This window comes from Polyangium sorediatum (assembly GCF_029946465.1).
GTDB lineage: Bacteria > Myxococcota_A > Polyangia > Polyangiales > Polyangiaceae > Polyangium > Polyangium fumosum.
Genome location: NZ_JARZHI010000003.1, coordinates 113121 through 170791, shown reverse-complemented (window position 1 = coordinate 170791; position 57671 = coordinate 113121). Strand labels below are relative to the sequence as shown.

General features: G+C 67.4%; 49 protein-coding genes and 1 pseudogene (2 of these 50 cut by a window edge). 17 read left to right on the top strand and 33 right to left on the bottom strand.

The genetic code is table 11. The features are described 5' to 3' along the window. The 5 genes from QHF89_RS04905 to QHF89_RS04885 all read right to left on the bottom strand — a co-directional run. On the bottom strand, positions 1-1020 hold the 5' portion of the coding sequence (locus QHF89_RS04905; RefSeq protein ID WP_136967270.1) for an adenylate/guanylate cyclase domain-containing protein. The gene continues 348 nt to the left of window position 1, outside the view; only the first 1020 of its 1368 coding nucleotides appear in the window; the start codon lies at positions 1018-1020; its stop codon lies off the left edge, out of view. A gap of 12 nt (positions 1021-1032) precedes the next feature. Then, complete coding sequence (locus QHF89_RS04900; RefSeq protein ID WP_136967271.1) at positions 1033-2361, bottom strand: aminotransferase class III-fold pyridoxal phosphate-dependent enzyme; 1329 nt, start codon at positions 2359-2361, stop codon at positions 1033-1035. A 72-nt stretch (positions 2362-2433) separates the two neighbouring features. After that, entirely contained in the window at positions 2434-2994 is a 561-nt protein-coding gene (locus QHF89_RS04895) for a hypothetical protein (protein WP_136967272.1), read from the bottom strand. Then, positions 2987-4078, bottom strand: coding sequence for an AAA family ATPase (locus QHF89_RS04890; RefSeq protein ID WP_136967273.1), 1092 nt, complete (start codon positions 4076-4078; stop codon positions 2987-2989). Before QHF89_RS04890 ends, QHF89_RS04895 begins: the two co-directional genes overlap by 8 nt. A gap of 104 nt (positions 4079-4182) precedes the next feature. Further along, positions 4183-4944 (bottom strand): hypothetical protein, encoded by a 762-nt coding sequence (locus QHF89_RS04885; protein WP_284720066.1) that lies wholly within the window; start codon positions 4942-4944, stop codon positions 4183-4185. 251 nt (positions 4945-5195) lie between these two features. Between QHF89_RS04885 and QHF89_RS04880 the strand changes: the two genes are divergently transcribed. Further along, positions 5196-6197 (top strand): hypothetical protein, encoded by a 1002-nt coding sequence (locus QHF89_RS04880; protein WP_136967276.1) that lies wholly within the window; start codon positions 5196-5198, stop codon positions 6195-6197. A gap of 324 nt (positions 6198-6521) precedes the next feature. Beyond that, positions 6522-7706: an RCC1 domain-containing protein gene (locus tag QHF89_RS04875; protein WP_284720065.1), complete on the top strand. Its 1185-nt coding sequence runs from the start codon at positions 6522-6524 to the stop codon at positions 7704-7706. A gap of 32 nt (positions 7707-7738) precedes the next feature. Here QHF89_RS04875 and QHF89_RS04870 read toward each other — a convergent pair whose 3' ends face one another. Beyond that, a complete protein-coding gene (locus QHF89_RS04870; protein WP_136967278.1) occupies positions 7739-8635 on the bottom strand; it encodes an AraC family transcriptional regulator in 897 nt (298 codons plus the stop codon). A 110-nt stretch (positions 8636-8745) separates the two neighbouring features. On the opposite strand from QHF89_RS04870, the gene QHF89_RS04865 reads away from it, so the two are divergent. Then, on the top strand, positions 8746-9483 hold the full coding sequence (locus tag QHF89_RS04865; protein ID WP_136967279.1) for an SDR family oxidoreductase: 738 nt from the start codon (positions 8746-8748) through the stop codon (positions 9481-9483). Between the two features lie 21 nt (positions 9484-9504). Here the strand turns inward: QHF89_RS04865 and QHF89_RS04860 are convergent, their stop codons facing one another. Beyond that, complete coding sequence (locus QHF89_RS04860) at positions 9505-10281, bottom strand: hypothetical protein (protein ID WP_136967280.1); 777 nt, start codon at positions 10279-10281, stop codon at positions 9505-9507. 210 nt (positions 10282-10491) lie between these two features. Here QHF89_RS04860 and QHF89_RS04855 point away from each other — a divergent pair, with 210 nt between their 5' ends. The 4 genes from QHF89_RS04855 (at position 10492) to QHF89_RS04840 (ending at position 15479) form a co-directional block, all read left to right on the top strand. Continuing rightward, on the top strand, positions 10492-11787 hold the full coding sequence (locus QHF89_RS04855) for an amidohydrolase family protein (protein WP_136967281.1): 1296 nt from the start codon (positions 10492-10494) through the stop codon (positions 11785-11787). A 178-nt stretch (positions 11788-11965) separates the two neighbouring features. Further along, on the top strand, positions 11966-12907 hold the full coding sequence (locus QHF89_RS04850; RefSeq protein ID WP_136967282.1) for an alpha/beta fold hydrolase: 942 nt from the start codon (positions 11966-11968) through the stop codon (positions 12905-12907). A 221-nt stretch (positions 12908-13128) separates the two neighbouring features. Then, the gene (locus QHF89_RS04845; protein ID WP_136967283.1) at positions 13129-14286 is read left to right on the top strand and encodes a putative sensor domain DACNV-containing protein; all 1158 of its coding nucleotides are present in this window, start codon (positions 13129-13131) and stop codon (positions 14284-14286) included. An 824-nt stretch (positions 14287-15110) separates the two neighbouring features. Then, positions 15111-15479, top strand: coding sequence for a hypothetical protein (locus QHF89_RS04840; RefSeq protein ID WP_284720064.1), 369 nt, complete (start codon positions 15111-15113; stop codon positions 15477-15479). A 248-nt stretch (positions 15480-15727) separates the two neighbouring features. Here the strand turns inward: QHF89_RS04840 and QHF89_RS04835 are convergent, their stop codons facing one another. Then, positions 15728-16378 carry a hypothetical protein gene (locus tag QHF89_RS04835; RefSeq protein WP_136967284.1) on the bottom strand — a complete coding sequence of 217 codons (651 nt, stop codon included), beginning with the start codon at positions 16376-16378 and terminating at the stop codon, positions 15728-15730. A 6-nt stretch (positions 16379-16384) separates the two neighbouring features. After that, positions 16385-16702: a hypothetical protein gene (locus QHF89_RS04830; RefSeq protein ID WP_136967285.1), complete on the bottom strand. Its 318-nt coding sequence runs from the start codon at positions 16700-16702 to the stop codon at positions 16385-16387. 606 nt (positions 16703-17308) lie between these two features. Between QHF89_RS04830 and QHF89_RS04825 the strand changes: the two genes are divergently transcribed. The 3 genes and pseudogenes from QHF89_RS04825 to QHF89_RS04815 form a co-directional block, all read left to right on the top strand. Next, positions 17309-18256, top strand: coding sequence for a glycerophosphodiester phosphodiesterase (locus tag QHF89_RS04825; protein WP_284720063.1), 948 nt, complete (start codon positions 17309-17311; stop codon positions 18254-18256). A 55-nt stretch (positions 18257-18311) separates the two neighbouring features. Then, positions 18312-18902, top strand: coding sequence for a hypothetical protein (locus tag QHF89_RS04820; protein ID WP_136967287.1), 591 nt, complete (start codon positions 18312-18314; stop codon positions 18900-18902). 133 nt (positions 18903-19035) lie between these two features. Beyond that, a pseudogene (locus QHF89_RS04815) lies at positions 19036-19302 on the top strand (type I restriction-modification system subunit M N-terminal domain-containing protein); the annotation flags it as partial. 186 nt (positions 19303-19488) lie between these two features. On the opposite strand, the gene QHF89_RS04810 reads toward QHF89_RS04815, so the two are convergent. The 9 genes from QHF89_RS04810 to QHF89_RS04770 form a co-directional block, all read right to left on the bottom strand. Beyond that, positions 19489-19842, bottom strand: coding sequence for a hypothetical protein (locus QHF89_RS04810; protein ID WP_136967289.1), 354 nt, complete (start codon positions 19840-19842; stop codon positions 19489-19491). Between the two features lie 749 nt (positions 19843-20591). Then, a complete protein-coding gene (locus tag QHF89_RS04805; protein ID WP_136967290.1) occupies positions 20592-21356 on the bottom strand; it encodes a hypothetical protein in 765 nt (254 codons plus the stop codon). A 501-nt stretch (positions 21357-21857) separates the two neighbouring features. Then, entirely contained in the window at positions 21858-22931 is a 1074-nt protein-coding gene (locus QHF89_RS04800) for a hypothetical protein (RefSeq protein ID WP_136967291.1), read from the bottom strand. A gap of 130 nt (positions 22932-23061) precedes the next feature. Continuing rightward, positions 23062-24270: a hypothetical protein gene (locus QHF89_RS04795; RefSeq protein WP_136967292.1), complete on the bottom strand. Its 1209-nt coding sequence runs from the start codon at positions 24268-24270 to the stop codon at positions 23062-23064. A gap of 47 nt (positions 24271-24317) precedes the next feature. Continuing rightward, complete coding sequence (locus tag QHF89_RS04790; RefSeq protein WP_136967293.1) at positions 24318-24653, bottom strand: hypothetical protein; 336 nt, start codon at positions 24651-24653, stop codon at positions 24318-24320. 46 nt (positions 24654-24699) lie between these two features. After that, positions 24700-25767, bottom strand: coding sequence for a sigma factor-like helix-turn-helix DNA-binding protein (locus QHF89_RS04785; RefSeq protein WP_136967294.1), 1068 nt, complete (start codon positions 25765-25767; stop codon positions 24700-24702). A gap of 203 nt (positions 25768-25970) precedes the next feature. After that, positions 25971-27764 carry an amidohydrolase gene (locus QHF89_RS04780; RefSeq protein ID WP_136967295.1) on the bottom strand — a complete coding sequence of 598 codons (1794 nt, stop codon included), beginning with the start codon at positions 27762-27764 and terminating at the stop codon, positions 25971-25973. A gap of 155 nt (positions 27765-27919) precedes the next feature. Beyond that, positions 27920-29320 (bottom strand): FHA and sigma-54 interaction domain-containing protein, encoded by a 1401-nt coding sequence (locus QHF89_RS04775; protein WP_284720062.1) that lies wholly within the window; start codon positions 29318-29320, stop codon positions 27920-27922. Between the two features lie 5 nt (positions 29321-29325). Then, on the bottom strand, positions 29326-34044 hold the full coding sequence (locus QHF89_RS04770) for an nSTAND1 domain-containing NTPase (protein WP_136967297.1): 4719 nt from the start codon (positions 34042-34044) through the stop codon (positions 29326-29328). A gap of 230 nt (positions 34045-34274) precedes the next feature. Here QHF89_RS04770 and QHF89_RS04765 point away from each other — a divergent pair, with 230 nt between their 5' ends. Continuing rightward, a complete protein-coding gene (locus QHF89_RS04765) occupies positions 34275-34781 on the top strand; it encodes a hypothetical protein (protein WP_136967298.1) in 507 nt (168 codons plus the stop codon). Positions 34782-34941: 160 nt separating this feature from the next. Beyond that, the gene (locus QHF89_RS04760; RefSeq protein WP_136967299.1) at positions 34942-36090 is read left to right on the top strand and encodes a M35 family metallo-endopeptidase; all 1149 of its coding nucleotides are present in this window, start codon (positions 34942-34944) and stop codon (positions 36088-36090) included. Between the two features lie 9 nt (positions 36091-36099). Here QHF89_RS04760 and QHF89_RS04755 read toward each other — a convergent pair whose 3' ends face one another. From QHF89_RS04755 to QHF89_RS04735, 5 genes are all read right to left on the bottom strand, one after another. After that, complete coding sequence (locus tag QHF89_RS04755; RefSeq protein ID WP_136967300.1) at positions 36100-36792, bottom strand: peroxiredoxin; 693 nt, start codon at positions 36790-36792, stop codon at positions 36100-36102. Positions 36793-36857: 65 nt separating this feature from the next. Beyond that, positions 36858-38819: a hypothetical protein gene (locus tag QHF89_RS04750; RefSeq protein WP_136967301.1), complete on the bottom strand. Its 1962-nt coding sequence runs from the start codon at positions 38817-38819 to the stop codon at positions 36858-36860. 84 nt (positions 38820-38903) lie between these two features. Then, positions 38904-40238, bottom strand: a complete 1335-nt coding sequence (locus tag QHF89_RS04745; RefSeq protein ID WP_136967302.1) for an FAD-binding oxidoreductase — start codon at positions 40236-40238, stop codon at positions 38904-38906. Between the two features lie 120 nt (positions 40239-40358). Beyond that, positions 40359-41246: an Hsp33 family molecular chaperone HslO gene (locus tag QHF89_RS04740; RefSeq protein WP_136967303.1), complete on the bottom strand. Its 888-nt coding sequence runs from the start codon at positions 41244-41246 to the stop codon at positions 40359-40361. Continuing rightward, positions 41246-43312, bottom strand: a complete 2067-nt coding sequence (locus QHF89_RS04735) for a M3 family metallopeptidase (RefSeq protein WP_136967304.1) — start codon at positions 43310-43312, stop codon at positions 41246-41248. Before QHF89_RS04735 ends, QHF89_RS04740 begins: the two co-directional genes overlap by 1 nt. Before the next feature lie 268 nt (positions 43313-43580). Between QHF89_RS04735 and QHF89_RS04730 the strand changes: the two genes are divergently transcribed. Next, positions 43581-44126, top strand: coding sequence for a DUF350 domain-containing protein (locus QHF89_RS04730; RefSeq protein ID WP_136932839.1), 546 nt, complete (start codon positions 43581-43583; stop codon positions 44124-44126). Continuing rightward, positions 44123-45043, top strand: a complete 921-nt coding sequence (locus QHF89_RS04725) for a hypothetical protein (RefSeq protein WP_136967305.1) — start codon at positions 44123-44125, stop codon at positions 45041-45043. The genes QHF89_RS04730 and QHF89_RS04725 overlap by 4 nt, the downstream gene beginning before the upstream one ends. A gap of 167 nt (positions 45044-45210) precedes the next feature. Here QHF89_RS04725 and QHF89_RS04720 read toward each other — a convergent pair whose 3' ends face one another. After that, positions 45211-46392: a hypothetical protein gene (locus QHF89_RS04720; RefSeq protein WP_136967306.1), complete on the bottom strand. Its 1182-nt coding sequence runs from the start codon at positions 46390-46392 to the stop codon at positions 45211-45213. Positions 46393-46960: 568 nt separating this feature from the next. Here QHF89_RS04720 and QHF89_RS04715 point away from each other — a divergent pair. The 3 genes from QHF89_RS04715 to QHF89_RS04705 all read left to right on the top strand — a co-directional run bounded on the left by QHF89_RS04715 (position 46961) and on the right by QHF89_RS04705 (position 49952). Next, positions 46961-48271, top strand: coding sequence for a serpin family protein (locus QHF89_RS04715; RefSeq protein ID WP_136967307.1), 1311 nt, complete (start codon positions 46961-46963; stop codon positions 48269-48271). 60 nt (positions 48272-48331) lie between these two features. Further along, on the top strand, positions 48332-48991 hold the full coding sequence (gene msrA / locus QHF89_RS04710) for a peptide-methionine (S)-S-oxide reductase MsrA (RefSeq protein WP_136967308.1): 660 nt from the start codon (positions 48332-48334) through the stop codon (positions 48989-48991). A gap of 73 nt (positions 48992-49064) precedes the next feature. Next, entirely contained in the window at positions 49065-49952 is an 888-nt protein-coding gene (locus tag QHF89_RS04705; protein WP_284720061.1) for a fibro-slime domain-containing protein, read from the top strand. Here the strand turns inward: QHF89_RS04705 and thiD are convergent, their stop codons facing one another. The 9 genes from thiD to QHF89_RS04660 form a co-directional block, all read right to left on the bottom strand. Next, positions 49953-50753 carry a bifunctional hydroxymethylpyrimidine kinase/phosphomethylpyrimidine kinase gene (gene thiD, locus QHF89_RS04700; protein WP_136967309.1) on the bottom strand — a complete coding sequence of 267 codons (801 nt, stop codon included), beginning with the start codon at positions 50751-50753 and terminating at the stop codon, positions 49953-49955. Between the two features lie 49 nt (positions 50754-50802). Beyond that, positions 50803-51831 carry a lipase secretion chaperone gene (locus QHF89_RS04695; protein ID WP_284720060.1) on the bottom strand — a complete coding sequence of 343 codons (1029 nt, stop codon included), beginning with the start codon at positions 51829-51831 and terminating at the stop codon, positions 50803-50805. A 23-nt stretch (positions 51832-51854) separates the two neighbouring features. Next, positions 51855-52808 carry an esterase/lipase family protein gene (locus QHF89_RS04690; protein WP_136967397.1) on the bottom strand — a complete coding sequence of 318 codons (954 nt, stop codon included), beginning with the start codon at positions 52806-52808 and terminating at the stop codon, positions 51855-51857. Positions 52809-53044: 236 nt separating this feature from the next. Next, positions 53045-53812 carry an energy transducer TonB gene (locus tag QHF89_RS04685; RefSeq protein WP_136967311.1) on the bottom strand — a complete coding sequence of 256 codons (768 nt, stop codon included), beginning with the start codon at positions 53810-53812 and terminating at the stop codon, positions 53045-53047. 60 nt (positions 53813-53872) lie between these two features. Continuing rightward, the gene (locus tag QHF89_RS04680; protein WP_284720143.1) at positions 53873-54889 is read right to left on the bottom strand and encodes a TonB family protein; all 1017 of its coding nucleotides are present in this window, start codon (positions 54887-54889) and stop codon (positions 53873-53875) included. A 5-nt stretch (positions 54890-54894) separates the two neighbouring features. Next, on the bottom strand, positions 54895-55530 hold the full coding sequence (locus QHF89_RS04675) for an RNA polymerase sigma factor (RefSeq protein WP_136967313.1): 636 nt from the start codon (positions 55528-55530) through the stop codon (positions 54895-54897). Between the two features lie 172 nt (positions 55531-55702). Continuing rightward, on the bottom strand, positions 55703-56641 hold the full coding sequence (locus QHF89_RS04670; protein ID WP_136967314.1) for a hypothetical protein: 939 nt from the start codon (positions 56639-56641) through the stop codon (positions 55703-55705). Beyond that, positions 56638-57585 (bottom strand): hypothetical protein, encoded by a 948-nt coding sequence (locus QHF89_RS04665; protein WP_136967315.1) that lies wholly within the window; start codon positions 57583-57585, stop codon positions 56638-56640. The genes QHF89_RS04670 and QHF89_RS04665 overlap by 4 nt, the downstream gene beginning before the upstream one ends. Before the next feature lie 39 nt (positions 57586-57624). Then, on the bottom strand, positions 57625-57671 hold the final stretch of the coding sequence (locus QHF89_RS04660) for a hypothetical protein (RefSeq protein WP_136967316.1). Its footprint extends 706 nt past the window's final position; 47 of the gene's 753 nt are visible here — the last part of the coding sequence; its start codon lies beyond the right edge, outside the window — the gene reads right to left on this strand; it ends in the stop codon at positions 57625-57627.

Below are 57671 nucleotides of genomic sequence, written 5' to 3'. Positions count from 1 at the left end.
GTCGCCCCGCAGCGGCGCGCCGAACACGGCCATGAAGCCGTCGCCGAGGAACTTGTTCACGATCCCGTGGTGTGCGTTGACGCTCTCGATCATGAAATCGAAGAGGGCGTTCAGGTACCCCACGACCTCTTCCGGGCTCTTTCGCTCCGCGAACGCCGTGAAATTGCGGACGTCGAGGAACATCACGCACACCTCGCGCAGCTCGCTCCGGACGTCCGCCTTTTGCGCGAGGAGCTGCTCCACCACCGCGGGCGAGACGTGTTGCCCGAACACGCTCAGGATCCGGCCGCGGTCTTCGAGCGACTCCAGCGTCCGCCGAAACCCCTTCTCCAGCCGCCGCGCCACGAACCCCGCGGCGACGCCGCTCCCGAGCAGGATGAGCGCCTTTCCAAGGTGATGCGCCGCCGACGCGAGCGGGCTCCCCGCCCGCGCCGTCGCGCCCTGGAGCGTGAAAAACGCGAGCAGCGTATACTCGGTCGCGGCCACGATTCCCGAGAAGATGCAGAGCTTCGGGTCGAGCCGCAGCGTCGAGAGCAGGATGAATACGAAATAGACGAACGCCGGCGGCAAGAGCAGCGCCTCGAACGGCTCGACGATCGACATGTAATAGATGATCGCGAGCGTCGGCAGGCTCGTCTCCACGAGCGTGTCCACGTAACGCCGCGCCGCGGGCGGCTTCTTGCGGCTCTGGATGAGCTTCTCGACCCCGCGCAGCGCGACGAGCTCGTACGCGGCGAATCCGCCGAGCAAGAGGCCCACGCGGACGCGGTCGAGCCGGCTGTGGAAGAACTCGGCCATCGCGCCGGGGTACGACGCCGAGAGCGCGAGGAACGCGATGAGCGCGCCGCCGAACGCCCCCGCGAGGAGCTGCGCCCGGAAGCGCTCGCTGATGAGGATCTCGCGCGCGAGGTTGTCGCTGATCGTCCTCCGGGCGAGGCCCTCGGCCGGGGGAACGGCGAGGGCGCTTCGTCCGGAGGCGAGCGAGCGTGGAGCCTCGGTCGGGGGCGCGAGATCCGTCATCCGGGGTTCGGGCTACGCGATCTTTTCGTCAGCGATCGTGAGCGCGGCGTCGAGCGCGGCGATGCCCTCGTCGAGCTCCTCCTCCGTCACGATGAGCGGCGGCGCGATCACGAGGTGGCTCACCCACGCGAGCACCGTCACGCCGCGCTTCGTCATTTCGGCGGCGACCGCGTCGATGACGAGCGGCTTGCGCGCCGCCTTGTCCTGCGGCGTGTTGAACGGCTCCTTCGTCGTGCGGTCCTTGACGAGCTCGACGGCCCAGAAGAGCCCGAGGCCACGCACGTCGCCGATCGACGGGTGCTTCGCGGCGAGCGCCTTGAGCTTCTGCCCGAGCAGCTCGCCCATCTTCGCCGAGCGCTCGATCAGGTCGAGCCGCTTGTACTCGTTGATCGCCGCGATCGCGGGGGCGAGCGTGAGCGGGTGCGCCTCGTAGGTATGGCCGTGGGCGAAGTAGTTGTCGTCGAAGAAATCGGCGATCGCGCGGCTCGTCGCGACCACGCCGAGCGGCACCGCCGCGTTCGTCACGCCTTTCGCGGTCGTCAGGATGTCGGGCGTCACGCCCCAGTGCTCCACGGCGAACCACTTGCCCGTGCGGCCCCAGCCCGTCATCACCTCGTCGGCGATGAGCAGCACGCCGCGCTTTTTCGCGAGCTCGGCGAGCTTCGGCAGGTAGTCCGGGGGCGGCACGAGCACGCCGTTCGTCCCAACGATCGGTTCGACGATGATCGCGGCCACGTTCTCCTCGTGGTCGATCATGTACGCGAGGTAATCGGCGCAGGCCGTGCCGCACGTGCCCTGCTTTTGCTGGAGCGGGCAACGATAACAATTCGCTTCGGGCCCGAATATCACGCCCGGGATCTTCCCGGTCGGCTCCACGAACCAGCGGCGCAGGTCACCCGTCGCGGCGATCGAGCCCGCGGTCGAGCCGTGGTAGGACGTGTAACGGGCGATGATCTTGTGTTTGCCCGTGTAGAGCCGTGCCATCTTGATGGCGGCCTCGTTCGCCTCGGTGCCGGAGGTGGCGAAGAAGAACTTCTCGAGCCCCTTCGGCATGACCTCGAGCATCTTCTGCGCGGCCTTCGCGCGGACGTCGCACGTGTACGAGGGGCCGATGAACGCGAGCTCCTTCGCCTGCGCGCAAATGGCGTCGATGACCGCCTGGTTCTGGTGGCCCAGGTTCGAGCAGACGAGCTGCGACGAGAAATCGAGGTATCGTTTGCCAGAGGCGTCCCAGAAATGGCAGCCCTCGGCCTTCGTGACGTGCAGGGGCTTCCAGCCGCGCTGCGCGCGCCAGGTGCCGTAGGTATACCTCGCTGTGAGCTCGGAGATGTCGTCGGTCATGACCGCGCATCCTAGGACATCAGCCCGCGAGACGGAACGACGGTTTTGGTGTCCGTACACCCGGCAGCGCGGTCAGAGCGCGCGCCGCGCCTCGATGAGGCCGGTGACGAGGGAAGGAGGCGCTTGGGCGGGGGTGGTCGCCTGCCGCGCGTGCTGACCGAAGGTCTCGGCGGCGGGCGCCGCGTCGGCTTCGTGATCCTCGTACTTGGGGTAGTCTTTTCTGTCCTCGTCCACCGTCGTCCCGTCGAGGAAGAAGTGGATCCATGTCTCGATCTCCCACTTGGGCACGAGCAAAGCCACACGCTCCTCCGGCCCCCGCGGCGCGAGCGCTTTCTTTTCCAACGCGTCCTCGAGCGTTTTGCGACGCTGAGGAACGGTGAGCTTGTCGGCGTCCGTGAGCACGACGAGGGTGGTCTTCGTTCGCGCCGCGCGTGGGCGGTACGCGCGAAGCTCGTCCGGGTAACGCTCGCGGACGTGCTGCTCCCCGGATCCCCCGCCGCCCTTGGCCGGATACTTGTAACGGCTGAGGCGGATCCTGCCATTTTCGTAGCCCATCGCCAACAGCATCCTGCGAGCGAACACCCAGCCTTGTAGGTCCTCGCAGAGCACGATGGCCTGCACGCCGTCAGGCATCGTCCCACCCCCGGGCGATTGTCTCGGCGGCGTCCAGGCCCTCGGCAGGCGCGAACCGCTTCACGCGCGTGGGGCCCGTCCCCTCTCGGAAGAATTGCCAGCCGTAATCGACCGCGAGCAGGTTCAGCACCTCGGGATGGTGGCTGATGAGCCAAATTTGCGGCCCATTCTTCGTGAGGGCGAGATCCGTGATCTCGGAGAGCCAGGGCTGGATCTCGCGCAAGGAGACGTAGTTGTCGGGCTCGTCGACGACGAGCGTCTTGCCGGGTCCGGCGATGGCATGGCGGAGGACGTAGAGGGCGATGAGGGCGCGCTGGCCGTCGGAGAGATCATCGAAGCGATAACTCTCGTGATTGGTCTCATCGCCGAAACGTGCGTGAAGGGAGCCTTGTTGTTCGAAGACCTCGAGGAACCCCGGCAGGACCTTCGCCAGCGTCGTGTTTGCCTTGAACATCGATCCGGGCTTCACGGCGAGCTGACGCAGGTACCAGGTGGAGAAGTTCGAGAGGTTCGCTTCGAGCCACTCCGAGGCTCGACGATCGATCGTGGCGCTCATCGCCCGCGGATCGGGGCGGAGGAGCCAGAGGTTCCAGACCCATTGCTTGAACCACGCGAGGCGCTGCTCGTCCCTGCCCGGTTCGAGGGCGCCGACACCTGAGCGTGTGGGCTTGACTTTGACGCGAGCGCCTGCGGCCCCGTCGTCCCGGAAGGTGCGGAGCTCGCTTCCCTCGACCTCGACGAGGGGCACGTCATCGAAGGTCAAGCGCTCGGTGACGACATGCTGCTTGCCGGGCGTGGTCTCGTCGTGCTCGACGACCAGGCGATAGCGGTACAGTCCCGCGTTGCCGCGGACATCCAGCTCGATCGTCTGCTCCGTCCTGCGATCCCACCGCGTGCGGCTACCATCCTCGAAGGCCGAGGCGACGAGCAGGTCTCCCGTCAAGAACCCCTGCACGCCGCGCAGGATGTCGAGCAGCGCCGTCTTTCCGACGCCATTGGCCCCGAGCATGATTGCGAGCGGACCAGGCCGCCACTCGAAATTCACGTACGACCAGACGTTGTCGACGTACACCCGTTCGATCACGACGCCTCTCCTTGCGACGCGTTGTACCGCGTCCCTGGGGGGCGGACACCACCCCAAGGCCGCTTCTTCCGCGACCCGCCAGCCGTCCTCGACGCGCCCCCTGCTCAGGGCATCTTGACGACGTGGAACGTCTGCACGAAGCCCGGCTTCGAGGGCGTCCCGAACACGCCGAGCAGCTTCGAGTCGGGCACGATGTAGATCGCCTTCAGCGCCGAGATGTCGAGCCTGCCGCCGACGGCCGTGAACGCGACGGGCTTTTGCCCCTCCTTCACGCCCTCGATCTTGCCCTTCGACCACTTGAGCTTCATCGAGAGGCTCGACACGTCGAGGTCGTCGCGGTTGTCCGGCCAGCCGATGCCGCGGATCGCCACGAACCCGCCTTCTTCGAGCTTCGCCGCGAGCTTCGGCAGGACCTCCGCGACCTTCTCGTCGAGGTGCTCCTCGCACTCGCCGGGCTGACAGATGCGCATCGGATCGCGGCTCTGCCCGTCGTCTCCGTAGAAGTGGATGTCGAGGCTCCCGGTCGACTCCGTGCGCTTCTCCATCGGCACGACGAAGAGCTTCTTCGACGCGGACCAGCCGATGCGCCGGCCGCCGCCCTTGATGATCTCCTTCGCGAGCGACTCCGACTCGCTCAGCGCCTTCGCCTCGGCGGGCTTGCGCTCGGGCGCCTTCGCCTCGGTGGGCGTTTCGCCCTCGGGCTTCGCCTCGGCCGCGGGCGTCTCCTCCGCGGGTTTCGTCTCCGCGGGGGCGGCCTCTTTCGCGGCGTTTTCGCCGCCGCCCTCGGGCGTTTCGGGTTCCTTCGCCGGGCCGCAGGCCGGCAAGAGAGCGAGTACGAAGGTGAGGGCGGCGAGGGAGCGAACCATGGTGGGAGACCTCCTGGGGGTTTGGGGCGCAGGACGCCGTAGGCGATCCGAAGCCCCAAGCGTTGACAGGTTTGGGGCCGAGGACGCCGTAGGCGATCCGAAGCCCCAAGCGTTGACAGGTTTGGGGCCGAGGACGCTGCAGGCGATCCGAAGCCCCAAGCGTTGACGGACGTGGTGCGAGGAAGCTACTCCAGGCCGGGCCCGCGCGGAAAACCTTTTCCAGGGCGCGGAGGCCGGTACACTCGCGCCTCATGCAAAACCACTCACGTTCTTTCTCTTTGCCTCGCATCACGACCAGGCTCGCGCTTCGGCTCTCGGCGCTCTTGCTCCTCGCCGCGCCGCTCGCCGCGTGCGGGGACGAGGGCCCGGCGCCTCCTGGGCCGATCCCGCTCGACGCGCTGCGTGACGAGCTCGCGCTGGCGACGTGCGAGCAACACGTGCGGTGCGGGCTTTCGCCGGACAAGGCGACGTGCGAGGCGACGCAGGGCGACGCGCAGTCGACGCTCCAGCTCTTGACGGACGCGGTGCTCGGGCGCGTGACGTACGACCCGGCGGCGGGGCGCACGTGCGTCGAGGCGGTCCGCGCGTATGCGTGCGACACGCGCGCCTCGGCGCTGAAGGGCTCCTCCGACGCGTGCGCGGGGATGTTCGTCGGCACGGTGCCCGAGGGCGACGCGTGCTTGCTCGCGGAGGAGTGCGCGGGCGACAGCTTCTGCGACACGTCGATGTGCACGGGCGACGGCGTGTGTTGCCTCGGCGCGTGCACGAAGCGGCCGGCGCTGGTGGCGGTGGGCGGCGACTGCACGACGAACCCGTGCGTCGCGTCGGCCTACTGCGATCAGGCCGAAATGCCGTTCACGTGCAAGGCGCGCGGGGGCAACGGCGACGCGTGCGACGGGGTCGACCAATGCAAGGACGGGATGCGCTGCGACGTCGGCGGCAATCCGCAGACCTGCTACCTCCTGCAAAACCGCGGCGGCCAGTGCAACCCTTCGCTGAAGCAGGGCGCGTGCTTCCGGTTCGACGATTATTGCCACCCGACGGACCGCAAATGCGTGCAGCTCCCGAAGGACGGCGAGCCGTGCACCGACGACAACAAGTGCCTGCAATATTCCTTCTGCGACGCCGGCACGTGCAAGCGGCTGGCGATCGAGGGCGAGGCGTGCACGGATGACGGAAACTGCCTCGGCACGCTCCGGTGCAACGAGATGGTGTGCACGATGCGGGCGTCGAATGAGGTTTGCGCGTTCTGAGAGCGGCTGATGGCGGAGAGGGATGCCCGTGGGGGGGAGGGCGTCCTGTAGGTCCGGCGGGTTGCCCGCCCCTGCGCCCTTCGGTCCGCGCATGCTGCTCCGGGGCACGATCGTGCGCGATAGCGCCTATTTCGGCGACGTGGACTTCGCAGCCAAGCATTTCTTCAAATGCTCGCGATACCGCCCGCTCGTGTCGCACGCGGCTCTTGCTTCGGCGCGGGCGGCCTTGCAAACGTTCTCCGCGCTAACTACCCTCCCGAGCCTGTGCCGTCCTTCGCCTCCATCCAGTTCGCTCGCTCCTGCACGGCTGTCGCCTTCGTTCTCATGGCGTCCGCCGGATGCGGGGGCGCGTCCGAGCATCCGGCGGTTCCTGCGCCCTCGCTGCCGCCGCCTCCGGCGCTCACCGGCGTGCCGCCGCTTGGCTGCGCGGCGCCGCTCGCCGATCGGTCGGTAAAGGCCACGGCTCTCGTCGCGAGCGAGCTCCACACGTGCGCGCTCCTCGACGGTGGTCGCGTGGCGTGTTGGGGGCGCGACGAGAAGCGCGGTCGGATGAATCTTTGCGAGAGCAAGCACGCGGCTCTGGCCGTCGAGCTACCGTTCGAACGCGGGGACCAGGTCGCGACCTCGATGGAAGGTACGTGCACGCTCTCGCAAGGCACCGTCCGCTGCACGGAAGGAATCTTCACCGCGCTGTGCGACGATCACGCCTGCGGGAGCGGAGAGGTCGCGGCGCTCGCGGGCGCCTCACGAATTGCGGTCGGCGACTACCACATCTGCGCCATCGTTCGTGGTGAGGTCGTTTGCGTGGCACCCGTATTTTCGCACGGCGTGGCGCCGGTGCTCGCGAATCCTGGCGGTCGCGAGGCAAAGCGGGCGCCGGCGGGTGCGGGCGGCGAATACGCGCGGGGCAAGGTGTCGATTCGAGGAGCAACGCTCGTGACGGCCGGCTCCGGGTTCTCGTGCGCGACCGATGCCGCAGGTGCGGTGTGGTGTTGGGGCGCCAATCATTTTGGCGTGCTCGGCGTGCCACACGGCAAAGAGCAGGACGACGGCGTTCTGCACCGCGTGGCGGCCTTCGATGGCGTCGTCCACCTCGAGTCGAACCGCGTGACGACCTGCGCGATCACGCGCGCGGGCGACACGTATTGCTGGGGCGCCGATTTCGATGACGGCCCTGCCAAGATGCCATTCGAGCGCGCGCGCGACGTCGCGATCGGAGACGGATTCGTCTGCGCGGTCGACGGCGCGAACCGCGTGACGTGCGCGGGAAAGTTCAGGGATGTGCTCGGCGGCGAGCCGCTGTCCTTCGCCGGCAAGCCGATCGAGATCGCGAGCGGCAGCGGGCGCCTGTGCGCGCGGCTCGAGAGCGGCGCGATCGCGTGCGCCGGAATCTCCGGGTACCTCGGCGATGGCGGCGGTTTGCCGACGCCCGTCAATGACGGCTCCGGCGCGATGGACGTCACGCTCGTCCACGAGCCGCGCTACGTCCTCGGCCCGCGCGCCGAATAACGCGCGCGGTCACGGCGGCTGTTCGATGGCTCCTACACAGCCCGCGCATACTGGCTCGGCGGCTGTCCCACGTATCGGCTGAACGCCGTGCTGAAGGTGCTCGCCGAGCCGTAGCCGACGCGCTCGGCGACCTCGGCGATTCCGAGTTCTTGGTGGCGGAGCAGATCCCTCGCGACGGCCATTCGCCAGGCGAGCAGGTATTCCATCGGCGGCAGGCCCACGGTGCGGGTAAAACGCTCGAAGAACGCCGAGCGTGAGAGCGCCGCCGTCTTCGCGAGCTGGGCCACTGTCCATGAACGCGCGAGCTGACCGTGCATCTGGCGTATCGCCGGCGCGAGCTGCGCATCGGAGAGCCCGCGCAGGAGCCCCGGCGGCGCGTCGTCGCCGGAGGTCGATCGCAATGCTTCGATGAGCAGCACCTCCACGAGCCGCGTGAGCACGAGGTCGCGCCCTGATCTCTGCGCATTCGATTCCTCGCCGACGAGCCGCACCAGGGTCGAGAGCCGCTCGACACCACGCACGTGCACCAGCGCCGGCAGGAGCGACACCATCAGAGCCGCGTCCGGCGAGTCGAACACGAAATAACCGCCGAGCAGCCGCGCGTCGGGGCGGACGCCACGCGTGCCATGGTGGACTTCCCCCGTCGGCGCGGGCGTGACTTTGGGGTCGATGCGCGTTGGCATCACCGGTTCGAAGCCCGACAGCGTGAAACCCGGCGTCGCTGGCAGGAGGACGAAGTCATTGGCCTCGAGTGTCACGGCAGGCTGACCGTCGACAGCGAGGAGGCAGCGGCCTTCGAGCACGACACAGAAGCTCGGTTGGCCAAACTCCGCGTAGCGAACCCCCCAGCGACCGGCGCCGCTGATGCGCTTCGAGAACACGGCGCGCGGCTGGAGCAGCGTGATGACTTCCGAGAGAGGATCGTTCACGTTCCGGACTTTAGCAAATGAAACGTGGACTCTCCATGGTAGATCGTCCGGCATGTCGCGACTACGTTCTCCCCCATGAACGCCGCGGGCTGCGGCAAAGGAGTCGAGCGATGAAGACGGTGCTCATCACGGGTTGCTCTTCTGGGTATGGCCTCGAGACCGCGCGCCATTTCCACGCGCAGGGCTGGAACGTGGTCGCCACCATGCGAACGCCGCGCGAGGACGTTCTCCCCCGTTCGGACCGGCTGCGCGTCGTTGCGCTCGATGTGACGAAGCCCGAGAGCATCGCCGCTGCGCTCGAGGCGAGTGGGCCCATCGATGTGCTCGTCAACAACGCGGGCATCGGGCTCCTGGGCGCCTTCGAGGTCACGCCGATGGCCACGGTGCGCGAGGTGTTCGAGACCAACACCTTCGGCGTGATGGCCATGACGCAGGCCGTGCTGCCCCAATTCCGCGCGCGCAAGTCGGGCGTGATCGTGAATGTGACGTCGAGCGCGACTTTGGCGCCCATGCCGCTGGTGGCCGTGTACACGGCGAGCAAGATGGCCATCGAAGGGTTCACCGCGTCGCTCGCATTCGAACTCGAGGCATTCAACGTGCGGGTCAAGCTGGTCGAGCCGGGTTATTGCCCGAACACGAGCTTCACGAGCAACGGGGGGGCCCGCATGGAAGGGCTGATCCCCGAGGCGTACGCGCCTTTTGCAGGGCGTATCTTCGCTTCTTTCGGGCAGCTCACTGCCGTGACGAGCGCGTCCGACGTGGCCGAGGGGGTGTGGCGTGCCGCGAACGACGCGACGGGAACCCTCCGTTTCCCGGCCGGTCCTGATGCGGTGGCGCTCGTCTCCTGAGACCAAAGAAGCCGCGGGTCGTCAGCGCGTCGTCTTTTTCCCGGCGAGGCCCCGACGATCGGCCGGCGCGGGGCCCGCGAGCGGCGCGTCGAAGAAATGAGCCATCCAGCGGAGCAGATCCTCCTCGGGCGCCGAGGGCATGACTTCCATGCGGACGTGCCAGAGATGCTCCCCCTCCTCGATGAAGCGCTCGTAAAGCTCGGCGCGGTCGCAGCCTTTCTCGACGTACGCCCATTCCACGATGCGCCGGCCCTTCTCGTCCCGAAGCTCGGCGACGCGGTCGAACCAGTTCACGAAGCTCGCGTCCGCCATCTCGTCGGTCACGTCCTCGCCATTCGCGTCGAACGACCTGACCGCATGACGAAACAGGCTTTGCCCCTCCGGCCGCGCGGCCCGGTGGTCGAACACCTCGACGACGACCGAGATGTATTCGTGGTCGTCGTATGCGAACTTCATCACGAGGTCCGCGGGCGTCTCGACGTCGACCTCGTCCTCGTCCGCGGCGCCGTCGTCTACGTTTTTCGCGACAGGCACGGCGTGGAAGCCCGGCGGCGGCTGGAGTGCCCGATAGCCCTTGCCCCAGCCGCCCGTCGCACGCGCGGCCGCCGCGGCTCGTTGCCGCGTGGCTTCGGTAGGCCCAGGCGGGGCCACGGCGGAACCCGACCCACGACACCCCGGCGGGGGCACGGCGGCGCGTTTGCCGGCCTCCGGGGCCGATGAATCGAGCGGGGCCGCGGGCGGCGCGGCGCCACAGGCGAGGAGGAGGGACAGGACGGGGAGCAGGACCAGGCTTCGCACGCCCGGACATCGTTCGGGCCTCCCGGAGTGTGACGGCGTTTCTGTTATGACGACGTCACGGGTGCCGTCATGGCCGCGTGACAATTGTTGCGCGCCCGCGACAGCTTGCGCGGGGCGCCTCTTGTCTGGCAGCCTCGCGAAACCCGGAGAGCCGTCGGCCGGATCGGTACGGTCCTTGCTGCTCCGGTCCGTGGTCGTCCGAGCTTTCCCATGTGGAAAACAGCATTCCGAAGATCTTCGCTGGCCTTCCTCCTCCTCGCGAACGTCCATTGCGGCCCGGGAAAGGAGAACCCCTCCGGCGGCGGCACCGGCGGCGCATGCACGAGCAGCGACAAGGCCATCCGGCTGGGCAAGCTCGTGAATCCCGAGGATGGCACGGTCCTCGACAAGGCGATCGTCGTGATCCACGAGGATCGAATCAGCTACGTCGGCACGGATGAAAAGCAGATCCCGTGCGGGGCCAGCGTCCTCGATTGGACGGCGTACACCGGTCTCCCCGGCCTCGTGGATGCCCATGTCCATTTCACCTACCAGACGGACCGGGCGCCGGGCACGCTCCCGTGGACCCGGGCCCCCTGGTTGATGAACAATCACCCCTACAAGCTCCTGGACCTCGCCCGAGCCGCCGCGCTGGCGACGCTCAAGACCGGCGTCACCACCACGATCGACAAGGGAGGCAGCGACTTCATCCTGAACCCCTTGCGCGCCGAGATCAGGTCCGGCAAGACGCCGGGCCCGCGGATGTACAACTCCATCGGCGGGATCTCCAATCAAAAATACCCGGGCGCGATTCCCCCCGATGCCTTGAAGGGCTGGGTGCAGCTCCAGGTGCTGCGCGGCGCCGATCTCGTGAAAGTGTGGGCCGACGGGTGCAGTGACAAGACGCTCGACTGCGTGCCGACGTTCACGTTCGACGAGCTCAAGCTGCTCGTCGACACGTCCCATCAAGAGGGGTTGCCCATCGCGATCCACGCGTACCACGAGGACACGGCCCGGCTCGCCATCATGGCCGGCCCAGACTCGATCGAGCACCCGGAGGGCCTCGATGTGGTGGACTGCGGCAACATGATCGACAGGGGGACGATCTACGTGCCAACCATCGATCACAACCGCTATTACAAGGACAACCTCGCGTTCTTCGGCTACGCCCCCGAGATGGAGGCGAAGTTCGACGCGTACATAAAGAAGAACCTCGCCAGCGTGACCCAGGCGCACCTGATGGGCGTGAAGATCGCCATGGGCTCGGACGCCGTGTTCACTGGATTCGGTGAAAATACGCAGGAGCTCGCCTGGTTCGTGAAGGCCGGGATGACCCCACTCGAAGCGCTCCGCGCCGCCACCCTCCATGGCGCCGAGAGCATCGGCGCCGCGCACGAGGTCGGAAAGGTCGCGGTGGGCTCCTTTGCCGACGTCATCGCGGTCGAGGGCGACCCGCTGGCGGACATCAACGTCGTCCTCCAAGGGGTCCGCAAGGTGATGATGGGCGGGCGGGTCGCGGAATTCTGACGAGGCCCGCAGGTGCCTGAAGCACACGTCCGACGCCGCGCAGCCTCCGCTGCGCGGGCGCTCGGGTCGGCCCTATGGCACGCTGCGGGCGTGCGGACGATGGTAGCGGCGCTCGGCTTGATCCTCGGCGCGTGGGGCACCATAAGCGACGCCGCGCAGTGGATTGGAGCATGACGAAATGAATCTCGAACGATGCCGCCCTGCGCGGCTCATGTCCGCGCTCGCGACGATGCTCATGTTGGCCGCGTGCTCGCGTACGACCCCGCCGCCGGTCTCTCCCGCGGCGGAGAGCGCGCCCATCATGGATGGAAGGGTCGACATCGGGGACGACCTCTCGCTGCACATCCATTGCATCGGCGAGGGCGTTCCCACTGTCGTCCTGGATTCAGGGTTGGGGTTGGACGGGAGCGCTTGGGCCGATGTCCAACCCGAAGTCGGCCGATTTACACGCGTTTGCGCATATGATCGTGCTGGCCGGGGGTACAGCAGTGCCGCGCCGAAACCCCACTCGAACCGGCAGATGGCGCACGAGCTTGGCGTGCTCTTGGACCGAGCGGGGCAGCGCGGCCCCTACGTGCTCGTGGGTCATTCGATGGGCGGAATGAACGTGCGGCTCTTCGCGAGCGAGCACGCCGATCGGGTCGCTGGCATGGTTCTCGTCGATGCCGTGGGCGACGAGCAGCCCTCTCGCTATTGGGCGCTCATGCCGGATGCCGCGATGGCCGAAATGCGGGACATGCTCGACAAGCTCCCCGAAGGGCTCGACTTCGACACCTTCGTTGCAGGTTTCGCCGACATGCGCGCCGCGAGCCGCTCGATGGGCGACGTCCCCCTCGTCGTCCTCACGCATGGAAGGGAAGACCCTCCGCCGCCCCAGGTCTCCTCGGCCGAGCAGACCATGAAGATCCGAGTGGCCTGGCAAGAGATGCAGACGGACCTTGCGAAGTTGTCGACGAATGCCGTGCACGTCACCGCGCCGAAAAGCGGCCATAACATGCAGTGGGAAGCGCCGCGTCTCGTGGTCGGCGCTATCCACCAGGTCGTGATTGCCGCCCGCGGGCACGGGCGAGTGAACTCCGCCGCGCTGCTGCCACTCGCGAACGATGCCGTCGCCAAGTAGGCCGCCCTCGCTCGCGACGTGGCTGCCCAACAAGCCGTTGCAGCCGACAATCGCTGTCGGTCGCCCGCTGGCGCGGGCTCCCTCTGGCGCTTGCGGCTGAACGCATGTACGTTGGGCGGCCGGGCGTCGCGGGAGATCTGGCCAGCTCCCCGCCAAGGTTTCCTTCTGCGCGAGCCCGCTGCAACCTTTGCCTACCACAACTCGGGGACGAGGTGACGCGAGTGAGTAAGCGGCTTCCATATCCACGCGAACTGTTCTCGACCATCTTCAATCTTTCTGACGATCCGTCGGACGTGAACGATGCTTTGCTTCAGACCCTCCTCGATACAGTCTTCTTCGCGAGCTTGATGCCCGAAGAAGGGGAAGCTGTTCCGATCGGTGTGGTGTACGAACACGAAGTCGCACTGGAACGCGTATATGACGACGGCAGTCAAGCCTGGTTGGTGTGGCGCATTCAAGAGTTCGACTTTAACGCTATCAATCTCAAGAAGATGGCTCACGGGGTGGAGTACGGTCGCGACCTTGTGGTGGTTGCCCCACGGGGAAATCAGCTCAAAATCACGGCGCTCGCAAGACGGGCGGCGTTCACGGACGGTGGCGCAGTCCTTCGCGTCGCGGCTCCCCGCCCCGGGGTCCTGGTCTTGGAAGGCAGAGCCGGGCAGCTGTGTGGCCGCTATAACCCCGGTGCAGAATCTCTGAGCGACGATGTTGCTGTCTTGTGGGAGGAGGGCCTGGTCTCGCAAGCATTAACCAAGTGCGGGATGGATCACCATCGCTGGATGCTTACTGAGATGCTTCGGCATGCGCGTGTGGCGAGGGCAGGTGCGATCTTCTACTGCATGAACGCGAGGTACGTGATGGATCCAGGCCAGGATCGACTTACCTACCAGTTCCAGAGTCCCTCTGACTTCGGAGAACTCGTCAAGAGGGAGCGGCGCCTGCTGTTCGAAGGTGTAGCCGCGGCACAGACTGACGGCCACTACAGCCCCGAGGAACTCGAACGCCGCGATCAAGTGAACGATGAATTCGATGGGGCACGTAGAAATTCCATTGCTACGGCGGAAATGCTTGGGCGTCTTGCCGCTAATGATGGGGCTGTCCTGATCGAGCCCGGATTTCACGTCGTGGGAAGCGGCTTCTTCGCGAGGAAAAACTTGGATGAGAAAGTTCCGAATCCTCGGTGGTGTCGTGATGCGGCAGGTACGCAGCGCATCGAGCGAGAGCATCGAGGCGGGGCGCGACACGCCGCTGGCTTTCGCTTTGCCTGGGAGAACAAGGGCTGTGTGGTCTTCATCGTGTCGTCGGATGGTCCTGTGACTTGCGCTCTCCGTGACGAACAAGACCTCCTTGCGTGGTCGGTGCAACTGCAGGAGACGTAGAATGGCCAGCCTTATTTATTGTACCAGATACGGCAGGTGCTTCGAGGCGCAGTTCAAGAGGCCGCCGAACAAGCCGCTGCTGCCGACGGTTCGGGCAGCCTCGCTCCGCTCGGCAACCCGCCCCGCGGCCGATCGGCCGATCGTTGGACGGGCAGCCAGCCTTTAGACGGCCACGGCAGCTTCGTTCCGGCTGGGGCTGAGCCGAGCGGCCGCGAGAGGGCCATCGGCAGAAGCGTCGCGCTCCCGTCGGCACGGCGTCCCGCCGGTCGCAAAAGGGTGCAGAGACCTGTTAGAGGTTTGCCCGCCGTGGCTCACCCGATCCTGCGTCAACTGCGCGTCACCCTTTACACGAGTACGCCCGAGGACTTCGTCTACGAGCTATCGGGGCGCTTCCGGCAGCTCCGGATCGCCGAGATGGTGGACGGGCGCGTACTGCCGGCCGGCGAGGTGCGTGCGCTCCTCGACGCGCTGACGTTGCTTGCAGGCGAAGCCATCCCCTCGCTCACCCGGCGCAACCCGCGCGTGGGGCTCGACGTCGTCGAGGTCGCAGAGTTCGCCTCGCTACGGGCCGGCGTGGAGCAGGCGCTCGCGGCCTGGGCCCCCCACCTCGGCCCCATGCTCGAGGTCTTCGGGGCGCGCCCGGCGGCGCGGCAGTACCAGCTTTCCAACTGGATCACCGACTTCGCGGCGGTGACGGGACGGCTCCGCGGGGTCTCCCTTGACGATTTCGTGGACACGGTCGGCGAGGGCCTGGAGCCCTGGGCCGCGTACGACACGAGAAAGGACCGATGGCGGTTCTACAAGAGCGGCTCCGAGGAGGTGTGGTGGCTGCTCTCCGCCATCAGCGGCGACTCCGACCTCGCCGCTCACGAGGGGAAGCGCTGGGTTCACAGCTTCTCCTCGATGTCGACAACGCCCGCGCCCACGCGCTTGGGTGCGAGCTGCGCCTGTTCTTCGTCGACACCCACGGAGACGACTACCTCTTCGTGGCGCTGCCGCCTCTGGCTTGCAAGTCCGCGGTGGAGCGCGGACTCCTCGAGGTCACGCCCTATGTGCCGCATCTGCCGACGAGGCCACGCTGGTCGCTGTGGCTCGTCGGCGTGGTGCTGCTGCCGGCGTGCTCGCCCTCGCCTACGCTCTCTACCCGGCCGCACGCACGTCGATCGAAGCCGTTTGCCTCGTGGGTCCTCTGATCCTCGCGATCAACCTGGGGAACCGATAGATTGAGCGCACCCTCGCCGCGCGCTTCCCAGCGGTGGCGCGCGCTCAAATCGCTGCGAGAGCGGTGAGGCTCCACCCGCATCGGAAGACAGAACCGCCCAACTCACGCCCTGAGGCCGACCGAAATGCGGACCGACGCGGCACCGTACAGCGGTACCGCCCAACGCTAGCTTCTGCCGCTGCGCGGAGCGCCGTCGGCAGCAGGCGCTTGTTGGGCGGGTCAGGGGAATATGCTGTCGAATCGATCGGCCAGCTCGCGTGCGAAGCGAATCAGTTTTGCTCCCTTTGGATCCCGAGGATCTGCGAGCTGCGTCACTATCGCAAGGTGGGTTGCTGGAAGTCCCATCACGTCGCCCTGTTCCCACGGGTACTCAAGGTGTGGGCCAGACTTGGCAACTGCAGGATGAGCCCTCTCGAGTGCCTGAATCATTGGCAGCACGTCCTTCCACGCGTGCCGCAGATTGAGGTAGTCATTCTGGTTCTTGATCGCGCTCACGAGCCGCGATGCCGCAACATGGTTGGTTCTGTTGGCGATGAAGCAGGGCTTGTCGGTGCGTGCGAGCGCGGCCTTTGCGAGCTTCTCGAATACCATCTGCAGAAGCATTGCCACGACGGACGCCGGCGACTTCTCGCTGCCGGCGACGATCTCGACTGCAAGAAGGTCCTCTTTCGCTTGTGCGAGAAGAGCATCTGACCACGCCCGCTCCGAGAGCGTGATTGGTCGAAAGTGCTCGTTAAGTAGCTGTTCGACATGCCTTCGTAAGGTAGAGTGCGCGCTCCTGCATTTCTCAGTATCCGGAGGCGTTGCGGCGAACTCTTCATCAACCCGAGTCAGCCACTTGCGTATGGATCGTTCGATTTCGGCGGCCATCGGTCGTCATCCAATCGGAACGAGCCTAGGTGATGAGCCCCAGGTCGCCGGCAGGTGCAGTTCCTGGCGGTCGAGCTGCTCCTTCTCTTCCGGGCTCAAGAGAATCACGACGGACGGAAATGGAACGTCGAGATCTGGGCGAGCGCTGAAGCGGAACGGCATGACCGATCCGGTGTTGCCGACTGAGCTGGACACCTCAAGCAGGCGCACCTCCGCCCCGGCCGGATCAGCGATCATAAAGATCTGCTGAATGTCAGGGTCCGCTCGCCTATGGGCGGCGGCGAGATCTCGGGCGACCTCTTCAACGGTCCTAGCGGGTTTCATGTTCGATAATGTAGCATGCCGGCGCGCATCTTGCTAGTTGCTAGCTGTCGGCCCGGGTTGAGTGCGCCAGCTCGGCGAGGACCGCGCACGGATCACGCTCACGGCAGTCGGGCGCGTCCAGGTTGCGGGGGCGACGAGCTCCGCCAGGCCCGGTGGAGCTTCCGGATGACTCCGCCCAACTACGTGTTGCAGACCGACGGAGCACGCTGCCTCGCTCCGCTCGACATCGGAGTCGGCGAGTCTGTGATCGGAGTGCCCCCTCTTCGACATCGGAGTCGGCGAGTCTGTGATCGGAGTGCCCCCTCTTCGACATCGGAGTCGGCGAGTCTGTGATCGGAGTGCCCCCTCTTCGACATCGGAGTCGGCGAGCCTGTGATCGGAGTGCCCCCTCTTCGACATCGGGGACGGCGAGTCTGTGATCGGAGTGCCCCCTCTTCGACATCGGGGACGGCGAGTCTGTGATCGGAGTGCCCCCTCTTCGACATCGGAGTCAGCGAGCCCGTGATCGGAGTCCTCACCCTCCGACATCGGAGTCGGCGAGCTCGTGATCGGAGTCCTCCCCCTCCCGACGTGGACATGCGATGCTCCCTCACGGGAGGGCATTCCATGTCCGCAAAGGTCCAGCATCCCGTCTTCGCGCCGAAAACCAAACCCCTCGTCTTTGGGCACCGCGGCACCCCGCTCTTGCATCAGGAGAACTCGATGGCCGGCTTTCGCCGGGCCGCCGCGATGGGCATCGCCGGCGTCGAGTTCGACGTCTTCCTGACCCGGGACGAGCGCGTCGTCGTTTTCCACGACGCCGACACCGAGCGCCTGACCGGCGTGAAGGGGCGCATCCAGGAGATGACCTGGGACGAGATCACAAAACTCCGCCTCCAGAAGCGCGTCGCCATGGGGAAGAATGCGCGCGGCGAAGAGATCGTGATCGATTTTCCCACCGAGGAGCCCATTCCGCTCCTCGAAGAGGTCCTCGCCGAAGTGTCGGGTCGGCTCTTGCTGGATATCGAGCTCAAGCCCGAGGTCCCGAGCTTCTCCGAGCGGCACGTCGGCGCGCACGTCGCCGAGATCGTCCGGCGCGCCGGCGCCGAGGCGCGTGTCGTGGTCACGTCGTTCGACTTCTGGAAGCTCGGCGCGGTCGAGAAGGCCTACGCCGCGCTGCATACCGGCATCGCCTACGACGACAACTTCCTCGACGGGATCGAGCCCTTCCTCCGCTCCCTGCCCGAGCTCCACGCCGAGATCGGGCGCGCCTCGGGCAACCAGAACCCCGAGATGCTCATCCATGCCCTGATGGAAGCGAATCCCGTCGGCTGGTCCTTCCACTCGACCGTGGTGAACGCCGAGCACACGCTCATCGATTCGGATACGGTCAAGCGGTTCCACGACCGCGCCATGGCCGTCGGCGCTTATACGATGTTCCCGCTCGATACGTCGTCCGTGAAGCATCCGCTCCCCGAGCCGGAGGAGATCGAGCGGATCCGGACGCTCGTGGCGTACGGGGTCGATTGGTTCGAGACGGACGATCCCGAGAAGCTCCAGGCGCTGCTCGGCTGAGCGCCGAGGTCATGCCTTGACGCCGGCCGTGTTGTTCGTTAGGCCGGATCTCCCCATGAAAACCAAATTTTTCCTGCTCGCTCTCCCGCTCGCGCTGGGCCTCTCGACGCGCGAGGCCGACGCCTCGATGTATCCGCCCAGCTATCCGACGTGTGGCATCGTCGACAGCGTCGATACGGGGCCCTTCGAGATCCTCCGGAACAGCGTGGACCTCTATGACGCCCACGCCCTGCTCACGGTCGCCTACCGCGGATATCTCCGCGACATGTATCCGGACGACGAGATCAACATCTACGTGCAGCTCAACGGCAACGGCGTTTTCCTGCCGGCGAGCGCCGGGACGAATGACGACGCGTACGTGGTGCTCGATTCGGGCCCGCGCAATTGCGTGTGGTGTAGCAATGGCGGCTACGGGGGGTCTTCGGTCTGCGACGGGCTCACGTTCCCGCCCTATTCGAGCGGGCAATGGGTCTGCGGCGACATGACGCCCACGGAGGCGGACCTGTTCTACTGGGCGTTCAACCAGAATGGCGCGCAGAACGCGTGGGACATCCAGGTCGCGGCCGAATCCCACGGCAACTGGGATAGTAACTGGGGCTGGAACTACGCGGCCCGCCTGGAGCCGCGTCTCACCTGTTCCTACTGAGCGCGGCTCCCTCGCGGAGGAAGCAACTCGACCGCGCCGTCCCGACCGCCCTCGTCCGCCGTCTCCGGCGCGTGCAACGGATCGGCGAACCCTTCCCACCCGCCCCCTCCCCGCAGTAACCTCCTGCCCCCCGATGCCGACCCTCACCCTTCAGCAGCTCGAGCGCCACCTCTTCGCCGCCGCCGACATCCTCCGCGGCAAGATGGATGCGTCCGAGTTCAAGGAATACATCTTCGGCATGCTCTTCCTGAAGCGGTGCTCCGACGTCTTCGACGCCCGCTACGAGGAGATCGTCGCCAAGAACATCACCGAGGGGCGCAGTCGCAAGGACGCCGAGAAGCGCGCCAACCACCCGACGCTCTACGCCGACACGTTTTTCGTCCCGCCCGAGGCACGGTGGAACCATCGACAATACCCACGATGAAGTAATGGCGCTTCTGAACGCCACCGAACTACGGGAGCGCAGTGACGGATGATGGCGACGAACGGCGATTCCTCAGCCGGAGGCGGCTGACAGCAGAAGACTTTCGGCTTGTCGGGTATGGCTCCGCCGTACGGCTGGCCTCCCGAGGGCACGGTCATTACATCATCTGCACACCCATGCCCTGATGATCGGGCCGTTGAACCGAGCGCGCAGCCGCCCTCCGCGATTCTGACAGAGACTCAATGCCAACTGTTTGCACACATTCTTGCCGTCGGTCTCTATGAGATCCGAGACCCAGTTATCGCAACACCGCACGCGACACTTTCCCACCGCCGCCGCGAGTGCCGATGCCCCCTCGTCGGTATTCTCCTCTTGCGAGACTGAAAGCTCTCCAACGGCCTCCGCGCCAACCTCTTCGACGCCTCCCTGTTCTTCGGCGCTCGCTCCACGTGCGAACGCGCAAAGGGCCGCGAACCCGAAAACTGCGATGAACTTGTGATTGATGTGGTGCTTCATGCGCGGACGTATTGCAGCGTCCGTACCTGTATGAAGTGAGCCATCCCAACGCACCGTAGGCGGACTCGATTGACGTGCACCCCGACTGGATCAGGTTCAGTACAGGCCCTCGCAACTGATTTAATCGGAGGTTCTCATGTTGAATTCCAGCCGATTCTGTATTCTGCCGCTCGTCGCCGTCATGGGAGCGTTGACGGGGGGATGCGTCGCCAGTCTGGACAGCGAGGATGGGGCATACGACGTCGAAGGCGTTGATGACGCCGCCGACGCCCTCATGGTGCAACGATCGAACAGGTGGCGAGACATCGAACGAGAGGGGAACCGGCGCGGGTTCCACACGACGTCAACTTATAGGGGACACCATAACCCCGGCAGCGCACACTACGAGGGGCGCGCTGTAGACTTCCGCTCGCGCGACCATACTCGGGCGGAGGGCGACAGATTTATGCGGGAGATGCGGGGCCTGGGGTACCACGTCATCGACGAGCGTGATCGTCCCGCCGGACGTGTATGGAGCGGGCCGCATATCCACGTCGAGGACAGGCGGCGATAGCCCTACGGCATCGTGCCGGAGAGCTGCACGCCGCCACCATCCGTGGCGATCTGCGGCGTGATGATGACGTTCGGCGGATGCGGGGGACGGGTCTCACTCAGCCGGCGGAGCCTGACAGCAGAAGACTTTCGGCTTGGCGGGGATCGCTTCGCCGTATGGCTGGCCTCCGCTTGGAATGCAGGCGCCGGTCCTCATGTCATGGCTCGATTGAGCCGGGCCACGTGACGCCCACCTTCCGAAGCATCTGTTGGGCTTCAAGCAGTCGCTCCGGGTCGGGCGGGGTGGGCAGCAGCGTCGCAAGCTCGTCGGTCGTCAGCTCCGTGGGGCCCTTCAGGACGCGGGCGGTCACGGCGTCTATGATCGCGTGGATGGGGGCGGCGCTCGGTTCGTCCGCCCGGAACTTGACTCCGTCACTACACGCCAGCGGCAGGCGATCGCCTCGGAGCAAGCCCCACGCGACGAGCCGGGGTACGCCCGCCAATGTCGGGTCGTCGAAGATCGTACCGGCGACACGATCGCCGTAAAGCCAGAAGCCTACGCCCGCATCCATCTGCCCATGCTCGGGTCCCACTCCGAGCAGACCGACGGCCAGCACGAGCGCGGGCTCCAGCTCAGCGGGGAACCCTGGCACGGCCCCGCGCACGTCGTCCGGGCCACCCGTTACCGCGTCGACCGACAGGCCGAGCTGCTCCAGCGGGCCAAACCCGAGTTCGTACGCGAGGCCTACGACGCCCGCTTCGGTCCACGCCACGACGTCGTAGGCCCCGCATCCGTTGCCATTGTAGAATGCACCCCTCTGGAGGTCGCCCGTCCAATCCGCTTGGGCGCAGGGCGTGAAGTTGTGGCGCTTGAGCGGGTCCAGATGCGCGAGGATGACTTCGACGTAGGCGCGCAGAGCGGCGCGCACGATGGCATTTCGGTCGAAGACGACGCGTCCGAAGCGGCTAGCCATCGCGATCATGTGGCCTCGACTAGGCCACGTGGCTCCGCAGCGCGACGTCCGTGCTCGGGTTTCCCAGGAGCGGGATTCGATACCGCATGCACGGCTCTTCAACCGGCTCCGTGCATTCGGTCGACGGGTCGGTCGGGGGGTCGGGTGGAGTCGGGCACGAATCGACAGGGCCCGGATCGAGAGGTGACCCGCACGCACCCGTCATCCCTGCCCCACAGAAGCCCATCACCAGCACGCACAGCATTGTCGAGCGGCGTCTCCTCAGTGCCCGCATGGGGTACCGAATCGCACGTTGCTCGGCCGGGCGACAAGGGAAAACGAATCAGGGGGGGCTCACGATGCGCCCGGGAGGCCGAGCTGCGGCACAAGCTCATCAAGGCCCGCAAGGCGTTCTTCGACGCCCTCTGGAACGCCACCGGCCCCGGCACCAAGCTCACGATGCTGGCAGCGTCGTGAGAATGAATTTGGTTGGGCGAGCTTCAGCCTCCAGCCAATTCATCACCGAACGCTTCATGTATCCGGCGGCCGACAGCAAAAGGTCACCGCCTGCTCGGGGTCTTCCTGCACGTCTCCGCTCGGCTCTCCACCACTCGGCTCGCACGCGCCCGGGAGATACGCTGGCGGCGTGATCTCCTTGCTGCCGATCGGCAGGCCTGTGGGGAACACGTTCGTGCATTGCTCGCCGAAGGACGCGATCGGGTCGTCCGAGAGGAGCTTCGAACACGCGCCATCCTCGAACGTGCGGACGCGCGCGAGGCATCCGCCGCCGACGGCCGCGCCACACGCGCATGCCGTGCACGCGCGTCCTTCGATCCAGCCTTGCCGCTCGTTCGTCACCTCGTACACGACGAACCGCTTGCCCTTGTCCCAGCCCGTGGGGCACGTGTGCTCCCCCGTCCGCTTGACGCACGTGTGAAACGCGTCGGGCATGGGGCGGATCGACGGTAGACACGAGAGACTCGTGGCGTTGCACGTCGGGATCAGGCAGCCGATCGCCGAGGTCTTCCACGTGGGCTCGGGCAGGCCGTAATGAGCGACGGGGAGCGGCTCTGCGAAAGGCTCGCATGCTTCGCCGACGGGAGGCCCGAGGGGCGAGACGACAATCGACTGCGCGCACAAGACGGAGCCGCACATCGCGCCCGCGGCGAGGGCGTGCGCATTGGTGCAGGAGCCGTCCCACCCTTCCGGTCCGTCAAATGGCAAGCTCGTGCCCGCGGCATCGCAGATCGCGGCGCGGATCTCGATGGTCTCGGGGAGCGTGGTGCATGCGCCAGTCGGTTCGGTGCATTTGCACGGATCGCAGTTCGCCGGCGGGGCGGAGACGTCTGCGCGGCCGAGGAAGACCGGGAAGGCCTCCTCTCCGTCGGCACCAAGTGCGGGGCAGCGCGTGGGGGCCTCGGTCGAGGGACCGTGCCAGAGCGCGCGGAGATCCCAGTCGTCGGGGGGGGGCGGGATGCAGGGGCCTGCGCAGCCGATGGCGGAGGAGGTGCTGGCGTCGTTCGCGTCCGGTCCGGCGTCCCAATCCGGTGGTACGCAGCTACCGTCTTCCAGGCAGAGGTAGTTGTCGGGGCACGGAGTATACACGGGGTCGCACGGAATTGTCGTATGCTGGACGCCACACCCCTCGACAGCCAACGCGGCGGTTGTTCCAAACAGAGCGCATAAAACGATCCAAAAACGCATACGAGCACGGTACCCCAGGGACAAACCTGTGTCAACGAACGGCTGCCATGACGCTGAGCCCGGCCATGATCTGACTGCTGCTCCATGAGGTTCGCTCCCCGCGTAGGCCACCGATGCCGAGCGGGTAGGCATCCATCAGTACGACAGCGTCGAGAGCGATGCGTAACTTGAGCGGCCCGAGGGGCACCGTGGCAATGCCCCCCGCGCCAAAACCGCCGAAACGATACCACTCGGAGAAGGGTGGGGTGCGTGGTGCGACCCTCGAGCGATGGAGTGCGCCGCCGCTTGCGAGGAGGCAGCCGGAGAACCAGCGCACCGTACCGCAAACACCAGGCCAGACGCCGATGAGCGCGCCGCTGACGGCGGTACTCTCGTCACGAGGCGAGAAGGCACCTCGTACATCGAGACGCCACGATACGACCTCGCCGGCAGGCCATTCCGAGGATGCGACGAGGCCCATCGCCGGCAGCGGGGAGAGCGCGCTATAGACGACCGTGGTTCCGACAAACGGCGTCCACCGCCGCGGAGGCGGACTTGGGGAGCGCGGGTTCGGCGACTTCGAGGGTGTGGTGCTTGGGGGGATTGCCGCCGCGGGCATCGCGGGTGCTGACGGCGGGGCAGAGCTCGACGAAGACGGCGGCGGGATGGGCTCGAGCACGAGCAGCGGCACGGTCTCACGCCCTCCCTTCGACGCATCGACCGTCTGCACCGCGTCCTTGAACCCCGACAGCCTCGCGCGGATCTCGTGACGCCCTGGCTTGACAAACACATAAAAATCGTTTCTCCCGATCGACGCAGGTTCGAGCTCGCCATCGATCCACACCTCCGCGCCGAGGTGAGAGACGGTGATGTCGAGGCGACACACCTGCGGGCGCGCCCGCTCGAACGCCGCGACGATCTGCCGCCGCTCGCTGGGCGGGATGTCGTGTCCGTCGATGAACGCCAGGAAGAGGTGTTGCACGGCCTCTGCGATCGCCCCTCCCTCCAGGGCAATGAGCCCGAGACGGCCGCGGATCCGAGCGTCGTCACGAATCTGGAGCGCGTCGGAGTAGGCCTCGACCGCCTCGGAAAGCCTGCCCGCGGCGCGGGCCTTGTCGCCCTTGCGCGAGAGCTCCGCGAAGCGCGCGGCGCGAACGGCCGCGGAGCTCGTGCTCGGCGAGGAACTCGGTCCATCGTCGGCGCGCGCGAGCCTGGGGACGAGGAGCAGCACGAGCACGAGCCACGCGAGGCGAAGGTACATCGAGCTCGATCGTATCCGGGGACGAACCACGCCGGAGGAACGAAGCTTCATCCCCGCCGCTTCTTGCGGTCGAAGATGCCGGCTGTCGCATTCCACGCGACGAGGTGGAGTGTGTCCATCACGTGCTCCTTCTCTTCTTCCGTGAGCTGATACCCGACAAACTTGGCTCGATTCCGCTCTTGCCCTGGTTTGAGGCTCTTGGTGTTGATGTACAGGCAGCCGTCGGTGCCGAAGGCAAACTCCGTCGGGATCACCGCGGGCGGGGCTTCGTCTTCGAGGACCCCGGCGACCTTGGGTTCGTCGGGCTTCGTGGTGCGCGTGGCCCTCCGCGGGCGTGGGGTCGAGGGGGCTGCGGTTTGGCTCTGGGGTTGACGTTTGGGCATGATGATCACCTTGAAGGGCGTGGTGGTTTCGTGGATTCGGGGGGCCTTACTCCCGACCTCGCTTGAGCGGGGGTTTCGTGGCCCGCAATCGTTTCAGCGCCTCCGGGGAGAGCGTGCCGCTTGGGCTCACGCTCGACGCGGAAGTGGAGTTCGCGGAGCGCGGCGAAGAGGGCGTGGGGGCCTCCGTGGGATGCGAACGCGGCGGCGGCGCCGCGCCGGTCGGGTCGAGCGCGAACACCATCGGCGGCACGTCGAGGCCCGCGCAAGCCTGGTGGGGTTTGTCGTCGTCCAACTGCAGGGTGACCATCACGAGGCCGGCGGGAGCGACTACGACGACCACCACCAAGATGAGGAGGGCCAGAAGGACCCCGACGGGACCCATGGAGAGGACAGAGGGTGTGGCCGGCACTCTCGGGAGGGATGGCGGTGGTGGCGCCGGGGGATGCGGAGGCTCGCCAGGACCCCCAGGCCCACCAGGTCCCCCAAACGAGGGCAAACGGCCCTCGGCTTCCCAGATGGCGCACATCGCGGCCTTGAACTCGGGCCGGATGGCGAGCAGGCCCGGGAGCAGGAGCGCGCCGCGCCGACGGTCCTTTTCCTCGTCGTTATGGCCGCGAATTCGTCGCCAGAGCTCCGAACAGGTCCGCCAAACCCGCGATTGCACGCTGGACGGGGTGAGGCCCTCTTCCTCGGCGATGTCTCGATCGGTGCGGTCGTAGATCCTGCTCGCCACGACCAGACGCCTCGTTTGCGGATCGAGCGCGTCGAGGGCCTCCATCAAGGCGAGAGCCTCGGCGGCCTGCTCTTCGATGTCCCCCTCGGGGGGGAGTTCGTCCGGCGCGCGCGTGTCGTCCAGCCGGGCGGCTTCCCGCGCCGCACGTTGTCGCAGACGGTCGGCCACGCGCGCGGCGAGCTTGAACAACGCGAGCTGCGCCTCGCGCGGGGTCGCAGGGATCAGCTCGAGATTTTTCCCGACCTCGGCCCATACATCCTGCGCGGCATCCGCCGCATCCCGGTCGCAGAGCCGAAGATATCGGAACCACCTCGGCAGGAACTCCGCGTACCTCCGGTAAAGGTCGAGGAACGACGGCGAGGGGACAGGTTCGGTGGTCACACCTCTACTGGACAGCTCAGAGGCGTTTTCATGCAGGCCGTGTCGATTTTCTCGTCGGCGGGTTCTATGTTACAAACCGCGACGAGCGTTTGCACACCGAGCTCGCGCTGGTGCAGCAACGGCGGATGCGGAGGGTCTTCGGTCGTTCGAAGGGGGCGGGAGCGTGGCTCCCTGCGTCGGCACGGGGCAGCCGAGGGCGACGATCAGCAGCAGCGCTTCATGGCCGCCACGCGGGCCTGCGGCTTTGCCCCGATCGGGGGGTATTTGGCGATCTGGTCCAGGAAGGCCGCGAGGTCGACCCTCTTGCCATTCGACCACGTGCCGTTCACCTTGACCTCCTCCACGAGACGATCGATCGGGACCGCATAAGGATCGGCGGAGAGCTCGACGAAGTCCGCGAGCTTGCCGACCGTGATGGAGCCGAGGTCGTGGTCGCGCTTCAGGTGGTAAGCGGCGTGCATCGTGTGCGCCAGGAGCGCGTCGTGCAGGATGACCGCCTGCTCGGGGCCATGGAGCCGGCCCGACGGCGTGCGGCGCGTGACCATCGATTGGACGTTGAGCAGCGGGATGGGCGGGCTGACGCACCCGTCATTGTGGAAGGACACCGGCGCGCCGGTCTTCATCGCGTCCCCGGCCTGTACCCATTGCCTGCCGATCTCGGACGGGAACATCGTGCCGTCGAGCACGTCGCCCCAGTAGATGAACTGGAACGGCGGCAGCGAGATCATCACGCCGAGGGACGCGGCGCGCTCGAATTGATCGCCGCGACAGCCTCCGCAATGCTCCACGCGCCAGCGATGATCGGTGCCGAGCAAGCGGTGCTTGACGAGCGCGCGCTGGTAGGCGTCGAGCACGACATCGAGCGCGATATCGCCATTGCAGTGAAAGGCAAATTGCCAGCCTTGCGCCGCGTACTTGTCGAGGAGCTGGTCGAGCTCCACGCGCGAGTAATTGAGGTTGTCCGTCCCGCCGGGGCCGATCGGGATGCCTGCATCACGCACGCGCTTGTTGTCCAGGTACGGGAACGAGGAGGCGATGCTGCCGACCCACGGCGACCCATCGGCCCACAACTTGATTCCCTGCTTCCAGAGCCGGCTCTCCAGGTTGGGGACGGGCACCTCGTCGCCGCAATCGGGCTCGATCGACATGTGGTAGAGCGCCAGGCGCAGCGGCGAATTGTCCACGGACGCGAGCGCGAGGTAATACGGGAGCATTTCCGTCTGGTAGGTGTGCTCCGACGTCATGGTGATGCCGTTCGTCGCCATCAATTTGTACCAGAGCGCCGTGGAGGGCAGCGGATCCGGGATCACGGCGTGGAGCACGTAGCCCACGGCGCTCAGGATCGCGGCCGTCTCGTAGGCGCGGCCGTTCGAGGCGCCGAGGGTCAACGTGGGGTCGGCATCGACGTCCTTTTGCGTCACCCTGCCGTAGCTCGCACCCGTCGGATCCGCGACGGGCTTGCCGTCGGGAAATACGGTGGGGTTTCCCGCGATGACCGAGCTGCTGAAATAAACCTCGTGCCCGGAGTTGTCGATGATCACCGCTTTGCGGCCCGAGGGGAAGCAGCCATCGAGATCCTTGTTCGTGAGCTCCGGCGCGCCCTGGAGCATCCGATCGAGGCCATTGCAGATCACCGGCTGGCCCTCGGGGAGCTCGCGATCGAGCTGCGCCCAGAAGGCCTTGAGCTTCTCGTAGGTCGAGAAGTCGTATTCCTTTGTCTTCTCGTTCTGGATGTAGGGCGAGATCCAGTACGCCGGGGCCTGGGTGACCATGCCGCCGTTCAGCGGATGGCTGTGCGGGTCGATGAAGCCTGGCATCAGCACGAGCACGCCCAAATCGTGCACGCGGGCCTCGGGGGCCGACGCGCGCACCTCGTCGAACGAGCCGACGGCGGTGATCTTGCCGGAAATCGAGTCGAAGGCGACGGCCTCGGCGCGCGGCTGGGCCGGGTCCATGGTGATGATGGAGGAAGCCTTGAGGATGACGTTTGCGGACATCGGATGCCTTTCCGTTCGGAGTTTCGGCGAGGCTTTTTGCAATGCCGATGCCACGTGGAATGCCCGCGTTTTCGGGGGGGAGGGGCGGGGGCGAGGTGTACGTGTACGTGTACGTGTACGTGTACACGCCGCCGGGGAGCCGCCGCGGCTCCGGCTCACCCGCGATAATCGTTCGGATCGACGCCGCACTTCTCCATCCACCGATGGATGTGGATCCGTGATTTTCCCAGGATGCGGGACACGGCCGTGACGTTGCCCCGGTGCGTCTGAAGCAGGGAGACGAGCTGCGCACGAAGCTCCTCCGTGCTCGATGGCACATCTTTCTCGGGCCCGAGCTTCGCGGGCGCCTTCACGACGCCCTCGGGCAGGTGCGATAGCTCCACCACACCCCGCTCGGCGAGCCCCACGCCCACCGTGAGGACCTGCTTCAGCTCCCGAATGTTGAGGCTCCATGCATGCGAGAGCAGCCGTCGCCCGGCCGTGACGCTCAAGCGGGCCTCCCGCGCGCCCGGGACATTCGTGTGTCGCAAGAGATCGCCGATCAAGATCCCCAGGTCCTCGATGCGCTCGCGGAGCGGCGGGAGCATGTGCTTGTAGCCCGCGAGGCGCGCCAGGAGATCACTTCGGAATTCGCCTTGCAGGCATAACAAGTCGAGGGATTTGTGCGTGGCCGCGAGGACACGCACATCCACGAGGGTCGGGCGGGTCCCGCCCACGGGGACGACCTCGCGCTCCTGGAGGGCGCGAAGGAGGGTGGCCTGCGCGGGCAAGGGCAGGTCCCCAATCTCGTCGAGGAACAACGTTCCCCCGTCCGCGCTGCGGATGTAGCCCGGCTCGTCGCGGTGCGCCCCCGTGAACGCGCCCTTCACGTGACCAAAGAGCTGGCTCTCCACGAGGGACGAGGTCAATCCACCGCAATGGACGGCGACCCAAGGCCCCGGGCGGCCCGAGAGCGCGTGGATGCCCCGCGCGAGCACCTCCTTGCCCGTGCCGGTCTCGCCGAGGAGCAAGGTCGAAATCGGCAAGCGCGCGATACGAACGAGCGTGCCGAGGCCTGCGGCGACGGCGGGCACGAGGCTCGCGAGCCCGGAGGCCTCCGGAGGGCGAAGCGCGCTGTCGACGTCATCGTCCGCGCCGGGCGGCGCGGGCAAGGCCGCGCGATACCGCAGGACGACCGACCCTATCTCGATGAAATCCCCGTCCCGAATGGGCGCCCGGGTGACGCGCTCCCCGTTGACGCAGCAGCCATTCTTCGAATCGAGATCCTCGAGGAGCCATTCGTCCTTCCGGCGAACGAGGCGCGCGTGTGCTCTCGACACGGTCGACGACGGGAGGCGCAGCACGAGCCGCCGCGCGCCGCCCTCGTCCACGCGGGATGCCGCGCGCGTGGCGCCGCGCCCGATCGTGATCTCATCGATCCCGACGAGGCTGTACCGCGCGCCGCCGAGGGGCGGGTTATCGTTGTGGAGCACGACGAAAAGAAAGGGGAGGGGGCGGGCAGGCGCGCGCAGCTCGTTCTCCGGCACGTCCTCGGTCGTGGTGAATGTCTCGTTCATGATGATCACCTCACCGGCTCCGCGCCGCGCGCTTCGGCCACGCGGCGCTTGCAGGCCTCCTCGTCGGCCCGCGCGTCGGCCTCCGTGATGTCGAGGAGCTCGACGCGGGTCGCGGGCGGGATGCAATGGGATGTCGCCTTCCAGAGCCGCGGATCGTCGGGGCCGGAGAAGGGACGCACGTCGGGCCATAGGCGGGCGACCGTCTCCTCGGATTGGACGAGGATGTGCTTGCCGTCGGGGCTGAAGACCGAGGATTCGAGGAAGGCCTGCGCGCCGGTGAGGACGAAGGGCACGCCCGAGCCGTCGGCATTCCACACGCGCGTCATCTTGTCCCACGACCGGGTGACGAGGCGCGTGCCGTCCGGGCTCCACTGGACCTCGATGAGCCGATTGCCCGGAATGCCGAAGACGACCGGTTCCCGGGCACCGTCGGCCTTCCACACTTGCACGACGCCGTCGTCGAACACCATGGCGATGCGGCGTCCCTCAGGGCTGAAGCTCGCGTGCGTCAGGGGGCCGGAGACCGGGAACACGACGGGCAGAGCCCCGTCGACGTTCCAGATGCGCGCGGCGTGATCCTCATAGGTCGCGAGCACACGAGAGCCCTCCGGGCTCCATTCTGCATGCTGAATGGCAGCGTCGTGCTCGCCGAGCATGAGGAGTTCCCCGCCTTCGTCCACGTTCCAGAGATGGCCGATTCCACCACGCGGATCCCAAACGAGCAGCCGTTTGCACGAGGGATCGAAGCTCGCGTGCACGCCGCCGTCCGGCGTGGCGGGCCTCGTCGTCATCGCGAGCAGTCGCCCGTCGTTGCTCCAGAGCCGGAGCATCCCATCAATCGACGCCGTGGCGAGGATGTTGCTCTTGGAGCACCAGACGACGGCTCGAACCTGGGAGGGATGACCTTGGAGTTCGATGGGCGCTCTGGAGCCATCCGTGTTCCAGATGCGCGTGGTATTGCCGGTGGACACAACAGCGATTCGCGCGCCGTCGGGGCTCCACGCGAAATGCCAGACGGAACCGCCGTGCCCGTGCAGGACGACGTTTTCCCCTGTCCCCTCCACGTTCCAGATGCGCGCTGTCCCGTCCTTCGATGCCGTCGCGATACGTTTGCCGTCTGGACTGAAGGCGGAGTGCGAGAGGGTCTCCGTGTGGCCTCGGAGGACCACGGGGGCGAGGACTTCGTCGAGGTTCCATACGCGCAGGGTATTGTCGAGCGAGCCCGTGACGAGCCGGCGGCCCTCCGGGCTGAATCGCGCCGTGTACAGCCAATGGCCATGGCCGCGCAGGACGAGCGGGGCGCCGCTCCCATCGGCATTCCAGATGCGCGCCGTCCTGTCTTTGCTCGCCGAGGCGATACGCTTGCCATCGGGGCTCCACGCGACGCTCATGACCTTGTCTTCATGGCCGCGCAAGACGAGGCGCTCGGCGCCGCTCGACGCATCCCATACCCGGACGGTCTTGTCCTTGCCCGCGGTCGCGAGGCTCGTCCCCTCCGGATGAAATGCTGCCGCGACCACCGCATCCGTATGGCCGACCAGCCGCAGCGGCTCGCCCGTGCCGTCGGCATTCCACACGCGCGGGATGGCGTCTCCCGACGTGACGATTCGCCTGCCATCCGGGCTGAACTCGGCGTAGGTGACATCGGCGTCGTGGCGAAGGACGACGAGCTCCTTCCCGCCCGCGGCGTCGAAGACACGCGCGGTCTTGTCCTCCGACGCCGTCACGACGCGTGTTCCATCCGGGCTCATCCGGGCCGCGTTCAAGGCTCCCTCGTGGCCGCGCAGGACGAGCGGCGCCCCCGCGCCGTCCGCGGATTCGATCCGCGCGGTCTTGTCGCCGGACGCCGTGACAATGCGTTTGCCGTCAGGGCTCCACGCGGCTGTCCACAAATGGGCCTCGTGTCCACGCAAGACCCTTTGCTCCTCCAGGTCCCTGGCATCGAGGACCCGCGCAGTCTTGTCTCCCATGGCCACGACGATGCGCTCGCCGTCCGGGCTCACGGCGGCGTCATAAATGGGCGCATGGGGGGCGCCCGGCGCGAACCACTCCCCGCTCGCGACGCCCTGCGAGAGCGCGGCGCTCACGAGCTCGGGCCACTCCTTCGGGATGTCCTCTTGCTCGACCTCACGCAGGAGCGCGAGCACGAGCGTCGGGTCCTCCTGCCGCTTGCGCGCCGCGAGGATGCGCATCGCATTGCGGCCCCGGCGCGCCTGGAACGCGAGCGCTTCGTTTTGCTCCTTGACCCGCGCGGCTTCCTCGTCCGCGCGCTTCGCGTGGGCATTCGCGCGCATCGCCAAGAAAAACACGACGACGGCCACGGCGCCGAGGAACACGAACGCCCCTGCGAGGAGCCGCTGCCGCTGACGCTTTGCGCGGTCGGAGAGGGCCAAGACCGCTTCGAGATACCGCTGCTCGATCTTTCCCACGAGGTCCCCGCGCGTCTCCGCCCGGTCCCCTCGATGCCGTTCATAAAAGACACGCGCCTCCTCGGCGGCACGATCGCGCCAGAGCAGGCCCGAGGGCTCCCCGCTCGCCTGCCATTGCGAGGCGGCGGCGCGCAATCGCGCCAGGAACAGAGCGTCCTCCGCGTTTTCACCGAGCCAGCGCGCGAGCGTGGGCCAACGCTCGAGGAGCGACTCGTGCACGAGCTCGACCTTCGCCGAGCCCGGCTCCCCGTCCGTATCGAGGAGCAAAAGCCGCGCGTCGCAGAGCTCTCGCACCACGGCCTCCACCGCCGCCGCGTCCTCGGCGAGCGCGGCGAGCTCGCGCATGCCCACGAGGGCGCGCGTGCGCTCTGGCGTCACGAGGCGCAGGAAGATCGCCCGGCACAAGCTTTGATCGGACGCCGAGAGCCGCGCGACGACGGCGTCGGCGTGCGTCGCGAGCGCGCCGGCCACGCCGCCGAGCTTTTCGTGGCTTTGCCGCGTGAGCAGCTTTTGCTCCCGGTCACGCGCGTCCCAGAGGTGCGCGGCCGAGAATTGCAAGAGCGGCAGGGGGCTCCGGGCGCGCTCGAGTTCATCCAGGATCTCCTCGACCATCGCCTCGCTTTCAAATCGATGACCCAATGCCTCCACCGGCCGCGTCAAAGCCTCACGCAGCTCTTCGCGTCCCACGGGCGGCAAGAAAAAGAGGCCGGCCCGCACCTGCGACATGAAAGGGCGATCCTCGACGACGCGATCCAGGAAATCGGAGCGGATCGCGAGAATCACGCGCAAGGGTGACGACGCATCGTCCGCCGCGCCGAGCAGGGCGGCGAGGAACGCGGCGCGCTCGTCCGCGTCCGGGACCAGCGTATAAAGCTCCTCGAATTGATCGACGAAGACGAGCAGGCGACGCGAAAGGCCCTTCTTGCGGCAGTGGGCGCGCAGGTGCCTGCCGAGCAAGCCCGGCTGCGTGTCGAAATCACCGTCCACGGCCGCGGGCGCGAGCGCCGTGGCGAGCGCCTCGCGGAGCGCCGCGAGCGGCGCGCGGCCCGGGCGAAGGACGAGGACGTCCCATTCCTCGCCCGACCGCTTCAAGGCAGGAATCACCCCCGCGCGAAGGAACGAGGATTTGCCCGCGCCCGAGGGCGCCGCGACCGCGACGAGCGCCTGACGCGCGAGGCTGCCGAGGAGCGCGGCCACGTCGTGCGCGCGGCCGAAGAAGCGGTCGGCGTCCGTCTCTTGAAATGCGGCGAGCCCAGCGAACGGGCGCGCGTCGCCTTTCCCCGCGACGGCGCTGTGGCCCGAAAGGCATGCGTCGAGCGCGGCGAGCAGCTCCTCCGCCGAGCGGAAGCGTTCTTCCTTCTTCTTGCGCAGGCAGCGGTCGATGACCTCCGCGACCCCGGCGAGCTCCGGCCGAACGTCGGCGAGGCTCGGCATGGGCGTCTTCAGATCGGAAATGGCTTCCAGCCGGTCTTTCGTGAGAGGAGCGAGGGGATGGGCGCCGGCGAGGAGCTCGTAAAAAAGGACGCCCGCGGCCCATAGATCACAACGCGCGTCGAGCGCGTCGCCGTTCCATTGCTCGGGCGCCATGTAGGCGCGTGTTCCTGCGCGTCGCTTCGGCGCCTCGGAATCGACGGGCCTCGCGAGGCCGAAATCGAGGACCTTCACCTGCCCGGCGTCGAGCAGCATGATGTTCTCGGGCTTGAGGTCCCGGTGCACGACGCCGCTTTTGTGGGCCGCGGCGAGCGCACGAACGACGGACGCCATGACATCGAACACGAAGCCCCGCGGCAGCGCGCGCCCGTCGCCCCGCCGGCCCTTGGAAAGGACGTCGCGGAGCGTGCGCCCTTCGATGTACTCGAGGACCATGTAGGGGCGCCCGTCGAGCTCACCGACCTCGTAGATGACGACGATGTTCTCGTGCCGCGCGCGGGCGGTCGCCTGGGCCTCCGCGCGCAGGCGGGGCGCCGCCTGTCCGCCGCCGTGGAGGAGCTTGATGGCGACGAGGCGGCCGAGCTTCGTGTCCCGCGCGAGCAGGACGACGCCCATGCCGCCCTCGCCGAGCTCGCGGATGATTTCGTAATGCTTGATGTACCCGCCCCGCGGAATGGGATCGAGGGGAGGCGGATCGGCTTCGGGCGGCGTGCGGGCGGATGCCGAGGGGGAGAGCGTCGAGGCGGGCGGCGTGTCTGCGAGGTCCGGCTGGGTGAGCGTGCGGGTGGCGCTCTCCATCCGCGCGTGCCCTTCCTCCGCGGGCGACGGGCGCGCCGGCAGGGGGTCGTGAAGCTCGCTCCTCATGACGCGGGGGGCCGAGCCTATCACGCACAGGAGAAGCAGGCAGGAGACAACCGTACGTGTGCCGAAGACAACGACGTATCGCGTAGGGTGCGATGGCACGCGTGGGCGTGGTCCCCGACCTCGTTCGTGGTCCCCTCGGACATGAAAATGTGTGCTCCGGCCAAAGGAGGAATGCCCGTGCTCCGTCGAACGCGCACACAGGGCCCACTCCCCTGCACAAGGAGGATTTGATGTCCGAGAATTCGATTGGCAAGTACACGGGTGATGGTGTCGTCGACGCGTCGCCGTTCAAGCACAAACTCGTCGACCTCAAGCACGGCGATATGCCGAAGCTCAAGCGCTCGAAGCCGGGCTGCGCAGGCGTGCTCGTCGACCTCGCGAAGGCGATGCCCGAGCACGGCGACGAGGCCCGTATCCATCCGGATTGGCATGCCGAGATCGTCGAGGTCAAGCAGACCCTCGACGCGATCCGCGCCCAGCGCCCCGAGGCCGACAAGCTCGCCGAGGTCCTCCGGGAGAGCGAGGCCTATTATGAAGACAAGCTCGAGGTCTTGATCAGCAGGGTCGGCAAGGCCGTCGTCGATACCGCGAAGGGCGAGGACAAGCCCGGCCTGCTCGCGACGTTCGAATCGACGCTCCGGTACCGCGCGCAATACGCGGAGAAGAGCGCCGCGACCCGCCGCAAGAACCAGCAGAACCCCGCCCCGCCCGCCGCCGAGCCCTCCACCCGGGGCTGAGCGGAATCCTCATCCCGCACCGACGTGGACTTGCGAGGCTCCTTTCCGGGAGGGCTTCGCAGGTCCACGAAGGTGGCCGAGCCGAAGGCTCCTCGTGGCGTACGGAGCGCTCGATCTTGCGCGCGAACGCGGTTAGGATGGCCACGGAGGGAGCATCCGGATGAGCAAGGCCGCCACCGATAGGTTCGACGAAGCGCTGAAGACGCTGGAAGACTTCTGCGTGCAGCGCCAGACCCCGAGCGCGTATTTCGGCGTGCTCAACTGGCTCCAGAAGCAGCCGAACAGGGACACGGCCCGGGCGACGATCGGAGCCCGCATTTCCCTCGACACCCACGGCCCCCTGCCCGCGGATCGGAAGCTCGCGCGCGCCTTCCTCCTCGTCGCGGCCACGTGCGAGAACAAAAGCGAGGCCCAGGTGGGTCTGCTTCGACAGGAGCTGCTCGCAGCGCCGCAGGGCGCTTTTGGTGCGAAGGTCCTGACGATGCTCAACGCGGCGATCGCCCGCCAGCCCCACCTCCCGGGCGCCGTCGTCCTCGATGCGACCCTGCAAACGAAGATCGCGGACGCGGGCTTCGCGAAGGCGAACATCCTGGACGCATTCGAGACGGCGAAGTTCGTCCTCGGAAAAGCAAAGCTCCTCCTCGACGCCGGGCAATGCAGCGCCGCCTATACGCGGTGGTTCGGGACCATGGATGCGGCCCGATACGACACCGTGAAGGGGAACATCTCGAACCTCGTGTTCGCCGCCCACGCGAAGCCCGTCGTGATCCGCTACCTCGCGACGCCCGATTTCGGCAGCACGGAGAAGCAAACCTTCCAGCGATACAGCGGCAAGCGAGAAGCCCTGATCGCGCTCGGCGACAAGTTCTTCGGCGCGAACGCGGGGCGGCGGCCCCGGTCCAACGTCTACGACCTCCCCACGTACGGCGCGGCCGTGAACAAGGTGATGGAGCTCAACGACGAGAAGGCCAAGGCGGAAGCCAAAGTCCTGAAAGAAGCGCAGAAGTTCCCCGACGTGGCCAAGCAGAACGCGGTGACGGAGGCCGGCTTCCGGGAGATCGAGGTCAACATCGACGCGAAACGCAAAGCGTTGGTCGCTGACTTCAAGGACGACTACGTCATCGGATACACGGGCGTCATCGTCCACGAGCTCAGCCACCACGTCGCCGGGACGATCGACCTGACGAGCGAGGGGGTCACGATGTACGGCTACAACCTGTGCAGATTCCTCGCCGCGAACAGCCCGAAGAGCGCGATCAAGAACGCCGATAACTATCGGCTGTTCTGCGACGAGTTTCTGCCTGCTTGACGGGGCCGCTCAGAGCGCGGCGAGTGCGGCGAGGACCTGGTCGGCGTGGCCGTCGACCTTCACGTTCGCGAACCGCTTCGCGATCCGGCCTTGCGCGTCGATGATCACCGTCGTGCGCAGCGCGCCTTCGAACGTCCTGCCGTAATTCGTCTTCGTCCCCCACGCCTCGTAGGCGCGGTGCACGGCGCCGTCCGTGTCGGCGAGCAGCGGGAAGCCGAGGCTGTATTTCGCCTTGAACTTCACGTGCGAGTTGACGCTGTCGCGGCTCACGCCGAGCACGACGGCGCCCTTGCCCTGCAACGTCGCGAGGTTGTCCTGGAACGCGCACGCCTCGCGCGTGCACCCGGGCGTGTCGTCCTTGGGGTAGAAATAAAGGACCACGTGTTTCCCGGCGAAATCGGAGAGCGACACGGTCGTCCCCGCGTCCGAGAGGAGCGAGAAGGCCGGGGCCGCCTCGCCGCCGCCCGTTGCCGCGGCCGGCTTGGCCGGAGCGGGGGCCGCCGCGGCCTTTTTCGCCGGCGCGGCGGCCTTCTTCGCGGGAGCGACCGCTGCCTTCTTCGCGGGAGCGGCCGCCGCCTTCTTCGCGGGAGCGGCCGCCGCCTTCTTCGCGGGAGCGGCCGCCGCCTTCTTCGCGGGAGCGGCCTTCTTCGTGGTGGGGGTCTTCTTCGTCGTGGTCGCCCTGGTCTTGTATGACGTCGCCATGCCCGGTCCTCCTCTGCGCGCGGACGAACCGTAGCGCAGGAGCGAGGCCGGACGCAATGGGTCCGCTATTCGGGATCGCAGGCGCCGTCGCAGGTGTTCTGGATCTGTCCGTCAGGCTGGAAGAACAGATCGAGCTGGTCCTTGACCTTCTCGTTGCGCCGCACGCCCTCGTGCACGTCGTTCTTCTCGGCCTCCGTGGGCAATCTGCATTCGAGCCCGGGCTCGGTCGCGAGCTTGAAGTCGATGACGACGAGCGCGTCGTCGGCGGGCGACGTCGTGCTCTCGAGGCCCCAGATCGGCCGCGGCGCGGGGTCGAGCAGGGGAATGCCCGTCGCGCGCGCGACGAGGTGGCTCGCGAGGTTGTTCACCGAGTGATCCCCGATCCCGATCTGCATGAGGACGTGCCGGTTCGGCGGGCTGTTCGGGTAGGTGTCCTTGAGCAGGTGCGGCGCGTAGGTCATGGGGTCGACGCGGTCCCAGGTGCCCTGGCTCAGGGCCATCAGCTTCATGAGGGTCAGCGGATTTTGGAGCTGGCCCTGGAGCACGCCGTAGAGCTGCTGATAACTCGCCGAGCGCGACATCATGAGCGAGTACGGGCCGCCGCCGACGCCGAGCGCCGCGCGATCGAGGATCGGGTTCACGGCGAGCATGGTGACGCCGAAGATCGAGCCCTGGCTGATCCCGTAATAGAAGAGCTTGTTCGTGTCGTAGAGGGGCTTGTCGAATCGCTGGAGCTCGGGCAGCGCGGCGATCGGGCCCTTCAGGGCGTAGCTCAGGGCGATGTAATTGATGATGCCCTGGTGGATGCGGTCGATGAAGCTGAAGACGGTGCCGGGGTCACCGAAGGCCTTTTGCAGCACGATCTCGATGTCCGGCTCGGCCATGCCCCAGAGGTCGACGGCGGCGGCGATGTACTTGCGCTCGTTCTCGTAGCCGCGCATGAAGCCGTAATTGATCTCCTCGGCGAGCCCAAAGAAGCCGTGTCCGTACTGGAGAATACGCGCCGGCTCGAAGTTCGCGTCCGCGGGCTTCAGGCTATGCGGGACCTGGAGGATGAAGGGGACATCCGCGTCGCCGTTCTGCGCCGGCTTGCCGCTCGCGTCCCTATGGATCAGCGCGCCCGGCTCGACGCTCTCCATGTAGAGCGGCACCTTGATCGTGCCCTCGATCCGGAGCCAGATGTTTTCGTTTTCGGCGGGCGTGGTCTCCGTGACCTTGACATTGCCCACGGCCGGCGGATTCGCTTCGAGCTTGGCGAGGAGATCGTCGCGCATCGTGAGGAGGTCACGCGTGTTGACCTCCTCGCTGCTCGTCGTGAAATCCCAGGCGAGCTGGAGCGTCTCGCGCGTGACGCCATGGGCCACGAGCGCCGGGAAGATGTCTTTCTCATAGCGGCTCGCGATGGGGCCGAGGACCGGATCGGCGGACGTCTGTTTGTCGCGGATTCGCTTGAATCCCTCGGGCGGCGCGAGCAGCGGGCCGGCGGCCGCCTCCGATTCCGGCGCGAGCCCCTGGAGCGCGACGATGTACCGCTTGCCATTGTCGAGCCGCACGAAGGGGCGGAGGATGAAGGCCCGCTCCGAGGGTTCGAGCGTGTTCTTGTCGACCTCGGCCCAGACGGGCACGGGTTTGCCCGTCGTCGCGTCGAGCAGGATCACCTTGCTCTCGGGCGAGAGGCTCTTTTCGGGCTCGTCCGTGTGGAAGACGACGCCCTCGGTGCTCACGCCCTCCTTGAAGTGCACGAGGATCGGCTGGTGATGCGAAAACCCGTCGATCGGGTGCGCCTTCGTGAAATCGAAGGACGTTTCGTTCTTGTCCTTCATCTGCGCGGCCTCGGGGATCACGACCCGCTTGCCGCTCGGCATGGATGCGTCGTCCTGGAGATAGAAATCGGACGGATAAGGCAGAAGGCAGTCGTTTTCGAATGCGATGGGGTTGCACCCCTCGGGGACGGCGAGCGGCGGGGGCCCCGCGGGCGTCACCGCGTCGTCCGAGCATCCGAGCGCGGCGAGGCCGGCAAACGTCATGAGGCAAGCGACAAGAGTCCGAGACGGTAGCATGGCAAGCTCCTCCGGCCGCGAGACTATCACGCCGGACGGAGGAGCGGAGCGTCAGCTTTTGCGGACGCGATGGCACTTCTCGTAGAGGCCCGGGAAGACGCCATGGGGGTCGAGCCGACGCTTCGCAGCCTCGTAACGCTCGCGATCGTAGATCTCCCAGAAGCGCTTTTCGCTGTAATGATTGCGCGAGATCAGCGTCTTCACGCCGCCGAGCTCGTAGGTCTTCTGCTCCAGCACCTCGGAGCCGTCGACGAGCGGGTCGTCATTGGGCTTGCCATAGACCGCGCAGTCGATCCAGAGCTCGTCCCTGTGCTTCGCGTGGGATTCGCGGATCCACGGATAGGGGCGCGGCATGCGGTAGGGGACGACCCAGAGCGGCCAGAAGTCGAAATCACGCGCGTACCACTCGTAAAAGGCGGAGAAATTGCGCTGCGGCACGAAGACGTCGCAGACGACGTCGGGCCGTTGTTTCATGCCGAGCACGCGATCGAGGCGCTTCGACCATCGAATGAGGTTGCGCGAGCCGAGCACGTGGCGGCCGACGAGCCAGCGCACGGGCCGCGTTTCGAGCCCCGGGACGGTGCGGCTGAGCCAGTGGCATTCGGCGTCGTAGCGGAAGAAATAGTCGGGCGTCGTGAGATAATCCTCCGTGCGCCCGAGGGTGCTCTTGTAATAGACGTCGAGCCAGCGATAGTTCGACGTGAACGGCGCCTCGTCCACGAACGCGCCTAGGCAAAGCACGAACGAGCGCGGGCCGTGCACGATGCCGTCGATGAATTCGAAATCGCCCACGCGGCAGCGCTCCGCCATGGCCGCATGGAAGGCGTCGAAGCCGTCGAAGTGGCGGTATTGCATCCGGACGAAGCGCTTCGCCTGGACGAGCTTGAACGTGATGCGCGACAGGACGCCGAGCGTGCCGTACGAGCCGTGGATCATGTCGAAGAGGAGCGGATCCTTCTCGGCCGAGCAGGTGACGATCTCGCCGTCGCCGGAGATGACCTCGTATTCGAGGCAGCCGTCGTGGAAGCCGCCATATCGGTACGAGCTCGATTCGATGGAGCAGCCCGCGACCGCGCCGCCGAGCGAGATGTCTTCGAGCTCGGGGACGACGGCAGGCACGAGGCCATGTTCGAGCGTGCGCGGGACGAGCTCGGCGAACGTGACGCCGGGCTCGGCGACGCAGATGCGGCGCTCCGGATCGATGGCGAGGACACGCCGGAACCGGGAGGCGTCGATCGCCGCGGCGTGCTCGCGGGAATCGCCCGGGACGGGGACGAAATGGGAGACGCCGCCCTTGTCGATACGGACGGGCCCGCCCCGGCCGGCCTGAACACGAATGGTGGTCGCGACGCGAGTGACCTCGCGCTCGTGGGAAGAGAGATCCATTGGTTGCCCCCCGTGCCCGGGAGAGGTGGCATCCGAACAAAGGAGGGTCAAGCCGACGAAACGCGAATTCGCGGCGTCGTGCAGGTCGGAAGGGGGAGCGGCCGGGACGTGCGGGGGGATTCAGCTCGCCATGAGGAGCGCCTGGAGCTGCGAAGGCTGAATGCCGTATTCTTTTCGGCAATAATCGCAGGTGATCTCCAGGGGCTTGTTGTCGCGGAGCAGGTCCTCGATGTCCGAGCGCGGGAGCGTGGCCAGGCTGGAGAGGACGCGGAGCTCGCTGCAATGGCACGCATACCGGAGGTCCGACTCCGCGAGCAGCGTGTACGGCATGCCATAGAGGAGATCCTCGATCAGCGCGTTCGGCGTGAGGTTCCCTTTGCGGAGTATGTCGTCGAGCTTCGGGAAGTCTTCGAGCCTTTGCGTCATGATCATGAGCGGCCCGCGCTCGACCTCCGGCAAGAGCTCGACGATGTAGCCGCCCGCGGCGACGACCTCGTCCCCTTCGAGCAGCGTGGCCACGGCGATCGTGGAGACGATCTGCTCGGAGTGCTGCATGTACGCCATGAGCGCCCCCGAGATCCCGCCGTCCTGCGCCTCGAACGAGACCTCCACGATGCCCTGGTGGAGCGAGCCGTTCGGCAGCGTCCGCATCATCTTGAGCAGCGCGCCCTTGCCGCCCGCCATGTCCTCGCCCGTCGTCCCGCTGAAGCCGACGAGGCCGCGGTTCGTGCCGTCCGGGTGCGCGTCGGCCACGATGCTGCCCTTGCCGCTCGCGCCCTTCAGGATGCCCTGGACGCGCAGGTTCGGGCTCATCGCCTCGCGGATGAGGAGCGCGCCCGTGACGAGCTCGCCGAAGCGGCCCGCCACCGTGCCCTTCGCGTTCTGCGAGGCGATGGCGCCGCGCACCGTGTCGGTCGTCAGCGCCGTGATGACCCGGAACGCGCCGTCGTTCGTCATCGCGCGGATGACTTTGTCGGCTTTCTTGTTCGTGACGTTTCGCTCGCTCATCAAACGGCCACCGCCGTCCCGGACGCGATGAGGCCGTCGCGTTCGAGCAGCGCCTCCAGGGTTGGTTCGCGTCCCATGAAGCGCCGGTAAAGGACCATGGGATCTTCGCTGTCACCTCGCGCGAGGATCTCCGAGCGGAAGGCCTCGCCGACCTCGCGGCTGAAGAGCCCCTCGCGCTTGAACCGCGAGAAGGCGTCGGCGTCGAGCACCTCGGCCCACTTGTACGAGTAATACCCCGCGGCATACCCGACGGGGCTCGAGAAGAGGTGCGAGAACGAGGCGAGCATCGCGTGGTCGCCGGGCAGCGGGGCGGGCGAGTGGCGCGAGAGGATCTCGCGGCCGTACGCCGTGGGATCCCCGTCCCGCGCCGGATCCCAGTCCACGTGCAGCGCGAGGTCGACCTCGGCGAAGCCGAGCTGCCGCATCATGGCGTTCGCCGTGCGGAACGTGCGCGCGGCCCGCATGCGCTCGAGAAGCGGCGCCGGGATCGGCTCGTTCGTCTCGTGGTGCCGCGCGAAGAGGTCGAGCGCCTCTTTCTCCCAGCACCAGTTCTCCATGATCTGCGAGGGCAGCTCGACGAAGTCCCACGCCACGTTCGTGCCGGCGAGCGTGCGCACCTCCACGCAGCTCGACGCGTGGTGCATGAGGTGGCCGAACTCGTGGAAGAGCGTCTCGACCTCGCGGTGGTTGAGCAGCGCGGGGCGGTCGCCGATGGGCGGCGTGAGGTTGCCCGCGAGCACTTCGAGGTGCGAAGCGGGGACCTTGGGCGACCACACGCCCGTCACGAGCCCCTGCATCCAAGCGCCGTCGCGCTTCGACTCGCGCGGCCAGAGATCGACGTAAAACACCGCGCTCGCGTGTCCGTTCGACTCCACGATGCGGTACGTCGAGACGGTCTCGTGCCAGGCCTTCGTCTCGGGTGAAGGCTCGATGCGCACGCCGTAGAGCGCCGAGGCGATCGCGAAGACTCCATCGAGCGCCTTCTCCGCGGAGAAATAAGGGCGGAGCGACTCCTCGTCGAAATCGTAACGCGCGCGGCGGAGCTTCTCGGCGTAATACGCGACGTCCCACGGCTCGATCGCGGGCGCGTCCGGGCCCTCGATCTCCTTGCGGTACGCCTGGAGCTCGGCGTTCTCCCGATCGAAGTGCGTCTGCGTCTTGTCGCGGAGCGTCTGCACGAACGTGCGCGCGGCGTGCCCCGACTTGGCCATGCGATCTTCGAGCACGAGGTCGGCGAAGCTCTCGAAGCCGAGCAGGCGCGCCTTCTCACGCCGGAGCACGAGGATCCGCTGCAAGAGCGGGCGGTTGTCCCAGGGCCCTTCGGTCGCGCGCGTGGCGTACGCCTTGTACATGCGCTCGCGGATCGAGCGATCGTCGAGGTACGTCATCACGGGCAGGTAGCTCGGCGCCTGCATCGTGAAGCGATACCCGGAGAGGCCCTTCGCCTCCGCGCTCGCCTTCGCCGCGAGCACCGCGCCCTCGGGCAGGCCCGCGAGCCCGTCGCGCTCGCCGATCACGAGCTCGAACGCGTTCGTCGCGTCGAGCACGTTCTGCCCGTAACGGAGCGTGATCTGCGCGAGCTCGACGTCGATCTCCGCGAGGCGCTTCTTCCCCTCCGGATCGAGGTCGGCGCCGCTGCGCTTGAAATCGGCGATCGTCTTTTCGAGGAGCCGCTTGCGGGTCCCCGTGAGCGCCTTGGCCTCGTCCGTCGCGGCGTACGCCTTGAGCGCGTTCCACACGGGCTCGGAGAGCGCGATGCCGCTGAAGAACTCGCTGACCTCGGGCTGCACCGCGGAGTAGGCGGCGCGGAGCTCGGGCGTCGTGGCGACGGACTCGAGGTGACCGACGACGCCCATCACGAAATCGAGCTGCTCCGTCACCCGTTCGAGCGCGGTGATGGTGTTCTCGAACGTGCGGGGCCCCGCGGCCGCCGCGAGGGCGTCGAGCCGCGCCTTCGCCTCGGCGAGCAGCTCTTTCACGGCGGGCTGCACATGCTCGCCGCGGATGCGATCGAAGGGAATTTCGTAGCCGAGGCCGAGCAGCGGATTTTCATGAGATTCGGACATGGTCGGTGCTCTCGTGGGCGCGCGCGTTTCCCCAGGGGACTTCTTCGTCCTTGCTACCTACGATCGTCGCTCGGGTCGCGCAACGCTTGGCGCACGACATCCGGACGAGTTCGGCGTGAACCCTCGTCCGTGAGCCGGGCGACGCGGCAAAGCGAGCCCTCGGAGGGCGAACGGATCGAAACTCCATCGCTTTCCGTGGTACCGGGCCTTCGGGTCCCGTGCTCGTTCGCCGGTTTCGAGGGCCGCACGATTCCGCTACGCTCGCGCCGTGAACGTCGCGCTCTTCCTGATCGGGATCGGCAAGATCCTCTTTGGCATCGTCGTCGGCGCCCTCGGCGTATGGCTCGGCTCGCGTGTGCTCGGGCGGGCCCTGCGCCTCGGCGAGATCGACGCGGAGCTCGGGAAGGGCAACACGGGCGTCGCCGTGATCTCGGCCGCGGGTCTGCTCTCGCTCGGGCTCCTCGCGCAGCACGCGGTGTCGGCGACGTTCGCCGCGATGGACCTCATGTACCGCGGCCAGAAGCTCGCGCCGGTGATGCTCGGCAGGTTCGTCTTTTACGGCCTCGCGCACGTCGCGTTCTCGCTCGCCGTCGGCGCGGCCGCGATCGCCGTGGGCACGTTCGTCTTCGTGCGCCTCACGCGGGGCGTGGATGAGCTCGCGGAGATCCGGAAGGGCAACGTCGCGCCCGCGCTCGTGCTCGGCGCGGTGATGGTGGTGACCGCGCTCGTGGCCGCGCCGGGGCTCGAGACCGCCCTCGACGGTCTCTTGCCGCTGCCCGAGCTCGCGCGCGACGAGGTGATGGCGCCGTCATGAGCGGGCGAACGCTCCTCGCGCTCACCGCGACCTCGTGCGTGTTCGTCGCGGGCTGCTGCTGCTGCGCCTTCGACATCAACGATCTGCTCACGCCGAGCGGCGAGGAGGAGCCGTCCGCGACGACGCCGGGCGTCGATCTCGGCGTCGCGGTGTATCCCGAAGCGACGCCGGCGTCCGGCGCGACGAAGTATGCGTGGCGGGATCGTCGCCTCGAACCGCCCGTCTATCGCGCCGGCTACGCGCTCGCCGCGGACGAGCAACGCGACGTCGACGCCGCGCACCACGAGCTCGCGCAGCGCCTCAAATACCAGGACGCGGGCGACGGCGCGTTCAAGTGGGTGCCGCCGCCCGGCTGCGACGTGAGCATGCAGTGCATCTTCGAGTCGCTCGCGGAGCGCAGCAAACCCGATGTCGATCCGCTCGCCGCGCGCTTCAAGGCGCGCATCCAGGAGGCGAAGCTCGGCACGCTCGACGCGGTCGAGCTCATGACCTCGTTCGTCCAGGCGATCCCTTACGAGATCCCCAAAGATCGCCCCTTCGGCCTCATGCCGCCGGCGCTCGTGGTCTCGGGGAAAAAAGGCGACTGCGATTCGAAGGCGTTGCTCTTGCACATGTTGCTCGACTCCATCGGCGTGGACAGCGTGCTCCTGAACTCGAATGCCCACCGGCACGCGATGCTCGGCGTCGCGGTGCCGGCGCAAGGCGAGAAGATTCGTTACCAGGGCCGCGAGTACGCGTTCGTCGAGACGACCGCGAAGAGCGCGCCCGTGGGATGGATCTCGAAGGAGATGTTGAAGCCGAACGACTGGGTCGTCGTGCCCGTGCGGATCCGTTCGTCGGAGAAGGCGCCGAAGAACGATGCCACGACGGGCAAAGCCGGGGACGGGCCGAAGCCGAAGTCGACGAAGAAGCGTTGAGCGGAGCTAGAGCATCGAACGGTTCGATGCTCTGCGAGATCGCGAAGCGAGCTCGCCTCGGGGGGTGAATCGACCGGGCTTTGCCCGGGCGAGAGGGGGACGCGAGGCGTCCCCCTCGGGACGAAAGAAGCCTAGAACATCGAGCGGTTCTTGAACCGATCGATGTTCTAGGAGCTGAGCGCGTCCGAGAGGGCGTGCACGGCGGCGATCATCCCTTCCGTGGGATTTTCGCCGTGCGCGCGGGCGCGCTGGTCCACGAGATCGAGGAGCGTCACGAGAACCGCCGAGGCCTGGGCCTCGTGGAGCGCTTGTTTCAACGCGCCGAGCTTCTTCCGCGTCTCGTCCGTCGCATCGAGCGCCGAGAGCGCAGCGAGCGTCGCGGCCGCGCGAGCTTCGTCCTTTTCTTTGATCGCGCTCTGCGTGACGTCGAGGAGCACGTGGCCGAACGCGGCGAGCCGCGCTTCGGTGAGCTCCGGCGAGGCGCCGGCGGCTTGCGCAACGAACTCCTGGAGCTCGGCGAAAGCGCGCCGCTGGACGAGCGCCAGGAAGAGCGCGGCTCCGTTCGTCTCCCAGTCCGCTTTCGACACGAGCCGCTTTCCGATCCAGGCGACCACGGGCGAGGCCACGGGCCCCTGATGCAGCGAGGCGAGCGCGACGCTCATGAGCCGCGCGGCATCGACGCCTTGCGCGGCGAGCCAATCGAGCAGCATCGCGCGCTCGTCGCCGTTCGTCCCGGTCTGCACCTTTTCGAGCGCATCGTCGACGGTGAGGCCCGCGAACGGATCGGCGAAGAGCGGATCGCCTTCGTCGTCGCCGAAGCCGAGATCGAGGTCGTCGCCGAGCGCGCCGCCGCCGAAGAGCGCGCCGTCTCCTTCTTTCGAGGCCGACGCGTCGGGCGCGCTGCCTTCGTCGAGGTCGAACATCGCGGCGAGATCGACGGGTTCGTCCGCGGGCGTGAAGACCACGACGGGCGCGGGCGCCCTTGTTTCCTTCCGCTCGATACGCGCCTGGAGCGCGGGCGGGACCTTCCCGCGGACGAGGTCGGCGAGCGCCTCCCATTCCTGATCCTCGAAGGAGAGCCCGGGGGCGTTCAGCACCTCGTGCTCGAACTCGGCGGGTTTGTCCGCACCGAGCTTCGCGAGCGCGGCGAGGATGGGCGTACGATCCGCGGACGAGGTGCGCGCGCGCCAGCGCAGGAGATCTGCGGAGGTGAGCTCGTGCGCGTGCTCGGCGAGGAAGGTGTGATCGTCCGGCGCGAGCGCCGGCTGCCGGAGGACGTGCAAGAAGGCCACGGCGCGGGCGCTTCCCCGATGAGCGTGCACGAGAGCATCGATTTCGGCCTTTTTCATGGGAGCCCCCACCTTACCAGGGTCGGGCCTTCCGGCGCGACCCTCGTATCGTGCTTCGTCGGGTGGGGCCTCGCGCCCCGGAATGACCCCCCGCGGCGGCGCGCCGACGCGGCGCCCGCGATTCATGACACGCACACGAATGCATGCCGCGCCGCGCGAAGGTTCAAGCCGTCCGGGCGTGCTCCGCCCGGGGCGATAACGCGACGGTGAGCCTCGGGTCAAAAGAATTGCATTGGGTGAAATCGAGTTGACGAGACGGGCGGAGCGGGCTTCCATGACATCGATCGCGATTGTTCCCGCTCGGCGATCCGGCCCCGCGGCTCATGGGGAGCCCCGGGGCTGTATGTTTTTCAGGGCCGATCATTTCTGTTCTGCGCCCTGGTCCGCGCGGCGGCGAGCGCCCGGCCGCGCATCACCTCGGCCCTCGATGCAGGCCTTGGATCCGGGCCTCGGCGTGGATGCGTGCCACCCTGAGCCGTTCTCCGACATCCCTGCCGCGCTCTCGGCGCGAGCGCCATGGAATCGCGGAGAACAGGCTGCGGCATGCCGATTGCTTTGACGTCCTAGCATGCGAACGCTCCCCCTTGTTTCCCTGCTTCTTTCTCTCTCCGCCCTCGCTTGCAGCTCGTCTGCGCCGCCCGAGCCTCCCGGGGCCGTGGATACCGGTGATTGCCACGACGCGAACACACCCGGCTGTGTCGTGACCTCCGGCGCGCAGCGGATCACGAGCCCGAATGTCCCGAGCGACCACCTCACCGCGCTCGTCGATGGCAACACGGCGTTCGCGCTCGATCTGTACAAGAACCTCCGCGGCGAGCCCGGAAACCTCTTCTATTCCCCGCACTCGATCTCGAGCGCGCTCGCGATGACCTTCGCCGGCGCGCGCGGGCAAACCGAGACGGACATGGCGAAGGCGCTGCACTTCACCTTGCTGCAGGCAGAGCTCCATCCGGCGTTCAACGCGCTCGATCTCGCGTTTGCGAGCCGCGGCAAGGGCGCGCAGGGCTCGGACGGCCAGGGCTTCCGGCTCAACATCGCGAACGCGGTCTGGGGCCAGGTCGGGTTTCCCTTCGAGACGGCGTTCCTCGACGTGCTCGGCCTCAATTACGGCGCCGGCATGAACGTCGTCGATTACATCGAGGGGACGGAGGAGGCCCGCTCGCTGATCAACGGCTGGGTCGAGAAGAAGACCGAGGGCAAGATCAAGGACATCCTCCAGGAGGGCTCGATCGACGCGAGCACGCGGCTCGTGCTGACGAACGCCGTGTACTTCAATGCAGCGTGGCGGACGCCGTTCGAGGAGGAGAACACGCAGAACGCCTCGTTCACGACGGGCGAGGGCGGCTCGGTCTCCGTGCCCATGATGCAGGGTTACGTCGAGGCGCCTTACGCGCAGGGCGCGGATTACGCGGCCGTGGAGCTGCCTTACGACGGCAACGAGCTTTCGATGGTGCTCGTGCTGCCGAACGATCTCGACGCGTTCGAGAGCAGCTTCGACGCGGCCCGCCTGAACGAGGTCGTTGGTGCTCTCTCCGAGCGCTCGGTCGACACGCGGATGCCGCGATTCAAGTTCGAGTCGAAGTTCAGCCTGGTCGAGCAACTGAAGATCCTCGGCATGGGCGTCGCGTTCACGGGCGAGGCCGATCTCTCGGGCATCAATGGGAAGGGCGGGCTCTTCATCTCGGACGTGATTCACCAGGCGTTCGTCGGGGTGAACGAGGCGGGGACCGAGGCCGCGGCGGCGACCGCGGTCATCGTGGGCGAGACGAGCGCGCCCGAGCCGGCGGCGATCACGTTCGACAAGCCGTTCTTGTTCTTCATCCGCGACATCGCGACGAAGTCCGTGCTCTTCGTGGGTCGCGTGGTCGACCCGAGCTGAGCGGCACGCTTCCGATGGGCGTATCTTGCCGTGCGGAGCCTTCCGCACCAAGATACGCCCATGTTCTTCAAGGTCGACCCTCGCAAGCTGCAGATGCCCACGAAGGAGCAGGCCCTCCCCGGGCGGAGCACGCCGATGCGCGTGCCCGAGCGGCACTTCGTGAGCGGCGCGCGGATCGTGCCCCCGTTCCCCGAGGGCACCGAGCAGGCGATGTTCGGGCTCGGTTGTTTCTGGGGCGCGGAGCGCAAGTTCTGGCAAACGAAGGGCGTGTACGCGACGGCCGTCGGATACGCCGCGGGGCTCACGCCAAACCCCACGTACGAAGAGGTCTGCACCGGCGGCACCGGTCACAACGAGGTCGTGCTCGTGGTCTTCGAGCCCGCGAAGGTCTCGTACGAGGCGCTGCTCGCGGTCTTCTGGGAGAACCACGATCCGACGCAGGGCATGCGCCAGGGCAACGACGTCGGCACGCAGTATCGCTCGGGCATTTATTGCTTCGGCCTCCTGCAAAAGATGGCCGCCGAGCGCTCGCGCGTCGCCTACCAGAAGGCGCTCCAAGGCGCGGGGCACGGCGACATCACGACCGAGATCCTCGAAGCGCCGACGTTCTATTACGCCGAGGACTATCACCAGCAGTACCTCGCGAAGAACCCCGACGGGTATTGCGGCATCGGCGGCACCGGCGTGAGCTGCCCGGTGGGGCTCGTTTCGACGGGCTGAGTTCGGGCGGAGCACGGCCTCCGCGTTTGCTCTAGCGTGACAGGGCCCGCGAAGCGCGGATACCATCCCCCCCATGATGAAGACACGACACGCGGGCCGGATGGGGCGCTTCGCGCTCGTCCTTGGGATGATGGGCCTCCTCGGCGCGGCGACCGCGTGCGGGGACAGCGGCACGGGCGCCACGGGCGGTTCGGGCGCCGGCGGCAGCGGCGCCGGCGGTTCGGGGCAAGGCGGCATGGGCCCGGGCGGCATGGGCGGCCAGGGCGGGGAGGGCGGCGAGCTCTTTCCTTCGGGCGTCGGCGGCGCGGGCGGAGGCGCGGGCGGCGGCGATCCGAACTGCAATCCCATCCTCAAGGCGACCGTGCGCGATTTCCAGATCGCGCACCCAGATTTCGAGGATTTCATCGGCGACGACAAGGGCATCGTCACGAACGAGCTGGGCGCGGACGGAAAACCCGTCTATGCGGGCAACCCGACGACGCCGACGACGACGGGCAAGGCCAATTTCGATCAGTGGTACAACGACGTCGAGGGCGTGAACATCGCGATCCCGGTCGAGATCCCGCTCATGGCCGCGGGCGGCGGGACCTACACGTACAACAACTCGGCGTTTTTTCCCATTGACGGTCAGGGCTTCGGCGACGAGTTCCAGACCCACAACTACCATTTCACCCTCGAGCTGCGGACGCAGTTCATTTACGAGGGCGGCGAGATCTTCACGTTCACGGGCGACGACGACCTCTTCACGTTCATCAACGGGAAGAAGGTGATCGACCTCGGCGGCGTGCACGGCGCGCAGACCTCGACGGTGAACCTCGACGAGCGCGCGGCCGAGCTCGGCATCGAGAAGGGCAAGACCTACCCGCTCGATTTCTTCTTCGCCGAGCGGCACACGAGCGAATCGAACTTCCGGATCGACACGACCATCGGCTGCTTCTCGGAGCCGCCGATCCCCGAATAATCAGTCGAAGGGCGCGACCGTCACCGCGTGATTCAAGGGCCCATGCCCGTGCCCGAGGCCCGGCGCCTTCTGGATCGCGAGCCGGAGGTACCGCCGCGCCCGCGTGATGGCCGCTTCCATCCCGAGCCCCTGCGCGATCCCCGCGGCGATCGCCGAGGCGAGCGTGCATCCCGTTCCGTGCGTCGAGGTGGTCTCGATGCGATCGTCCTCGAAGAGCTGTTCTCCCGCGGCCGTGACGAGCACGTCCGTGACCTTCGGCCCTTCGAGGTGCCCACCCTTCAAGAGCACCGCCTTCGGACCGAGCGCGAGCAGCGCCGCGGCCACGCGTCGCATCGCGGAGACGGAGTCGATCGTTTGTCCCGCAAGGACCTCGGCCTCCGGCACGTTCGGCGTGATCAGCGTCGCGCGCGGCAAGAGCCGGCCGATGAGCGCTTCCCGCGCCTCCGGGAGCAAGAGCGGCGCGCCGCCCTTGGCCACCATCACGGGATCGACGACGAGCGGGACGTCCTTCGCGAGGCGCGCGTGCACGTCGGCGACGACGTCGATCACCTCGGCCGAATGGAGCATGCCGGTCTTGATCGCGTCCGCGCCGATGTCCTCGAGCACGAGGCTCATCTGCTGCGCGAGGAACGCGGGCGGGACCGGAAACACCCCGAAGACGCCGCGCGTGTTCTGCGCAGTCAGCGCCGTGATCGCGGTCGCCCCGAACGCGCCGAGCGCCGTCACGGCCTTGAGATCCGCCTGGATACCGGCCCCGCCGCCCGAGTCCGAGCCGGCCACGATGAGCACACGCCCTTGCATCGCGGCTCGCCTACCAGCGCGGGACGCGACGCGCAAGGTGCGGCTTCGTTTACTTGCTCGACATGGCCAGCGTCGCCCGCACCCGGCGCTGTTCGAGCGGCGTGAACGAACGATCGAGCAGCGCTTGCTCGGCGGCCTTGAACGCGGCTTCGTCCTGCGTCTTCGCGGCGAGCGCGTCGCGTTCCTTTCGAAACGCCTCGATCCGCGCTTTCCACGCTGCGCGTTGCGCGTCGAGCTCGGCCAGCCTGTCGGCCGCCTCCACGCCGAGGGTCTCGACGCGCTTCGTGTACACGTCCTCGTCCGTCGCCCCTTCCGCGCGCATCGCGTCCGCCTCGGCGCGCGCGCGGAGCGGCAACGTCGCGGCTTCGCGCGCCTCGCGCGCTCCTTGGGGCAAGCTCGCTTCGAGCTCGGCGACCTTTTGCTCCTGCTCGTCGGCCGTCAGCGTTTCGTCCTGACGAATGCGGCTCGCCTCGGCGGCCACCTCGCCCTCGCGCTCCTCGTCGCCGAAGAGCGCGTCCGCGGTCTCCTCGCCGAAATGCTTGCGCCGGAGCTTTTTCAGCGCTTCGAGCCGCGCCGTCGGATCGGCCTCTTCGTCCTTCGGCAGCGCGAGGCCGTCCTTGTCTTTTCGATACGCGAGATACTGATCGAGCAGCGCGGCGGCCTGGAGCGCGGCCGGGCCAGAGGCCCGCTCGCGAATGGCCGCCAGGATCCGGGCGCGGATCGTCTCGTCGCTCTCCTCGCCCTCGGTGGTGAAGTAGTAATCGAAGAGGCGCAGGATCTCCGGACCGAGGAGGAGCGATCCGTCGGGCCCGACGCGCAAGGCCCCGTCCTCGTCCGTGCCGCGCAGCGAGCGGGCCTTTTCCTTGAAGGGGCTCTTCTCGCGGGTGTCGACGTTGGTCTCGGCGCGTCGGACGGGCGGCGTCGAGATTTTTCGCGTTGCGCTTTTCGGGCCGCCGCGCGCCTCGGCCGTCGTGTCGCCCGCGCGCGCGGGTTCGTCCCCGCTTCGTTTCCACGCGCCGATGCCGGCGGCGACGAGCGTGACGAGGGCGATCCCCGTGGCGATGCGGCGGCGGTTCACGCGCATCCTCGCTGGGAAGGACGTCAGAGGCCGAGGGTCTTCAGGCGGTTCGCGTGGGCGCGGAATACCGACTTCGGGCTCGTCTGGAAGGGCGCCGTGATGCCGAAGAGCTGGTTCACCTCGTCGAGGTGGTTCATCTTGTAATCGTCGCGGATGACGTCGCCGAGGTGCGAGCTGCAGCGGCCGACGAGCCCGTCGTTCGCGTCGTCGTAGATGATGCCCGTGAGGCCCATCGGGTAATCGGAGACGTCGAGCACGTTCGTCACCTTCGAGGTGCCGGACCACGAGAAATACCGGATCCCGTTCACCACATGCGCGCCCTCGCCGCACCACGCCGCCGGCAAGCCCGCGCCGTAGGTCGCGTTGTACGCCGCGGAGCCTTCGGACGAGAGCGACTCCAGCGCGGCGATGGAGTTCTGCGGGCTCGTCTGGCCGGAGAGCAGGCCGAGGATCGTCCCGAGCGAGTTCGCGAAGAGCGAGAGCACGGCCTCGGAGAACCCGCCCTCCGTCATGTTGTCGCGGAGGAAATCGGCGAGGTCGGCGCCGTGGTGCGGCGAGCCCACGCTCGTCACGCTTGCGACGAGGTCGGGCCGCATCGTGGCGACGTACCGGATGTCGAGGCCGCCGTGGCTATGGCCGATGAGGTTCACCTTCTTGGCGCCCGTGACCGCGACGATCTCCTCGACCTGCTGGAGGAGCTCCTCGCCGCGCGCCTCGGTGGACGAGAACGCGGGCACCTGCGTCACGAAGACACGCGCGCCGCCCGACGCGAGCGACGACTCGATGCCGTGGAAATAGTCGACCACGCCGAACAGCTCGTCGAAGCCCGCCATGCCGTGGCAAAGGACGATGGGGAATTTCGTTTGCGTGTACGTGTCGGTGTACCCATTGGCCGCCGACGTCGATGTCTCCTCCGCCGCCGCGAGCTGGTTCGGCGACTCGCCGCCACACCCGCCGATGAAGGCCGACGCGAACATCGCCGTGCCAAATGCTGCCGCCCGACCGAACCGAACCCCCAAGCCAATGTTCCAGCGCATGTTCAGGCCCTCCATCCTATCCGAATGGCACCGTCCATGCCAGAGGATCGAATGACGCGTTGCGCCTGGAACAAGCCATTGTGGCTGCAACGGCTGGGCGTGATGGTGATCTGGATTGAGTCAAACGAGATCCAGGGTGGATCGTCGGTGCATCGGTCTCCTCGATCCACGCCGCGTCACTGGAGCTTGAATTTGAACGTGAGGATGTAACGCACGCTGATGGGCCGGCCGCCGTACATCATCGGGCTGTAGCGCTGCTGCGCGAGCGTCGTGTTCACCGCGGGGTCGAGGAACGGGTGCCCTTTGAGGATGCGACAATCCCGCAGCCTGCCCTCCGTGGTGATGACGCATTGCGCGATGACGGTCCCTTCGATCCGCTGTCGCGCCGCGTCGCTCGGATAAGGCGGCTGCGCGGGGCCGGCGAGGAGGACCGGGCGGCCCATCTCGGAGGTCCAGCTCAACGTGGTGTTCGTCGGCGGCGGCTCCGGCGGAGGCGTCGCAGTCCCCGTGCCGGTCGGATCCCCGCCGAGGACGCCGTCTGGCTTACCATTCGGATCGCCGCCATTGCCCGTGCCATCCGGCGCCGTCGCACCGTCCCCGACCGCGGCGGCAGGCGGCTCGTCCGTTGGTTCGGGTTCGGTCGGCTCGACCTTGGGTGGCTCGTTCGTCAGGATTGGGACCTGCGGGCGCTTGGGCCGAGGCGTTTTCGGCGGCGCGGCCTGTGGGGGTTGGGGGGCCGCGGGGCCCGGGGATCCCAGCAAGGCCGCCGGTTTGGGCGGGACCTGAAACACGACGACCGGCTCGTCCTCGTTCGAGGAGGCTTTCTTGCCGGGGATCGCGAACACAATGACCGCGGCGAGCGCGTGCGCGCCAATGGAGAGAAGAGCTCCGGTGCCGAGGTGCGGACGAGCGCCCTCGTACCGGCCCATGGCCGATTCGAACACGAATGCCTCCTTTCCAGGACGAACGAGGTGCGTCCCGGAGCAACCTATTTCAAGACCGATTCACTTCGGCAGAACGAGATTGACCTTCGAGACGTACCGCACGGCAATGGGCTCTCCGCCCTGCGTCGCCGGCGAGAATCGCCACGTACGCGCGGCCGCGAGCAGCTCGGCGTCCATGTGCGGCAAGGATTTCAGGAGCCGACAATCCCTCGTCGCGCCTGTCGCCGTGATCTCGCATTGCAAGAGGGCCATGCCCTCCACGCGAGCCTGGAGCGCCTCGCGCGTGTACACGGGATCCCGACCGCCGATTCGCTTCGGCTGGGACATGGTCCCTTGCTCGAACGGGCGCACGGTGACGTTCGGCGCCTCGGGTTTGGCCGGGAGCACCTCGGGCGAGCCTGCGTTCTCCACCCTGGCGATCTGCGGAGGCACGGCCTCGGGCGCGCGGGGTTCCTCGGACGAGGGAGGTTCGTCCGCCACGGTCACCTTCGGCGGCGGCGTGATCGCATTCGGCACGCCACGCGAAGCATTCACGGGCGCCGCGACACGATGGGGCTCCGCGTCGTGGCCCTTCGCCTCGGCGCGAGGCGCGGGCGCGGGGATTCCTGCGCCGAGCTGGAGCTCGGGGTATTGCAGCGGCTCGTCCGCGGGCCCCTTCGAGGCCTCGGGCCGATGCATGGGCTGCGAAAGGAGCGTGATTCCGACGAGCACCACCTGCGCCGCCGCCACGAGCCCAGCGCCGAGCCGCCCTTTTTGGAAAAAACCGACCGGCTTCCCGGTCGGCCCGAGGACGCTCTGGAACAATATGTGCGGCGTCGCCTGCGCCGATCGTTTCGCGCCGGCCATCGCAGCCCGTACCGGCCGAGGTTCGGGCCTTTCGGGCTGCATCGGGGTCGCCAGGCGAGGCCTGTTGTTTTCCCGCGCCGGAATCTCGTGCGCCTTCGCCACGCGCGCCGGCTCGATTCCGAGCGCCGCGAGGGTTCGCGCCTTGGAGCCCGCCGGCGCCCGATCGGCTCGCGCCGAGCGCAGGAGCGCCGTCGCCGCGTCGTCCCCCTTCTCGTCGAGCAGCCTGCGCATCTCGCTCACGGCCGCCCCCTTCCTTGGGTCCCCACGACCCGCGCCGAGATCCTCGCAAAAAGCTCCCGCGCGCGCCGGAGCCGCGACGCCACCGTTCCCATCGGCAAATCGAGCGCCCCGCTGATCTCCTGCATCGTGAGCTCTTCCAGCTCGAAGAGCACGAGCACCGTCCGGAGATCCTCCGGCATCGCCGCGAGCACCTCGTCGAGCAGGGCCCGCAGGCGTCGCTGCTCCACGATCTCGTCCGGCCGAGGCCCTGCATCCGCCCGCGCGTCCGCCACCTCGTCCGCCTCGGGGACCTCGCGCCGCCGGCGTTGCGCGCGCTTGGCGTGCGAGGCGACGTGCACGGCCGTGCCCATCAAAAACGCCTTCTCACGCCCCGGCTGAATGGCCGCGAGTTTCCCCGATGCCACGACGAACACCTGCTGGGCGCAATCATCGAGCTCCGCCGCCGGCACTCCGAGCCGCCGGAGAGCCACGTACACGGCGTCGAAATGCGCGTCGATCATCCCCCGGAGCCGCGCCTTCTCCGCGTCGCCTTCGCCGCCCCTGGCCCACCCCTCCTCGACCGCGCGAGGCTCGTCCGCCTCGCAGACCTCGGCGCCCGAGAAGAGGATGTCCAGGTCGGAGACGAGGGTCACGTGTTCACCCTCCGTTTCGACGAACGGAGCCCGGCGGCCACGCAAGGCGCGGCGAACGCAGGGAGGACATGGGCGAAAGCGGGGGCCACGTCTCTACCATGCCCGGTCCGGGGCACGTTGATCACAGAAAATGTGGGGGCGTGCGATCTCCGAAATGTGCGGAGGACGACGGCTACTTCGACTCGCCCGGCTTGGGCAAGCTCGCCGGATCGTAGATCCCGCTGCTTTCGATCTTCCCCCACCGGTCTTCGAGGGATTTCACCCAGCCCGGGTCGTGGATCTCCGTGAGCTTCTTCTTCCACGCCCCTTCGAGGAAGCTCGTGCTGAAGGGATCCCCTCGGTCCTCGGGAATGCCCACCTCCGTCTTGCACACCTGCATCTCGTAGCCGCCCGGGGAGGGCTCGGCCTGCTTCAGGCAGAGGTCGTATTTGCTCTTCCAGTTGGAAATCTCGAGTCGTTGCACGAGCAGCGCCTCCGCTTGTTTGAGGAGCGGATGGAGGCGCTTGGCGTCGGCATCGACCAGCGCTTTCGCCTCGGCGGCCTCGGGGCTCGTGGGGAAGAGCTTGGCGATTTTCTTGCCGAGGTCGACGCAGGAGCCGGTCCCGTCCGGCTTGCAGGCGGCTTTCACCTCGTCGAGAAGGAGGGCCGGGCCATTCTTCGTGAGCCACTCCTTCGCCTTGTCCGCGACCGGCGAGCTTTGCCCGGCGAGCTCCTCCATCTTGGCCCGCGCCGCGGCCTTGTCCGCCGAGGCGTTGGCTTCCTCGAACGCCGCCGCGCTGCTCATCGCTCGCGTCTTTGCGAGCGCCTCGAACGCGCGTTTCGCCGGCGCATCCGTGACCGTCGCCGACAGCTCCTTGGCTTTGCCGTATTGCTCCTCGGCGACGAGCGTGGTCGCCTCCCGGACCGTGAGGGCCTCGATTCGTTGCTTGGCCACGGGGCAAAATGGCGAGCCCTCGGCGGCCTTGCAGACCTCGGCATACAGCGCCTTGGCCTCGGCGACCTTGCCAGCCGCCTCGGCCTCTCGCGCTTTCGACATCGGCTCCTTGGCGGCATCGCAGCCCGCGAGCGCGAGGGCGAGCACCACGATGGCCTGGGCAATGGGTCGGCTCATTTCGCACCTTTCAGGGCTTTCAGCGGATCCTCGCCCGTCGCGACGGCCCCGGAGCGGCGTGCCTCGTACGTCGCAATGACGCCCGGATCGCCGAGCGCCGCGACGCGCCTGCGGAAGAGCGAGTCCTCCGTCTGCCGCGCGTCGAACCGCTCGTAGGCAGATTTCCCGTCGTCGTAGATGTCTTCCTCGCAGGCGCGAATGCGCTGGAATTCGGCCTCGATCTCGGCGGTCTTCTCGGCCATGCAGAACGTGAAGGCCAGGTCCTTCTTGCCTCGCTGCATGAAGACGCCGATGAACCTGTCGAGCTCGGCGCGCGCCTTCTCCGTGCGCTTTTGCTCGGCGTCGTGGGCGGCCTTGGCCTCGTCGAATCCGGGCGGCTTCTCGGGCAGCGCCGAAAGCTTCTCGAACGTATCGATGCAGGAGCCCTGATGCTCCGGGCCACACGCGGCCTTCACCTGCGCTACGAGCAGCCCCGGCCGCTCCTTCTCGATCCAAGCCTTCGCCAGCGCGGCCGCGGGCGTGGTCCCGTCGGCGAGCGCCTTCATCGTATCGAACGCGCGCGCCTTGTCCGTATCGGCGGCGGCCTGCTCGAAGCGAACGCCTTCGGTCAGGTCCTCCTTGCCGAGGCGCGCCTCGATGTCCTTGGCCGTGGGTTCGTCCGCGGAGGCGAGGGCGCGGAGGAGCAAGCGCTCAGCCTTGCCGAATTCGTTTTTTTCGACGGCCTTCGTCGCGGCCGTCACGAGCGCGCCCGCGGCCCGGGGGCCGCTCTGCTGGCATTCCGGGCTCGCCGGCCCCTCGGCGCAGACGAGCTCGAACTTCTGCGCGGCCTCTTCGAAGTTGGCTTGGGCTTCGAGGTTCTCCGCCTCCTTGAAGGAAGGCGGCGGGCCCGAGCATCCGCCGATCAACACCGGCAGAAGGACCAGGAGACATGTACGTACGAGCACGTCGCGAGTAGAGCCGCGCCCGCTTGGCCTGTCAATGTCTCAGGCTGCCTTGCACCGCGGGCACCACGTCGTGGGGCCTTCGTGGG

Bases quoted from the DNA above. Each gene is read 5' to 3' on its own strand.
- QHF89_RS04825 (WP_284720063.1), top strand. From the start codon at position 17,309: ATGTCCGCAAAGGTCCAGCATCCCGTCTTCGCGCCGAAAACCAAACCC.
- QHF89_RS04900 (WP_136967271.1), bottom strand. From the start codon at position 2,361: ATGACCGACGACATCTCCGAGCTCACAGCGAGGTATACCTACGGCACC.
- QHF89_RS04715 (WP_136967307.1), top strand. From the start codon at position 46,961: ATGCGAACGCTCCCCCTTGTTTCCCTGCTTCTTTCTCTCTCCGCCCTC.
- QHF89_RS04895 (WP_136967272.1), bottom strand. From the start codon at position 2,994: ATGCCTGACGGCGTGCAGGCCATCGTGCTCTGCGAGGACCTACAAGGC.
- QHF89_RS04775 (WP_284720062.1), bottom strand. From the start codon at position 29,320: ATGAACGAGACATTCACCACGACCGAGGACGTGCCGGAGAACGAGCTG.
- QHF89_RS04855 (WP_136967281.1), top strand. From the start codon at position 10,492: ATGTGGAAAACAGCATTCCGAAGATCTTCGCTGGCCTTCCTCCTCCTC.
- QHF89_RS04690 (WP_136967397.1), bottom strand. From the start codon at position 52,808: ATGTTCGCGTCGGCCTTCATCGGCGGGTGTGGCGGCGAGTCGCCGAAC.
- QHF89_RS04780 (WP_136967295.1), bottom strand. From the start codon at position 27,764: ATGTCCGCAAACGTCATCCTCAAGGCTTCCTCCATCATCACCATGGAC.
- msrA (WP_136967308.1), top strand. From the start codon at position 48,332: ATGTTCTTCAAGGTCGACCCTCGCAAGCTGCAGATGCCCACGAAGGAG.
- QHF89_RS04850 (WP_136967282.1), top strand. From the start codon at position 11,966: ATGAATCTCGAACGATGCCGCCCTGCGCGGCTCATGTCCGCGCTCGCG.
- QHF89_RS04705 (WP_284720061.1), top strand. From the start codon at position 49,065: ATGATGAAGACACGACACGCGGGCCGGATGGGGCGCTTCGCGCTCGTC.
- QHF89_RS04755 (WP_136967300.1), bottom strand. From the start codon at position 36,792: ATGGCGACGTCATACAAGACCAGGGCGACCACGACGAAGAAGACCCCC.
- QHF89_RS04670 (WP_136967314.1), bottom strand. From the start codon at position 56,641: ATGAGCCGACCCATTGCCCAGGCCATCGTGGTGCTCGCCCTCGCGCTC.
- thiD (WP_136967309.1), bottom strand. From the start codon at position 50,753: ATGCAAGGGCGTGTGCTCATCGTGGCCGGCTCGGACTCGGGCGGCGGG.
- QHF89_RS04765 (WP_136967298.1), top strand. From the start codon at position 34,275: ATGTCCGAGAATTCGATTGGCAAGTACACGGGTGATGGTGTCGTCGAC.
- QHF89_RS04770 (WP_136967297.1), bottom strand. From the start codon at position 34,044: ATGAGGAGCGAGCTTCACGACCCCCTGCCGGCGCGCCCGTCGCCCGCG.
- QHF89_RS04720 (WP_136967306.1), bottom strand. From the start codon at position 46,392: ATGAAAAAGGCCGAAATCGATGCTCTCGTGCACGCTCATCGGGGAAGC.
- QHF89_RS04745 (WP_136967302.1), bottom strand. From the start codon at position 40,238: ATGGATCTCTCTTCCCACGAGCGCGAGGTCACTCGCGTCGCGACCACC.
- QHF89_RS04865 (WP_136967279.1), top strand. From the start codon at position 8,746: ATGAAGACGGTGCTCATCACGGGTTGCTCTTCTGGGTATGGCCTCGAG.
- QHF89_RS04875 (WP_284720065.1), top strand. From the start codon at position 6,522: ATGGCGTCCGCCGGATGCGGGGGCGCGTCCGAGCATCCGGCGGTTCCT.
- QHF89_RS04880 (WP_136967276.1), top strand. From the start codon at position 5,196: ATGCAAAACCACTCACGTTCTTTCTCTTTGCCTCGCATCACGACCAGG.
- QHF89_RS04750 (WP_136967301.1), bottom strand. From the start codon at position 38,819: ATGACGTTTGCCGGCCTCGCCGCGCTCGGATGCTCGGACGACGCGGTG.
- QHF89_RS04830 (WP_136967285.1), bottom strand. From the start codon at position 16,702: ATGAAACCCGCTAGGACCGTTGAAGAGGTCGCCCGAGATCTCGCCGCC.
- QHF89_RS04790 (WP_136967293.1), bottom strand. From the start codon at position 24,653: ATGCCCAAACGTCAACCCCAGAGCCAAACCGCAGCCCCCTCGACCCCA.
- QHF89_RS04680 (WP_284720143.1), bottom strand. From the start codon at position 54,889: ATGCGCAGGCTGCTCGACGAGAAGGGGGACGACGCGGCGACGGCGCTC.
- QHF89_RS04735 (WP_136967304.1), bottom strand. From the start codon at position 43,312: ATGTCCGAATCTCATGAAAATCCGCTGCTCGGCCTCGGCTACGAAATT.
- QHF89_RS04810 (WP_136967289.1), bottom strand. From the start codon at position 19,842: ATGAAGCACCACATCAATCACAAGTTCATCGCAGTTTTCGGGTTCGCG.
- QHF89_RS04795 (WP_136967292.1), bottom strand. From the start codon at position 24,270: ATGTACCTTCGCCTCGCGTGGCTCGTGCTCGTGCTGCTCCTCGTCCCC.
- QHF89_RS04760 (WP_136967299.1), top strand. From the start codon at position 34,942: ATGAGCAAGGCCGCCACCGATAGGTTCGACGAAGCGCTGAAGACGCTG.
- QHF89_RS04820 (WP_136967287.1), top strand. From the start codon at position 18,312: ATGAAAACCAAATTTTTCCTGCTCGCTCTCCCGCTCGCGCTGGGCCTC.
- QHF89_RS04725 (WP_136967305.1), top strand. From the start codon at position 44,123: ATGAGCGGGCGAACGCTCCTCGCGCTCACCGCGACCTCGTGCGTGTTC.
- QHF89_RS04740 (WP_136967303.1), bottom strand. From the start codon at position 41,246: ATGAGCGAGCGAAACGTCACGAACAAGAAAGCCGACAAAGTCATCCGC.
- QHF89_RS04885 (WP_284720066.1), bottom strand. From the start codon at position 4,944: ATGGTTCGCTCCCTCGCCGCCCTCACCTTCGTACTCGCTCTCTTGCCG.
- QHF89_RS04805 (WP_136967290.1), bottom strand. From the start codon at position 21,356: ATGATCGCGATGGCTAGCCGCTTCGGACGCGTCGTCTTCGACCGAAAT.
- QHF89_RS04835 (WP_136967284.1), bottom strand. From the start codon at position 16,378: ATGGCCGCCGAAATCGAACGATCCATACGCAAGTGGCTGACTCGGGTT.